Raw genomic sequence first — 57,671 nt, 5'->3', positions numbered from 1 at the left:
AATCTTGGCTGATGCGAGCGGGGCTAAGATTTTCCGACTTAGGTGATGATGCCGCAAGTATTGCAATCCGTAGGCAATGGCGAGAATACCAAGCCGCAGTTCACAGATGCTGTGTAACCCTACATCAACCACCATCACGCGTTCAACTAAGCGGCGACTATGCCAGCTTGAGAATACCTGGTGGGGCATCAACCAATTGTGCGATCGCCTGTCGAGTCGTCCCCAGTCCTTAGACTAATAATCCTGTTGCACGCCGTTTACTACTGGCTTAACTTGTGAAAATGGATCGGTGCCACCACCCCAGTTAAAATCACTAATTCGGATGCTGAAGCCGCCTAACTCCAGCACCGGATTGTAACGTAAGGTGATGCCATAGGTGCGACGGCTATATTCTAAAATGTAATCGGTGCTAGTTTCTTTACCAGTATCCAAGTTAACAGATGTTTGAAAGCCTAAGCGAAAAGGGCCGTAAATTTGCTGTGATATCCCAGCACTCAACACTTTGTTATCAACAGAGCGATCAAACAAAAAGGGTGATAATCCGCTGTTTAAGCCTTGAGAGTAACTAATATTAAAGGCGGTATAGTCGAAAAAAGGTCGAGAAAAATGACCAATTTGCCCTTGTAAGCCGATTGTAGCAGTTAGGGTGCTTTGATTATCACCATTGGTGTAATAACTGGTAGTGCCTGTGAGGCTAGAGATCGCTTGCAAGTAAGGAACTACAGGGGTAGCCGTGTATCGTAATCCCTCAGTGGGAGTAGGTGGTAATGGTTTTCCCTGCCACAGCAACAGCCCTCTACTGAGGGTAGCACTGCCTTGTAAACGACCAAGTGAAATGCGATCGTTTTCCCGCACTGGTTCTAGCAAGTCTTGGCGATCGGTGTTGGCATCAATATACTGGGCACTTGCCTGGTAGTTGAGGTTGATGCCACTTTTTCCTAAAGGAATCACCGGAGAGGTAATAATGCCGCCAAAACTGCTCTGGACAGTTTGAAAACCCAGAGTACCGTTGTAGAGACGATCGCGGTAGTTGTATTGCACATTCAATATGTGGGGAAGAGAAGTCCCTAATGTCTGGCGCAATCCTAAATTCACTCGCAAATTTTCTTCCACGTTGTTCAAGTTAAAACTAGTTAACTCCGCAGTTCCCTGAATTATCCTCCGTGGACTCAACACAGAATTTATCTTGGTCTTCACACCAAACAATGCGCCTAAGTCACCCGTGCCTTCTTGCACAGCTCTTTGTAATAATAACTGGGGCGTGATCGTCCAGCGTGTCTGCTCTGTATCGATTACTGGAAAGCCACGCTCAATATACAAACCACCCCGATCTTCTCCATCGTAGCCGGGGGAGACTATTGCAGGTGTAACGTCCCGCTCTCTGCGGTCAATAGTACGCTCATTCAGCGGAATTGGTAAAGAGATTGTTTGATCCAATACCAAACGCTGTCGCTGTGTCCTAATGCGGTCTACCAAGGGTGATTCTCGCGTTAAAGTTACTTTATCTGCGCGTAATTCTAATTCAGGGGGCGAAAAAGGATCGTTGGTGATGCGGACATTGCTTGCTTGCCAGCCTTGCGGATAAAAGTCAATTTGTTCAGCTTCAAACCTGAGCCGATTGACTGCACCCCCTGCTTTCGGTGGCGGGATGTTGCTAGCATCTGACTGACCACCAAATGTCACATCAATTCCTCCAGGGCTACTCACACCGGAAACAGGTTGATTGGCTCTAATGCGATCGCTGGGCGGACGTTTTGAAACTCCCCCAGCACTTACAGCCGTGGGTGAAAAAGCAAAATCTGTTTGTGCTGAGGGTACGTAAATTTCTCCTCTACCATTTTCCAGTTCCCCACGATCTTGAACGAAGTTATAGGTAAAGCGTTGTCCACGCAGTATCTGATCGCCCCGTGTTAAGGTGACGTTGCCTTCACCCGCAGCGATCAAGTTGTCCAAATTAACTTGTAAGCGATCGGCATCCACCACCGCCCCATCAAATCGCACGATTACATTACCTACAGCTGTAATAATTCGCTGTTTCTCGTCATACTCTTGCCGATCTGAAGTGACTTCTACAATTCTTTGTCCATCTGGCGGTGTGGTAGCTGGCGCAGTTGTACCAGATGGTTGAGCTTGTGGCTGAGTGGTATTTACCTGTGGTGTAGGCGTTGGTACTTGGCTTTGTTGCTGGACTTGAGACTTAAATTCTACAGTGATGGGTACTGAGACTTGGTTTGTGGGCTTACGAGACTTGAATGTGATGAAATTTTGTACTGATTGAGAACTCGGTGCTAGATCGGCAGCAGATACAGAGATATTGTCTTGTTTTAAAGACTGTTGTGTAGTAATATCACGTTGCTGTTTTTGCTGGATTAACTTCTCAGCTAAAATTTCTGCTTTGGATTTGCCTAACTTGTTGCTGTTTGTGACAGTTGGGGCAATTTGAAGAGGGCGCGGAGATTGGGCGACAAGGGGACTTGGAGAAACTTTATAGCTAAAGCTAGAAGAGTCCAAAAAGGTTGGTTTTTCTCCACCATTAGAATTTGGATTTAGCGTAGACGCAAAGCGGCTTGTCGTCAGACATCGCTGACTGAGTTTTTGAAAAGGTTCATCTTTTGCGTCTTGGTCTGAAGCCTCCGCTCCGACTTTTCTTTGCAAGGCTGCGGCTTCTCTTTGCATCTCCCGTTTCCGCAGTGCCGACATCAAAAGAAGTTCCGAGTGGCGGGGTTCGACACTGGGACTTGTCTTTGTGTCTTCTTTAACTTGGCGATTAGAGGTTGTAACCTCTTGCATGGGATAACTAACAACCAGCGGCTGCCCCAAAAGCCCAGCAGTTGCAGAACCGGGGAGTGGGGAACTTTCTGGTGGAAAGGTTTCTGGTGAATGAGCTGCAGAATAAGTTTCAGCAACTACCAAGTCATCTTGAGTTGAGCTGATTGGAGTTGACAATAAAGGATCGCTCTTGGTGTTACCCGAAATTGCCAACTGAGCCAAATTCTTGGGCTGCTTGGATTTCTCTGTCTTTTCGTATATTCCAGTATCTACACCTGAAAGAAACTTTGTATGACTAGCAGATGAGGCGGGATTTACAGATTGTAAAGATTCAACGATAGGAGGTGGATTGGGTGGCAGAACTGGATGAAGCATAAGTGAGCAAAATCGGGCTAACAAACAGCCAAATGACAAAGGGAAGGATTAAACATACATTTTGCCTTCCGACTGTCGCCTTCTGCTACCTACAGCAAGCTACTTGGAGAAAGAAACTTACTAAATTTTCGCTTAGTAAGTTTCCGTGGCGTTTAGTATTTTCCGCCTTCCAAAGTCGCGGATGATTTATCGCCCTTTTACTCTAAGTCCCGACGGCCGGGGTTACGAGCTGGATCGTTCGACAAAAATCCGAAGATGAAGATAGTTACGAAGAAGGCAACAACAATATAAACAGCGATTTTTAAAGTCAGCATAGAAATATCTCCAACGGGTAAAACAAAGAAAGCTTTTCTTTCAGTATCTGCAATGCAGAAAAGATAGCTACTTTATATTACCCAAATCTCGTCCCTTTTTTAGAAGACTCTGGGGACTCAGGACTAGCAATGTTTACCCTACGGTTATTGATAATGTACAAGATGTCAGTTGTCTGACTTGTAGATGCCCTTAAGAAAGTAACTCAGAGACGTTTACCCTTGTGACGTTGACTGATGGCAAAGGTTTCCCAAAAAAGGCAACAGCTTACAGGGGATAGTTACTATTCTCCATGCCTTTCAGCAGTGCTGAGTGCTGTTAGCGGATAGCTAGGGTTGAGCCAGTGCTGAGTAAGGAATGGGCAGTGGGAGACGAGGAAGCAAGGGATCATACAACTCTTGGAGAGGCTGCGCCAACGACTGCGCTCAGTAACCGGGGGAGCAAAGGAGAAGTTGCAGTAAGTTTTTCCCCTCTGCCCAATGCCCACTTGCCCTGAGCAAAGCCGAAGAGATGCCCAATGCCCCATGCCCTATTTCTCAACTTGAAGCTTTGCTATATCTTTGCCAATTCGGTTTTTGATTACTCGTGCAGGTATGCCGACAGCAACAGAAAAAGCAGGAATATCTCTATTAACAACTGCTCCCGCACCAATAACACTGCCTTTGCCAATAGTAACGCCATCTAATACGGTTACTCCATGTCCTAGCCAACAATCATCCTCAATCACAATTCCCTTGCGAGTAACACCTTGGTATTTAATCAGCTCCATCGGCTTGGCAAAATTATGATTATTGGCATATATCCCTGAATGGGCAGCAATCATGCAGTGTTTACCAATTTTAATGTCTCCTGGCCCCTCAATACACACGTTGGGAGCAATGAAGGTGTCTTCATCAATATGTATATACGTATCTTCTAAAGACCCGATATCAACGTTACGCTCAATCGCAACTCTATCTCCTAGATGAATTCTATTATTTTTGTGTCCTCTCGCATCCATTCGTACACCCTTGAAAATATATACTCCTGCGCCGATCTCAATACAACAAGTACCGTTAAATTCAACACCATTTTGAATATACACTGGGCTGTCTATTTGGGCAAAAATACTACGATATCCTAAATTACGCAACTTTGGGCCGAGAAGAAGTGTCGGAATATCTCCTAATGCTGTAGTTACTAAAAGTTCTTGCACGCGCTGCAATTTGGAAAAATATTGCTCGTTCTGCATGGCTACATATCTCTTTAATCAATTGTTGTTGGCAGTGTTTAAAGTTGTTTTGGCTGTATCCTAATCTTCTGCCAATACCAATAGCCGATGTGTGTATTAATACATGACCTAAAGTAGCAGGATCACCAAAATTCCCCAAGATTTTTAGATGGTTTTCCAATATTTGAAAAACCAGAGTCTAGCTTTGACTATGCAAGCAATTCTTGAGGCTAGGTGTGTAGAATTACTCAAGTAATATGCACAATTGTGTTAAGTCGCTAGCAGCTTTTGTACTATATGCACATAAAACTTTGGCTTCTTTTTCACAAAATCAATTAACAAAACAATTTCGGTGCATTGCTGGGTCAAAACTCAGACTCTTAAATTGTCTGATGGAAAATTTGCTGGTTTAGATAGACTACTGTTTTGGTTCTCTGGCAAATTTGAAAAGCTTGCTACCGCTAACAGCACTCCTAAAGCAAATAGGATAGTGTTGTTTGTTTTGAGGCTATATCCTCTCAAGCGGTTTTAGTCTTTTGAAACAATTCAGTTTCACAAGCTATTTTGCAACAAAAAATACATTTAACTAGACTATATTCAAAGTTTAGATAAAATTTCTGCCTAGCATAACAATGTAATTATTGTTGGATTTTTCTGGGTATTTTTGCCCAAATAAAATCCAATTAAGGTGGATTATCTCCCACATCAGCCATCACATTGAAGTTAACCATCGGTGCAAACAAGTAAGCGCTTCCCCGACTGCTATGACGGCTTTCTTGCAACGAATTTCTAGAGTATGCTGCTCCAATCATGTTGCACACGGATGATTTACAGACTAGCCAATTCACGTTTGTAATGACATGAATGGTTTTTAATAACAATTGTTTTTAACGATAACACATTTTATTTTTAGTGGAACACTCTCATGAAATAAGTTTATTTCCAGGTTTCTTGGTGATGATAATGGTGGAAATAAGTTAACTTTTTTACTAGAGCGATGCCTACGGTTCTTGCTAGCCTACGCTACTTTTAAATATTTTTATACACTTAGATAAAATCCATTGAGGAGGGAGATTTTAAAAATGCTGTCAGCGGTTATTGGCATTTTTGTGTATATTTATATCGTTGCTGGTAAAAGTAATTTTATGATTGGGCGTTCAACTTAGGATGATATCTACTATACTTGTGACACCTTCTTCGTTAAAAAGCCAAATTAACTCAAAATATTCCTTTTGTCCACATACTTACTATCTAAAATATTGTAAATCACCCATTCGGGTGAGCCAAGAGGGTGATGTGTGCTTGGTACTACTCGTTATAAATTTTATTTAAAGAAATCTAAAACGTAGCTTAGTTTCGAGGATAAATCTACAAAAAAACATCTAATTTCCCAAATTGAGGTATTGGTTTTAACTCACACACTTGGTTCAAATTATGGCTTTAATTAAAGAAATTGTACAAGAAGCTCTAACTATCGGCTATCTGAGTGTTGTAGCCGAAGATCAACTGCGATCGCAACTTCAAAGTAGTTATGACTCAGAAGACCTAGATGCCTGGATCATTTTACAGCGAGCTATTGCAGCAGGTGATGTAAAACAAGAGTTGCGCCGCAAAAAAGCTTTCCCCTCTGCTAAAGCTAAGGACACTTCATCGAGTATCAAACTTGCTTATCAAATGGCAGCAGAACTCGCTTATGCAGCAGCTGTAGCTCTGACAATGACAAAAAATACTAAAGATCAGCCTTCACTAGGTGCATAAAATAACACTGTTATAAGTTATTTTCCTGATTTAGTGCAAATATTTCATACCAAGTAGTTAGCGTAGGCTAGCAAAAACTGCAAGATCCTTTTCTTGATTAACTGCTTGGTAGGGCTTTCATCCGATTATTTATGGGGTTTCCCTTCTGCCTCCTAGCTTGAAAGTGCTGTACATAAATAGCGGGGCGTTGAGCCAGTGCTGTATATGGATAGCAGGGCGTTGAGCCAGTGCTGAGTAAAAATCCCAGTCTTTAGAAGAATTTCATCCAAGGCTTTTGAAACTCGTTTCATCGGGATTGCCTTCTTTCACAGCGCAATTTTATTAAAAAATAATTAAAAAATTTCACTCTACTGGACACAGCTATGGGGAATTTTTACCCTCAGCCAAGAATCTCGAATTGATCCCCGCAAGCAATACTAAAATAAATATAAATTATTTATTCAAAACTAAATTTTTTTTAAGTGATACATACCAGTCAATGATTAAATTTTAATATACCAAGTACATGGCTCAGAGTCAGGCATAGAATTAGAAACACCTTGGTGTAAACTTTAGCAACGAGGTTAAAAATAATTCTCAATGCTTAACAAAGTCATCGCTTTTTCACAAAGTACAGTATAAAGAATTGGCAACATTGGTAAAGAGAGTAAACAATAACCATAGCTAAACTTGGAGTTTTGCCAACCTATGCAGCCAATTCGCACATTTAACGTATCCCCTTCACTACCGCCGCGACTCGAACCACTACGGCGGCTGGCATATAACTTGCACTGGGACTGGAACGTTGATACTAAAGATTTATTTCGTCGCTTAGACTCTGACCTGTGGGAGTCTAGCCATCATAACCCAGTGTTAATGTTGGGTACAATCTCTCAATCGCGGCTTCTGGAAGTTGTCGAAGATGAAGGCTTTTTAGCGCAAATGGATCGAGCTGACCGTCAGTTAGACGATTATTTGCAAGAGCGCACCTGGTATCAGAAACAACGGGAGCAGAAACCCAAAGAATGCTACGCCTATTTTTCAGCAGAATTTGGACTTGTAGATTGTTTGCCCGTTTATTCTGGAGGTTTGGGCGTTCTGGCGGGGGATCACCTCAAATCTGCCAGTGACTTGGGGCTACCGCTTGTCGGAGTAGGTTTGCTCTATCAGCAAGGCTACTTTGCCCAGTATCTCAATGCCGATGGTTGGCAGCAGGAACGCTACCTGCTCAACGATTTCTATAATATGCCCTTGCATCTAGAGCGCAATGTTGATGGTTCAGAACTGCGGATTGCGGTAGATTATCCCGGACGCAAGGTATATGCCAGAGTTTGGCGCGTACAAGTAGGAACAGTTCCCTTGTATCTGCTGGACACTAACATTGAACCGAACAACACTTACGACCACGACATCACAGATCAGCTGTACGGTGGCGACATCGATATGCGTATCCACCAGGAAATCATGCTGGGGATCGGTGGTGTGCAAATGCTCAAAGCCTTGGGGCTGAAAGTTACCGCTTACCACATGAATGAAGGCCATGCTGCCTTCTCTGCCCTAGAACGCATCCGCTTGCTGATTCAGGAAGAGGGACTGAATTATGTCCAAGCTAAACAGGTGGTGGCTTCCAGCAATATCTTTACCACCCACACGCCAGTACCAGCAGGGATTGATTTGTTCGCTCCCGAAAAAATGTTGTACTACTTGGGGTACTATGCAGAGATATTTGGGTTGCCCAAAGAGCAATTTTTAGGACTGGGGCGTGAAAATACAGGCGATTTATCTGGGCCTTTCAGTATGGCGGTGCTGGCGCTGAAAATGGCAACATTTTCTAACGGTGTCGCACAACTCCACGGTGTGGTGTCACGGCAAATGTTCCAAGGCTTGTGGAAGAATGTACCAGTAGAAGAAGTACCGATCGCCGCAATTACTAACGGTGTCCATGCTCGGAGTTGTGTGGCAAAATCGACTCAAGAATTGTACGATCGCTACCTTGGCCCAAATTGGTCATCAGCACCACCAGATAGCCCATTGTGGGAGCGGATGGACGCCATACCTGATGAAGAATTGTGGCGCAATCATGAGCGCTGCCGCTTAGATATGATTTTGTATGTGCGGGAGCATTTAGTTAAGCATTTGACCGATCGTGGTGCTTCTGCCTCCGAAATTGTCCAAGCTCAAGAAGTTTTAGATCCTTACGCTTTCACCATTGGCTTTGCCCGTCGCTTTGCCACCTACAAACGCGCTACCCTCTGGATGCGCGATTTGGATCGCATTAAGCGGCTTCTGCTGGCTAACAAAGACCGGAAAGTACAATTTGTGATTGCTGGGAAGGCACATCCCAAAGATATTCCCGGTAAAGAACTCATCCGTGAGATCAATCACTTTATCCGCGAACAGCATTTAGAAAAACAGGTAGTGTTTGTTCCCAATTACGACATTCACATCTCCCGGTTAATGGTTGCGGGTTGCGATATCTGGTTAAATACACCGCGTCGTCCACGGGAAGCCTCTGGTACTAGTGGCATGAAAGCCGCAATGAATGGATTGCCAAATTTAAGTGTGCTAGATGGCTGGTGGGATGAAGCTGATTACGTCCGCACAGGCTGGGCGATTGGACATGGAGAGAATTACGACGATCCTAACTACCAAGATGAAGTAGAAGCAAATGCTCTCTACGAGTTGTTAGAGAAGGAAGTTGTACCGCTATTTTATGATCACCGGGATACTGATGGTTTGCCCCGTCCGTGGGTTGCCAAAATGAAGGATGCAATTCGATTGAATTGTCCCTTCTTTAATACAGCGCGGATGGTAGGAGAATATGCCCAAAGGGCTTATTTCCCGGCTAGCGATCGCTATCATACCCTGACTGTTGATAACTATGCCCCAGCCAAAGAACTAGCCGCTTGGAAAGAAAAACTGGGCGAACACTGGTTCAACATCAAAATCAAAGATATTGACGTATCAGCAGCTTCAGACATTGAGGTTAACCAAACCGTTGCTGTCAAAGCCAAGGTTGACTTGGCAACTTTGACCAATAATGATGTGCAGGTGGAGTTATATCAAGGTGCGATCGATGCCAATGGTGAGATTGTCAACGCTGTGCCAGTGGTGATGGATTACCAAGGGGAAGATGGACAACAATTGAGTATTTACACGGGTAATATCACCTATACCGCTTCTGGTTTGCAAGGTTTGTCTTTGCGTGTATTGCCGAAAAATAAAAATCTGGCTAATCCTTATGAACCAAGGTTAATTGCTTGGGCAGAATCAGAGTAGTGAGTAGTTATTGAATACTCAAAACGAGGCGTTGCTAATTTAAGTTTAGCAACGCCTTTTATTGTGTGATGCAGTCATGCCTCAAAAATAATTATTGCTAGAATGATGAGGAGTTATAAGGAAAATGTGATTTGACTGGGATAATCACTGAACAAGGCAAAAGAAAAAAAATAAAATGGTTTGAAGCCTCTAAATTTATTTATGGGGATTATATTTTTACTTTTTTAAAAGTCAGCTTCTTAAGCTTTGATCTGCGCTTTGCAGCCAGAAGTACTAATGTCTGCGATCGCAGATTTCTTGGTTTATAAACGTTATATCAATCTGTAATAGCCTTCAATAAGATTGACTATCAAAGGACTAATAGTATACAAACAAAATATTTTTACGTAAATTTATCAGCAAATAATGTGAAGAATATGCAAAGATGCATCTTGAAGCAAAAATATCTAAGTAAATACAGTAGTATATAGTAAATTTGGGATTATTTAGATGTTCTCTATTCTCAAGATAGACATATACATAAAATTGCTTACAAGGAGGTTATAAAAATCTTTTTTCTGAGCGAAAATTAAATATTTTCTCTTCTAGTAAGACTTAGACACTGGCAAGAAACCAAATACCAAATATAAATTTTAGGCATTCAATTGTGAGATTTTTTAATTATCCTTGTCCACTGATTTTTACTGAACAAAAATAATTAATTTAGCCTACCTAAAATGACCGATTATCTTGAATACACACGCTTATTAGTTTGTACAGTGCTTAAGGCTTAGATAGTTTTCAGATAGATTAGATAGTGTCACATGAAAGCCATTCTTTGGATGAATCTTTAAGAAACATTAGTGTTACTTAAGGGTGAGGTACAACTATGGCAAAAACTTAAAACATTGGTTAATTTTTGTGCCCCAAAATAGCAATAAACTCCATGTTGAGAACTGAAGTTACTGAAAAGCTAGATTTAGGTAGATAAAAGTTATGGCAAATATCATTGGAACCAACGGTAATGATGCTCTAATGGGTAATTCTAGTTCTTACCCAGACATAATTAATGGTAAAGCAGGCAACGACACCCTAAATGGTGCCGGTGGCAACGGCACCCTAACTGGTGGCGGTGGCAATGATGAATTTGTTTATTACTATTATTACGACGCCACCAATGATATCATCACCGATTTTGGTGGTGTAGGTAAAGGAACAAACCCAGCAGCAGCAGTCATTGCTGAAGTAGATACTCTAAATTTCCAGGGCGATGGCTTAACTGCCCAAAATATGCTGCTAACCCAGAATGGCAACAATCTGGAAATTACCTTTGCAAACTACTTTAACCACTTTGATGATGAGGTTAAGCCTAAAGTCATCCTGCAAAACTTTGCCTTGGAAAACCTGGATAACCTCAGTAAATCTACTGGAGCCACTGTAGACTTGGGTAATATCCTGTTTGATGGGCAAACTAGTGTCATTGACAGTTTTGATGTGTTTGATGCAAATTCCAGTCAAGCTAACCTGTTCAATAAGAACACTGTTACTTTTTTGAATGACCTCAATAACAATATTACAGGTTTTGACAACTCTAATGATGTGATCAATAGTCAGGGGGGTAATGACAAAATTGACGGCTTGAGTGGCAATGACCTTTTGAGAGGTGGTGCCGGGAATGATACTCTCATTGGTGGTGTGGGCAATGACACTCTCATCGATGGTGAGGACAATAACCTGATCTCTGGTGGCGATGGAAATGATTATCTCTCCGTTTCTGGTGACTACCACGAGCAACGAGGAGGCTCAATTGCATTTGGCAATCCTACCTTTGGCAATAATACCCTCAACGGTGGTGTTGGTAACGATACCTTGGACGCTAGTTATTCAACAGGGAATAACACTCTCAACGGTGATATTGGTGACGATACCTTGAATGCTAATTATTCAACAGGTAATAATCTGCTTTCTGGTGGCGCTGGTAACGATTATCTCTCCGTTTCTGGCGTCCACTATGACCCATTTATTTTTAGTAGATTTTATGGCACAGGCAATAACACCCTCAATGGTGGTGCTGATGACGATATCTTGGATGCTAATTATACAACAGGTAATAACACTCTCAATGGTGATGCTGGTAACGATACCTTGGATATTAGTTATACAACAGGTAATAACATTCTCAACGGTGATAGCGGTAATGATTACTTGAATGTTAACAACTCAAAAGGCAATAATTTACTCTTTGGAGGCGATGGCAACGATACCTTCTCTGGGGGCATCTCTGGGGGCGGTAGTGCCTACGATCAGAACAATCTGGGCGTTTCTGGCAAAGATACGATCGATGGGGGTAAAGGTGATGATTTATTGTCTTTCGATTACGCCTATTCCGATGACACCTATGTTGGCGAAAGAATCACTTCGACATTCAATGCTACTACTAACATTGGATCAATTACAGCAGGCACGAATCTGGTTATCTACAAAAATATCGAACGATTAGATATCAGAGGTACAGCTTACGATGACAACATTGTGGGGAGTAGTGGCAACGATACGCTCTCTGGGGGCTACTATAGTGGTAATGACACCCTGATAGGTGGGAACGGTACTGATACCTTTACTATCTATAATTACGGCAAAGGTGTTGATACTATTTATGACTTCAACGCTACTGATGAATTGATTCAGCTAGCAGTTTATGGGTTTGGAAATCGCTTATCAATAGGTTCACTTTCAGCAAGTCAGTTTACAATCGGAACATCTGCAACCACTAGTGAAGAACGATTTATTTACAACAGCGCTACAGGTGCATTGTTCTTTGACCAAGATGGTAGTGCATCTGGGTTTACTCAGGTACAATTTGCACAACTATCTGCTGGATTGTCACTAACCAATAACAATTTTGTGGTGTTTTAATCCTGATTAGCGCTCTGCCATTACCAGGCAATACGGTTTGCGGAATGCTATTTTTAGCATCAGCAAGGACTCTAAAGCAGCATACACGAAGCCTTTGCTCAAATTCTTTGAGGGATGACAATGTAGCCAGTGGTGCGATCGCCAAGTACCAAATTACGTTGTTCTCCCCAATACCACCAGTATGCAGCAACATAAGCGCAAATTAGGCTATCTAGTTTATCTTCAGTTGCTTTGAGGGCTGCGCCTGTGGTGGGGATTTCGGAAGTAAACAAACCGCAGAGGCAAGAGAGGCGCAGAGGAGGAGAGAAATAGGGGAGGATATCGAGAAGATAATTTTGGAGTTTAATTAGTTCTAGACGGCGCCCATTAAGGCGTCCTTTTTTATATTTGAGGATGCGTTCTAAGTTAAATAGGTTAACAATTGCTGGGTGGGGAAAGACTTCTATTTGATATCTGCTGAGTTTTTGCGGTTCAATGGTGGGGGCGTGTGCAAAACCGCGTGATTCCAATTCTAAACCAAAATTGATGGTGCGCTCTGCGAAGGGTAGGTTTTGATTAGCTGGGTAGCATCCTGCATGATATTTACCAAAGTATTTGTGGCTGAGTTTATCGGGGAGGCGACTCCCGTTAGCGTTGGGTATAAGGGTAGGTGCATCTACGGCAATAATGGCTGGTTCGTCTGCTTGTACGCTTTGATCGATCCAGATAAGGATGTCTGCAATAGCATCTTTGCGGTCTAGATCGAGTAATTGTAGTTGTCCATCTATCCATTCTAAACAGCACAATCCGCTTGGTTGTGATCGCCAGCCTAAATCAATGCCAATAAATTTCATGGTTATAACACGAATTTGCGATTATTTTCGCATTTTCGGGCAACCATTTACCTAAATTTACTTGCTAAAAGTTGTGATAAATAATCTTATAATCTTAAGCAGTTTGTCTTAATTTACTTTATCTGGCAATAAGTTAATCAAGATTATTCCAATGAAAATTTTATTTTTACATCCCAATTTTCCCTCACAATTTCGCAACTTAGCGACAGCTTTAGGTAAAGATCCTAATTGTCAAGTCGTCTTTGGGACAAATCGTCGGGAAGGGGAAATACCTGGCGTTTTTAAAGCTATTTATACTCCTTCTCGTGAAGCGGCACCTCAAACTCACCACTACGTTCGCAACCTGGAAAATGCTGTTATCACAGCACAGGCTGTCTATCGCGTGGCAGAAAAATTAAAGGCTGAGGGTTTCGTTCCAAATATAGTTTATGGTCATTCTGGTTGGGGGCCAACTTTATTTATGAAAGATGTTTTCCCCAAAGCAGAATTATTGTGTTATTTCGAGTGGTTTTACCATGCTCACGGTTCAGATGCAGATTTTGATCCTAACGATCCGCTGAATGTTGATGATGAATGCCGTATCCGCGTGAAAAATGCACCTATTTTAACTGATTTATATAGCTGCGATCGCGGTCTTTCTCCAACTAATTGGCAGCGTCAGCAGTTTCCCAAAGAATATCATAGCAAACTCACTGTAATTCATGATGGTATTGATACCAAATATTTTGTTCCCAAACCAGGTGCAAAGTTAGTTTTACCAAGAATAAATCTGGATCTTTCTCATGTGGAAGAGTTGGTAACTTATGTGGGACGGGGAATGGAACCTTATAGAGGTTTTCCGCAGTTTATGGAAACGGTAGCGTTAATTCAGCAGCAACGACCTAAGTGCCATGTAGTAGTTGTGGGAGAAGATCGGGTTGCTTATGGTAAAAATCTGCCCGATGGCCAGACTTATAAACAATTAATGCTAGAAAAATTATCTCTGGATTTATCGAGGCTGCACTTTACAGATAGACTTCCTTACAATGAGTACCTTCAGGTTTTGCAAGCTTCTTCTGCCCATGTTTATTTAACCCGTCCTTTTGTATTATCCTGGTCAATGTTAGAAGTAATGGCAGCAGGATGTTTACTAATAGCTTCTAAAACTCCGCCAGTCTTAGAGGTTGTACAGGATGGAGTGAATGGACTGCTGGTAGATTTCTTTTCTCCCCAGAATATTGCTAATCGGGTTGAAGAGGCGCTGAATCATCCTCAAGCAATGAAAGCAATTCGTGCGAATGCACGAGAGACAATTCTGAAGCGTTATGATTTGGCGAAACTGTTACCACAGCATTTGCAATGGATGTTCGCTGGGAAAAATTCTGACAGTTTGAAAAAGCGTCCAAGTTATAAAGGATTTGGCAGAAATTAGATAACATTTGTCATTGGTCATTGGTCACTTGCATAAATATTTTTACTTTCACACAAAAGTGTGAATAAAAAGCTGAAAATAACGCTTTCGTAATAAATATATTAATTATTAGTTATTGCTCAATAACTAATGACAAATGACAAATGACAAATGACAAATAAATACAGAAGTGATATTGAAAATGCGAATTATTTTTACTATTGCCCATTTTTTCAAACCTAGCAATGAAGGTCGTCATGCTTCCCAACGCAAAGACCTACAACCCCGTTTGGAGGCATTAACTAAAAGTATTACCGCTTTACACCAATTATTTGGCAAATCTCAAAGTATTATCAACATTGCTCAACGAGTAGCTTTTCCTGCTAATCAGCTGCAGTCTCACGAACTAGATATTGTTATTTGTACAACTCAAGATAATCATCTTCTCAATCAGCTTTCTTTACCATCTCATATATATAGGCATCATTCTACCAATGCAGAACCTTTACTTTTAGGGTTTGAGTGCCAAGCTGTTCTGCAAAGTTGTCTCGGCCAGTATGATTATTACTGCTTTCTTGAAGATGACTTAATTATCCATGATCCTTGGTTTTTTATAAAATTAAACTGGTTTACCCAACAAGCAGGTGATTTAAATTTGCTCCAGCCAAATCGTTATGAAGTCTCTCTCTACGGTTTGGTTAACAAAGCTTATATTGATGGAAATTTGGCTTTACGAGTAACTGCTCCTTTTCAAAATGTGCAGGAGCAACAGGAACTCAATGGTGCAATTATGAATGCACCAATTACCTTTCGTCGTGCCCTCAATCCTCACGCAGGCTGCTACTTTTTAAATGCAAATCAAATGGCTCACTGGGCTAATCAAACCTATTTTCTTGACCGAGATATTAGTTTTGTTGGGCCTCTAGAAAGTGCTGCCACTTTAGGAATTATGAAAACATTCAAAATTTACAAAACCTCGTCAGAGCAAGCAAGCTTTTTGGAGATTCAGCACTTTGGAACTGGATTTCTGGGGCTAATTGGAGGACAGGTGGGTTTGGCAGATAGGTAAATCGAATTTAAGAGTTTGGCTGAATGATTATCGTTAACTCAATTGCAAACGGCTAGAGTATTTTTTGTCAAACCAATTACCAAGCTAGCTTAACTTGATACTTGGTAATCATTAAGATCGTAAGTGACTAAAATAGCATATTCAATATTACTCTGAGCAATCAACAAGGACTCAAATGGATATTTGTGATAAAGAGTAAATTTTCCAAGGCTAAGACATGATTAAGAGTAACAGGTAATATTTCCAAAGCATTGATTTTTTTGTTGACTTTTAATTAGTTCAGCATTTATTTGTGATCAGTTTAGATACAACCCTAATACACAGATGCTCTCGCTATCACTATGACAAGAAAAAAATAGTGACTTATATTTAGATAAATAAAAAAAAATATCTAAGTTATTGCAACTAATTTTCATTTATTATTGATGACAATATCAAGAATAAATAGCTTTAGCAATAGCCTATTTATAGTAATTTACTATCTAAAAAGTATATTTCATCAGATAAACTTATTTTAAGTATATATTTAGATAGATGACATTCCCCACAAGGTTTTCAGAATCTCTCTGGAGAGAGTGATGAAAGAGGGTTAAGTAAGTAGATGCGAAAAAACTAAACTAGTAAAGATATGCTTGGTGGACTGCATATACTGATGGATAGACTTTACAGACGACAAGGCTCATTAAATTAACAACTGTGGAGAATAATAACCTTACGCGATATGCGACTTATTCTTAAAATCCCTCTCTAAACCTCTCCCCCACTCCTAAGAGGCTTTGATTTTTGCTCCCCTTTCCTACCAGGGAAGGGGTTGGGGGTTAGATTTGAGAGAAAGTTGCACATAGTGTAACCTTGGTTCATGATTGTGATACTCTATACTTTTTTGTCTATTCTCTCACTTATCACTATCTTAATTGCTACTTTAACATCTATCAAAAGTTAGAAATTTTTAAAAAATTTTAAGATTGATAGTTTTTCATCTTATTGATAAGAATTCTCTATTAATACTGGCTTGCTAAATTGTATAGGTCAGCATTATTGTTAAGCATTAAGAGGTACTAAAAACCTTGCCATCCTTCGGAAAAATTTAAATTTAGCACTGAGGAAGTAAAAATGGTGTTTTTTAGGAATCACCAATAGTGCTTTAAATTGATGATGCTTGTGAAGCATTTATTGATACTGCATTGAATTTAAAAGAAGAAGATTATATGATTGTAAGCATTAAAAATAAATCAAGTTTTATAACTATTACTACCGCTACTATTACTCTAATTGCAATAGGTTATTATTTTGCAGAAACTGAATGGAAGATCGTTGAGTTCCTGCGCTTTTTTGTAGGAATAATTTTACTTTGGATACCTCTGGGTGCTTTGTCCTATTTATTGTTAAAGCGACAAGTACAAGAGCCTATAGTCCGTTTTACATTCAGTGCGATCGCCAGTTATTCACTGACAACTTTTATTTATTTTGCTTTAACTGTATTCAATCTTGAGCTATTGTTTTATATTGGAATAATTGTAATTTTTCTTGGGTTGATAATTTATTTAATTCGTAAAAAATTTTGGTTGAATATTCATATTAACCACCTTAGCTGGAGGCAGTTTGATTGGGTACTCATTTTATTAATTGCAGCGAGTTTAGTAGTCAATATTCCCTACCAAAGAACCTGGGAGTATAACCCCACAACTAATACTTATAAATCGCCACTAGATGTTGATTATCATTACTTTATAAGTTTAGCCTACGAATTGGCTAGACACGTACCACCTTTACAACAATTTAACAGAGCAGGAATACCTGATTCTCCATATCACATGTTTCCTCATCTCACAACCGTGTTGCTCTCGCGGTTCACAGGTCAGACGGATATGTTGCGGGTACAAATTATTTATCATAACATCATTATCGCAATTGGGATGTGTCTGGCACTGTACAGCATCGTCAAAATATTGACCAGCAGTAAGGTCGCCGGATATCTAGCAACAGCAACAATGTATATTACAGCTATCTCATATCCACCTTTGATGGCAACCGAGTTTGAATTTGGTTATTTTACTTTGTTTCCCCATGTTTCTAGTGGAATAGAGCCAGCTATTTTAATTTCACCACAAATGTATAGTGGAATATTAGTCGCTTATGGAATTCTTTTGGGGGTTTTGCTAATTTCTATTCGTTGTTATAGAAAACAACCTGTTGATATAGTTCTGATTATTACCGCAATCATGGTAGTAGCAACAAGCCGTTTTCGGATTCATGTATTTTTGCCAATGCTGCCAGGTTTTGTGTTACTGGTAGCCTACGGCTGGAAACGCACTAGTCAAAGAGTATACCTTGTTGCTGCTGGTCTTGCTGTAGCTTTAAGTTTACTAATTTATTTGGAAATGCAATCTCCTATTTATCTAAGTTCTACTACGAGTTTAAGCTTAGGCTTGAATAGTTTAAGTAATCCTCAAGAATGGCCGTATAGGTTTATTAATGAATGGCCATTTTCTACAAAAATTCATGACTTATTAAGCGGTTTTATTCGTAATTCGACAGTATTTAAATGGGTCTGGCAAATACTATCTATATGTACTTATGTTGCCTTGAGCATGATAGGTATTCCTTTGCTCATTATCACTAGCATTTACCTGTTTTGCCAACCAGCACGTCAAGAATTTCTCCTTTTTAGGAGCTTGATTGTGTGGATGACAGTTGTGTCAACTCTAGGTGCAACGTGTCTAAAATTGAGTGATTATAATGATTTCCCACTTGCGGGAGAACTACTTGGGCTAATAAGATGGTATCCATTTTTATTAATGATTCCTGGACTTTATCAGGTTTACCAGTTTTTGCAGCCTCATATATCCTTAACTAGACCAACGCAGATTAGTTTAGTAGTCGCTTTTGTCGTAATAAATCTGGCTGCTCAACAGCTTGCTAGACCTAGTATTTTAATGACTTCGCTGTATTCTGAGGCAGCCACAGTAAATGCTAATGAACGAATGGCTCTTACTTACATTCATGACAATACGCCACAAAATTCTGTAACTTTAACGGATAAGTATCTAAAAGACCGAAATTTTGTATTAACCAGTATTACCGGGAGGGCAACTTATCTACAAAAGGATTATGACGATATAAGCGAGCTAATATTGAAAAAATTTCCCTCGGAGAATCGAGAGCAAGTTATTAAAGACTTATGGGCAACATCTCAATCAGAGGAATTTTGCCGACTCCTGATAGCAACTCCAGCGACTAATCTTATCGAGTATTCAACTCATCCCTTACTGGTAAATGACCCAGCCTGTATACAGCTTATTTGGGAAAGCTCTAATCAAACTATTCCAGTTTCATCTGAAAAGGTAACTATCTGGAAAATCAATCGTTAACGAGGAAAAAATATATGGAAATGATGAGTTTTTATTGAATTAAGCTTATGCGTTATCCTTCCAAAAGATTTGTAAAGTTTCTGATAGTAGGGGGTATTAATACACTTTTTGGTTACTCAATATTTGCTTTGTTAATTTTGCTAAAATTCTCCTATAAAAATGCAGCTCTCATATCAACTATATGTGGGACATTGTTTAACTTTAAAACTACCGGAGTCATCGTTTTTAAAAATAAAAATAACACTCTAATTTTTAAATTTATAGGAGTTTATGCTATTATCTACTTCCTACAAATATTGTTACTAAAACAATTAATAGCTTACAAAATTAATATTTTTTTAGCAGAAACTTTAATTTTACTTTCTCTCGCATTAGGAGCATATACATTAAATAAAATATTTGTTTTTCCCAAATCTCAACCAAGAAAAATGTGAATGCTCAATATAGCGTCTGCAAAAATTAAAAATTACGGAGGATTTAACATTGGCTTATATTTCTGTTGTCATTCCTGTCTATAAAGCTGAAGGTTGTCTACATGAGCTTTATCAAAGGTTAAAGGCCTCTCTTGAAATTATTACTGAAGACTTTGAGATAATTTTAGTTGAGGATTGTGGAGGCGATCGCTCCTGGGAAATCATAGTAGAATTAGCTAAAAAAGATCCGCGAATTAAAGGGATTCAATTGAGTCGCAACTTTGGTCAACACTATGGTATTACAGCTGGCTTAGATCACTGTAATGCAGAGTGGGTTGTAGTTATGGACTGTGACTTGCAGGATCGTCCTGAAGAAATTCCTCGTTTATATGCTAAAGCACAAGAAGGCTACGATGTAGTAATGGCTAGAAGAGGTAAGCGGAAAGACCCTATTCTTAAACGCTTTACTTCCTGGCTATTCTATAAAATTTTCAACTATCTAGCAGATATTAATTACGATGGGCAAGTTGGAAACTTTCGTATTATTTCTAGGAAAGTTGTACACAGTTTTTGTCTCATACGTGAACAACTAAGAATTTTTGGTGGTCTAATAGACTGGATGGGTTTTGCTACTGCTAGTATTGACGTTCAACATGATAGTCGTCTGACGGGAAAAAGTACATACACTTTTGGTAAGCTGTGGAAACTGGCAAGCGAAATTGTAATTGCTTATTCTGATAAACCTCTCAGATTATCAATAAAGCTTGGTTTTCTAATATCTTTTCTGGCTTTCACATACGGTATTTATATTTTTATTCACGCATTATTTTACGGTTCGACGGTTACAGGTTGGAGTAGCCTGATTGTTTCTTTGTATTTTCTCTGTGGAATTATTATTGCTGTTTTAGGAATCATCGGTGTTTATTTAAATAAAACTTTTAATGAGACTAAAAGAAGACCTCTTTACTTAATTAGAAATTTTACATACGGACTATCAACATCAAATGATTATGTGAATAGTACAGAAATTACTAGTAATTTACATATCTAGATTGTTATGAGCGCAATACTTGAGTAAATAGTTGTTTGATGTTATCAGTTACTTTCCACTGTTGAATTACTTAAAAGAGGCAAGTTAAATAATTATGATGTATCATTTGTATATACTTCTTACGATATTATTTACGGTTTATGGACAAATTATTATAAAATGGCAGATCAATCTGTCGGCAGCAATTCCAAGTGAAATGATTGGAAAAATATATTTTTTTTTGCGTTTACTAATCAACCCTTGGATATTGAGTGCTTTTATTGCTGCTTTTTTAGCTTCTCTTTCATGGATGGCTGCTTTAACTAAATTTACTCTTAGTTATGCCTACCCATTTATGAGTTTGACATTTATTTTGGTAATTTTTCTGAGTTCTATCCTTTTCAAGGAAGCGATCACAATATCAAAAACTATAAGTTTGGGATTAATTATCGCTGGTTTAATTATCGGTACTCGATATAACTAAAAATTTATAAGATAATTCTTAGAATTTACCTAATGAACATACCTTTTAATAAGTCTTCGCTACATCTAAATAAACTCTCCAATAATCTTTAATAAATTAAGCAAAAGATTACCAAGAAAAAAATTACATATATCAAAGGTTGGAATGAAAATTTGCTGTGTCTGTGGCTATAGGTTTGATAGTATGAGTTGGACTTGCCCCTCTTGTTCTCATAAGCCAAAGTTAATTGACGAATATCTGTCATTTGCACCTAAACTTGCAGAAACGATTGACAGTTTCGACCCTAAATTTTTTGCCCAACTTGCTACTCTTGAAGCAAAAAACTTTTGGTTCCGTTCCCGTAACCGTTTGATAATTTGGGCATTACAACGCTACTTTCCTCAAGCCACAACATTCCTAGAAATCGGCTGTGGAACGGGATTTGTTCTCTCAGGAATAGAGAAAGCCTTTCCTGAACTTACTTTGTATGGTAGTGAAATTTTCACCACAGGTTTAGGCTTTGCAAACCAACGACTATGCAGAAGTGAGTTGTTTCAGATGGATGCCCGCAAAATTCCTTTTAAGGATGAATTTTATGTAATTGGTGCTTTTGATGTACTAGAACATATTCAAGAAGATAAAACAGTCTTAGCTGAAATGTATAGAGCTACACAAAAAGGTGGGGGTATTGTATTGACGGTTCCGCAGCATCCTTGGCTCTGGAGTCAAGCTGATGATAATGCTCACCATGCACGTCGTTATCGTGCCCAAGAGTTGAAAACTAAGGTGGATAGAGTTGGATTTACAGTAGTTAGAATGACATCTTTTGTATCATTACTACTACCGTTGATGTTACTATCTCGCTTGCGGCAGCGACGACCTAATCCAAACTATGATGTTATGTCTGAACTCAGAATTAGTGGTGTTCTAAATTTCTTACTGGAAAATATTTTAAATTTAGAATTCATAATGATACGACATGGTATATCTCTTCCATTTGGAGGCTCTTTACTCTTAGTAGCTAAAAAGTTATAAAATAATTTGTGAAATTTATCCAATGAATATACCTTTTAATAAACCATTCGCTACATCTCGAGAAATAGACTATATTCAGCAAGCAATTACTAAGGGTCATCTTTCTGGAAACGGTGATTTTACCAAAAAATGTCATGCTTGGTTAGAATTAAAAATTGGTTGCTGTAAGGCACTATTAACTCATTCTTGCACAGCAGCATTAGAGATGGCAGCTATCCTTGCAGATATCCAGCCTGGAGATAAGGTAATTATGCCGTCCTATACTTTTGTATCTACTGCTAATGCCTTCGTTTTACGTGGCGGTGTCCCAACATTTGTCGATATTCGTCCAGATACGCTGAATATTGATGAATCTAAAATCGAGGCGGCAATCACTTCCAAAACAAAAGCGATAGTACCAGTACATTATGCTGGAGTGGGCTGTGAAATGGACGAGATTATGAAAATTGCCCAACATTACCAGTTATTAATTATTGAGGATGCAGCACAAGGACTAGATGCAACTTACAAAGGGCGCTCGCTAGGAAGTATTGGACATTTGGCAGCTGTTAGCTTCCATGAAACGAAGAATCTGATTTGTGGTGAAGGCGGTGCCTTGTTAGTTAACCATCCAGAATTAATTGAACGCAGTGAGATTGTCTGGGAAAAAGGCACTAACCGCAACCAGTTTTTCCGAGGATTGATAGACAAATACACTTGGGTAGATATTGGTTCATCCTACTTACCTAGTGAGATCAATGCAGCTTTTCTGTGGGCACAAATGGAAGCAATAGAGACTATCACCCAGAAAAGAATGGATATCTGGCAGCAATACCATCAAGCTTTTGTCGATTTAGAAATTCAAGGTAAGGTGCGTCGTCCGCTCATCCCTATAGAATGTCGGCATAATGCTCACATGTATTATTTACTATTACCAAACCTCGAAAGCCGTAATACTTTGATTGAAAAATTGCAGATTTTTGGTATAAATTCTGTCTTCCATTATGTTCCTTTGCATAGTTCCCCAGCTGGGATAAAGTATGGTTGTACTTATGGTTCTATGACTATCACTAATTTATTTAGCGATCGCTTAGTCAGGCTACCACTGTGGGTTGGACTGAATCAAGTATCCGAAATCATTGACATAGTGTATAAAATACTAAGTCATTAAAACTTAATTATTTTTACATTAATAGTTTGTAAGTATTCAGGTCAAAAAAATGAGAAGTATAATTTATTTAAATCCAACCCATTATAACATAGCGATAAGACTCACCTATGGAAAAGGCTTCTACTTTGATTTTTGAAAAAGATTACGAGACAATACGGAGCTGAAACGGCAATGACAAAACAAACTTTAAACGCCAATAAAAACTCTACTATAGCAAAGCGTGTAGGCATAATTCAATCCAGTTACATTCCTTGGAGAGGATATTTTGATTTTATTGACAGTGTAGATTTATTTGTGATCTACGATGATGTTCAATACTCTAAGGGGAGTTGGCGCAATCGCAATCAAGTTAAGACTAAGACAAGTCTTAAGTGGTTGACAGTTCCAGTAATAACCAAGATGGGGCTGACAATCGATCAAGTTTTAATCGCAAAAGATAAACATTGGCAAGATACTCACTATCGTTTGCTCTACGAGTCTTTGGGATCTGCGCCTTTTTTTATGGATATAATCCAGATTTGGGAAGCAGGAATTGCCGCAGAAGATATCACAATTAGCCAACTTAATATCCGGCTAATTAAACTTATCTGCTCCTACTTGCAAATTAGCACTCCTATAGTAATGTCTCATGATTATATTATTTCTGGCAAGAAAACTGAAAGATTAATTCACTTACTCCAGAAATTAGGAGCAAAAGTTTACCTATCAGGACCAACTGCTCAGGGCTATCTAGATGAAAATATGTTCCGTGAGCATGGTATCTTCCTAGAATATAAAACTTATGATTATGACCCCTATCCACAGCTTTGGGGTGATTTTGTTGGTGCTGTTTCAGTGCTTGATCTGATTGCCAATATGGGGCAAGATGCTAGACATTTTTTGAAAAGTAAAACTCCTAATATTATTGTCGTTTAAATCTTAATTAATTAAGATAGAGATATTTATTTGAGGAAAAGACCGTCCAGATTATGATAATATATACCACTTGTATTAATTTTATTTTCAGTCAAGAGTCGAGGTACTAAATTAAGTTTTGCAGGTGAACTAGCACAAAAATTAAATATTATTATTGCTTTTTTCTTTGTTTACAAAATATCAACAAAGATAATCATACAAAGTTGTGATACATAGTATTATTTGCTTTAAACCTAGTCTAGCATTGCTTAGATTCCAAACAATACTAACTTTGGTAACTTGGTATAACTTACCAGAGAAGAGTCTAAAAACTCAAATTTTTTATCCTTAAAAACAGCTTTTTTTGAATGGAGCTTGAAAATGTCTTCAACTTATTTTCGGTTTAGACCAAGACTTTTAAGTATTCGGAGATATTTCCCTATACTGTTAATTTTGGGATTGATGAGTATGTTTTTTGTGACTGGCATAATAGGAATAAATTTTGGATATCACTGGGACGAAATAATTCATTATGATACTGCAAAGTGTTCTCTAAAGTCAGGAATTATTCTTCCATGTATTGATGATCCAGAACTTGCTGATTTTGGGAAGGCTTATTATAACTATCCGTCCTTTATATTTTTGCTAAGTTTAATTTCATACGTCTTATGTGACACATTCCAACATATATTCTTAAATTCACATACACATCTTTCATTCGATATTTATAGGCTTGTAACTCGCCCTGTATTTTTAGGATTATCTTGTTGCAGTGGTTTATGGTTATACTTGTCTCTTTCAAAAACTAATAAAGTTGCTGCAATAATAGCTACAGCTATACAGTTACTTTCATGGGAATTCGCCTATCATTCCAGATGGATAGCACCTGATGCCGTGATGGCTCAATTCTGTGCGCTTTGGTTGATGGCACTAGCAAGATCTGAAAATTCTGTTTATCGGCTTCGGTGGCTCGCTTTCGCAGCTATAGCTGCTGGTGTTGCAACTGCCACAAAATACACTGCTGGTGCATTACTACCTGCTACTATTTTCTTTTCCTGGTTGACAAAATCTCAACCTCTAAAAATAAAAAACTTTCCTGTCAAGACAGCAATTACATCACTAATTTTGTTTTTAGCAACTTTTATCATTATTACTCCTGGGGTGATTTTGCAGCCATTAGAGTTTATCGGAGATGTAAGATATGAGATGATCCATTATAGTTCTACTGACGGTCTTTATTATGGTGTTACTGTAGATGATGTTCACGGTGGAGCCTTGGTATTTGCAGCTCTGTTATGGGAATACATTAGTTTTGCCTTCATTTCTCATATACCTTTGCTTTCATTTCTGCTGATGCTAACTTCATTAGTTGGCTTGACTCATCTATTTAGAACTAAAAGACAAGCTTTGGCTATAACTATTGCTGTTGTTATACTTTTCTATACTTACTATTTTTCCAGTAAAACTGTAATTTTTGTAGTGCGAAACTATCTATTTTTACTTCCGTTAATTGCTTTTTTAATCGGCAATGGAATTGAACAGATGTTTAACCATTCTAGATTGACACGTTTTCTAGTACTTATTTTAATTCTTACCACAATAACCCTAAATTCTTATAATCTTATCGACTCTGCTTTAAGTATTAGTAATAGCAAGAGAAATGACCTAAGTTTTTTAATTTATCAACATATTAAATCACATCCTCATGAGAAGTTTGCTCTTTCAAAAAGCCTCCATAACACTCTTCAATCTGAAAAGTTGCCCAACGTAGTTAAACCAACAGAAGCTGATACTTTTGCTTATCGTGATGAAGATCTTCGTCCATTGATGGAAACAATAAAATTAAACGATTATCCATCCACACATCATAATACTTTTAAATGGTTAGGACCTCGTGAAGTAAATTATAACTACTATAATGTTTGGGCAGGTCGAGATAGGATTTTACTAGTTCCGATGAAAGATGCTAATAGAATGGGCTTAACAAGCGTTTTATCTGAAAATTAGCTACCTGGAAAAAATCTTGCTATTTAGGCAGTAAAGAGAGTGCAGAATACCGAGCTACCTGAGTAATGTTCAGCAGATGCACAATGGTTGTTTGGCATAGCTTGCCGCCGTAGACATCGATAAACGCCTGTGATAGAACTGTCGAGAAACACGATAAGCAACTCAAATAGAACCGTCGGTTGGAGCCTATTGACGCCAGTACGCACTCGAAGAGAATACAGATATAGACAAAAAACCTTGAACCACAGGAGCAAGAATATGAACCGTAAGATTAGCAAGGCTACCCCGAACACCGCAAAATACGAGTACTAGTGGCGCTACAGGAATCAGCGCCTGGAACGGATCGAAGAAGAGTGATTGCAGTAGGGAATCGGTGTTGAAGGCGATCGCATAACCGCCCGCAGTGGGCGATCGCTAGTAAGGTTCTTGCCCTCCAGAAAAATTTTCCTGGAGGGTTTCATTGTGTCGGCTGCTTGTAAACGTAGACGGTGTATTCGCTGGGTATTGCCCCGCGAGGTAGCACGTAGTCGTTGAGCATTTGGAACGGGGTTCTATGTCCGAATTCTGACTTGATGAATTGAATTGTTTGCTCAGGAGCTTTGTACCACAGATCCAATTCTTGGTAGTCAACGTAGGTCGAAATCAGGTTGAAGGCGATCGCCTGGCTGCAATGTTGCCAGCACCAGCGCAAGGTTGTCTCAAAGAACAGTTCGTTGTTGCCAGTGTTGTTGTTGAATATGCCAGAGATAAAGATGTAGTCGAATGTCTCGTTCGGCTCAATGTCAAACTGTTTGCAGAATCGGTGGTGTGGATGCTTCGCCCTGCCGCAGTCTAGGAATTCGTCAACGATATCGATGCCCGTATACTTTGTTTGGATATTTTTGTCTAGCAGGAAGTCGGGGAGTGCCCCTGTTCCGCATCCGAAGTCTAAGATTTTGGTTGTTGACTGAATGCCGTTGACGCTCGCAACGCCGAGTAGGTATGCCAACCGCTGAAGCTGAGACTCCCGGCTCGGCTCGACCACTGGCACGCCTGGGGTGAGTCGCCGTAGGTTTGGAAAAGCTGTTTGTAATGCTCTGAGATATCCATAAACGCTTGTAATTGAACTGCCGAGAACCGCGTTAACAATTCAAAATTCAAAATTCAAGACATTTTCAGACGGGGATTTAAACCCCGACTGAAAATGACGCTACGTGTAGACGTAGGGGTCTTAAACCCTTTGATTTACGATAAGCAATTCAGAATGTATTGACTTACAATGCCAATGCATCGACTTTTTATTTGTTATCAGTTTAGATACAACTCTGATACACTGATGCTTTCGCTATCACTACGATAAGAAAAAAAATAGTGATTTATATTTGGATAAATCAAATAAATATCTAAATTATTGCAACTAATTTTCATTTATCCTCGATTAAATTATCAAGAATTAGTGGCTTTAGCAATAGTCCATTTATAGTAATTTTATATAAAAATAAGAAAACCTATAATCTAACTTTATTAAAAATAATATATTTTTAGATAGATGACATTGACTACAAGGTTTTACGAATCTCTCTCCAGAGAGTGATGAAAGAGCGTTAAGTAAGTCGGCGCGAAAAAACCTAACTATGTAAAGATATGCTTGTTGGGCTACATGTATTGATGGATGGACTCTGCAGACGAGTGGGCTGCATTAAATTAACAACTGTGGAGAATAATAACCTTGGTTCATGATTGTGATACTTTTATGTCCATTTTTTCAATTTTCACCACCTGAATTTTTACTTTAACATCTACCAAAAGTTAGAAGTTTTTTAAAGTCTGAAGATTGATAGCTCCTCAACTTATTGATAATAATTCTTTATAAATACTTGCTTGCTAAATTGTACAGGTTGGCATTATTGTTAAGCATTAAGAGATACTAAAAACCTTGCCATCGTTCGGAAAAATTTAAATTTAGCATTGAGGAAGTAAAAATGATGCTTTTTCGGAATCACCAATAGTGCTTTAATAGCTTACTCAAATTTGCTCTCAGGCTGCTTTCAAAAGTTGCATGGAAATAGCAAGTGAAAATGCTTGCTTGTGTGTGTTGTTTTACTCGATATTGAACGTTTAATTCTGCCAAACAAAGTCTGCTTTAGCAATCACTGAATTTTCGTGGTAATAATACGTAGTTAGTAAAAATTAGGGAATATATAAAGATGACGACTACTAACGTAATTTCTAACCAATACAAACAAAAATTTGAATTTCTCAATTTCCAAAATGGCAGAGTTTTTGATTTTTCAGTATTGCTAATATGCTGTTTAAGTTTAGGATTTAGTTTGATTGAATCAATCCTTAATCATGATAGCTTTCATATGTATATGTATGTAGAAGCACTTGATATAAAAAGAGGCTTAATTCCTTATAAAGAAACATTCATTTATTATGGAATTCTCACAAGCTGGATTCATACTCTTTCTCTAAGTTTATTTGGAGAGAGATTGATGTCTATGTATATAGCCACTGGTATCTTTTATTCATTCAGTCTTTTTTTATCATATCAAATATTTTTAAAGTTTCTACCTAAATATACAGCGTTTTTTTGTACTTTTTTAATTTTTCTTTTACATCCATATATAATATTGTCCTGGCCAAATTACTACTCATATACATTTTTTTTATTATCCATAGTATTTTTTATTAATAAAAAAAATGATCTAAATGCGTTTTTATCTGGATTATTTGTAGGATTATCTTTGTTATGTAGATATTCATCAATCCAAGCTATATTGCCTCCTTTTATATTATTTTTTGTTTACCAAATTTTATTTCAAAGAAATACTGAAAAAACGACTTTATCAAGAATTTTGTTTTTTAGTTTGGGTTTGATATTTCCGCTCTTGTTATTTTTCTTATTTTTATTCTCTAACAGTATTCTGGATGACTTTTGGATTCAAAATAAAATCGTAGCTGAATCATGGACATTTGGTGTCACAATTTCAAATTTTCTACCAAAACTATTAATATCCCTTATTACTTTTGGAAAAAAGACACGTGACTCAAGAATAATTTTCTTTACAATTATCTTTTTTTGGAATCTTGCAGCACTATTTTATTTCTTACGTAAATTATTTTTAAAGAAGGATATAACTCAAGAGGAAGCTCTGGTAATGGCATGTTCTCTAGTCACACTTTTTGGATACTTAAATGCACTTCACATATATGATTTGTTTAGATTAATCAATGGCTCATCACTTGGCATAGGAGTCATTCTTTATACTGTTGGTCAAACATCTCGACGGATTGGTCGCAAGATTAAAATAATTATACTTTTACCATTCATTTCTCTTTGTTTTATTTGGGCAAATAGTCTTATTTTCTTCCCTTCAGCAACAAGCTCTATTTATTTTCCTTGGAAATTAGATACTTTGATGGGTAAAGGAGTTAGTCCGACAGACATTAGTATTTTTAGAGGAAAGATTTTAAGTCAAAAATACTATGAATTTTATCAGGAAATTTTTCAGATCATATCAAAATTTGACCAGTCATACTATATAGTTAACTATTCGCAAGATGTTGTTGCTATGCTAATTAATGATTTACCAAGAGTTCAAATATCATCAGTATATATTTCTTCTGATGTCGAACAGGCATACCCTGAAGAAGCTAACAAAATTCAACAAATAATTAATACAAAAAAGGCAGTCATAATTTCAGACAACGATTTTTCAGACAAAGATCTTCACATACCTGGGTACAAAGTTGTTTTTAGTAAATCTTGGGTTTCTGCTGATGTAGCATGGGCGCATGTAATGCCTTTGACGATATACATTAGCGTTCCCGAAGAGGCTGAAATTTAATTTATTTGTAGCCTCATCAGTCAAAAATGTAGATAATTCAGCAGGCAATCGCTTTGACCCTGGAAAAATAAATTAAAATCTTCCTTTTAATACTATCTAGAGAATTAAAGCAGGGATGAACACTCAATCTTATATATCTGCTCTGCGACCCCAACAGTGAACAAAAAATATTTTGGAGTTCTCTAGCTAAAAAATCGATAATTAATCGAATAATTTTTACGGGTATTTATAGCTTTTGGTAGTTAGTTATGTTAAATCCAACAAACCCATTGTTCTCAATTCTCTCATCTTTCCACGCCTTAATACAGATAGGAAAAAGTTTTTTTGTCAAATCTCTAATTACATACACTTTTCCTTGTAAACTGAATATACTAGCTGATTTAGAGATTGATATACTAAAAAATGTTGGAATTAAAGGTGTCATTCTCGATTTAGACAACACAATTGTTTCTGAGGACGATCGCTACACATCCCCTGGTGCTGAAGCTTGGATAAAACAGGCAAAGTTGCAGGATTTTAAATTTTTTATCCTCTCCAACGGTAAGCGTAAATGTCGAGCCAAAGCTTGGTCCAATCGTCTAGATATCCCAATTATCAATCCAGCAAGGAAACCGTTTCCTTTTGCATTTCGTAAAGCATTAAATGAGATGCAGCTTGAACCCAAACAAGTTGTTGTTATTGGTGATAGTCGTCACACAGACATTTTAGGAGCATGGCTTGTAGGCTGTCCTAGCATTCAAGTTGCAACCCTTCCTCATCCCTTTCGGTGGTGGGAGAAACTTTTTGGAAAACGAGTACAAACCCCATATCCCTCTGGACACGAACTTTGGGATAATGATTTCTCACTGAGACTATAAATTTATTTTTAAGTTCATTTATCAAAGTTTGTAATCTCCTGAATCTAGCTTTTAATAAGATAATAGCTTTTGTTTAAAGCCAGTTTTTTTACTATAAGTAGCCTCAATTCCAATCTAGCAAAATTTACCAAAAACTATTTTTTATGTACAAGCTAACTTGTTAAATACTCTTTTTAGACTTTTAGTAGTAGCAAATTATAAATTATGGTTAGTCCAAAATCCGCTCCAGAACAAGCTCGAATTAAAAGAAGAATTAGTAGTACAAAATTATTTTACTTAGCTGCTCTTAGACCTCGCCAATGGACTAAGAACTTAGTTGTTTTTGCCGCACCCTTGTTTGCTTTTAATTTAACTTGGCAATCAATTCTTGGATGTTTACTGGCGTTTGTTTTGTTCTGCTGTGCTTCTAGTGGCTTTTATCTAATCAATGACATAGCAGATGTCGAATCAGATCGCCAACATCCTATCAAATGCAAACGCCCAATCGCAGCGGGATTAGTTAGTATTCCGGCTGCAGTAGCCATATCAATGGTTCTGCTGGGAGCCGCACTGAGTTTCAGCTGGCTACGATCGCCTGCCTTGGGAATCACTCTCACTGGTTATGTGTTCTTGCAAATTGCCTATAACTTGAAGCTGAAGCACACCCCTATTTTAGACATCGTCGCGATCGCTACAGGATTTGTACTACGAGCCTATGCTGGTTTTGCGGCAACTGAAATAGCCCTATCTACATGGTTTGTATTATGCACAGCAATGTTGGCTCTGTTTTTAGGGATTGAGAAGCGTAAAGCAGAACTGAGGTTATCTGAAATAGGGGGTGGAAAAACTCGCGCTGTTCTTAAATGTTACTCCCTGCCGCTCTTGAGCCGAATGGAGAGTACAGTGACTACTGGTGCATTTATGAGCTATGCCCTTTGGAGTGCTGGGCCTATAGTACGCGGTGCAACAACACCTTGGATGATGCTGACAATTCCTTTTGTGTTGTATGGCATTTTCCGTTATCAGATGCTCAGTGATCCAAAGGATATTCTTTCTGGAACAGAAAATGAGTTAGGACAAAGACAACACACCGAGCGGCCAGAAGAAGTTTTATTGACAGATATACCAATTCTACTAACTGTTATCAGTTGGGTAGTCACAGTTTTCATGATTTTATTGCTTAAACATTATGGACTTATCTAATAAATTTTTTTGAGAGATAAGCTCAAGAAATTAAATTACATTTATTGAATAGACTTAAGCAAAGTTTTATTAGTCAATTTTGAGAAATTCTTGCCAGTGAGCCTTGAAAAGATTATGGGTTTGAGCTTCCAAAACACTGCTTCCGCACTCTGCTACTCAATTATTGATCAGCGTTGTGAACCAGCAAATTTAACATTGACTTTTCATCATAACGAGGTTGTGCGTTTTGTTTTACAACAACATAGCCGGATGTGTGACTTCCTACAATTGCCCATCGTCGTTCTCACCTTGATTTTTGATATGTGGGGAATCGTTCAGGGAGGCGCTCTATTCCATCGATCGCCACCTTCAGTTCGGTGGCTTCAAATCCAATCTTGGCGGCACTCTCCCATTGGTTTTTGTCGAGACTTGATTCGTTTTTATGAGAGTTTAGCCCTATTTAGCTATTACGCAAGTACAACGACCAATGTTGTCGCTGAGTAAACTGTATGCCTGAGTGTTTGAGTCACAAAGTTATTACCAATCCCCAGCAACACATTCGGTGCGAGATTGCAGTGGTGGGTTCTGGCCCTGGTGGATCAATTACGGCTTGCTTGTTAGCCGAGGCAGGATGTGATGTGCTCCTAATTGAAGAAGGTCCTTACCTACCTCTTGAGTCCTGCACTCCTTTTTCCCTGGATGAAATGGTGCAGAAATATCGCAATAGTGGTCTCACCGTTGCTATGGGTTCGCCTAAGATACAGTACGCAGAGGGGCAATGTGTAGGAGGGGGGAGTGAGGTCAATAGCGGGCTTTACTACCGTACCCCAGCATATATTCTAGAAAAGTGGCGGCGGGAATTTGAAGTAGAAGCCTTGAATCAAGACGATCTACTGCTGCACTTTGAAGTTTGCGAACAGGATGTTAATGTCTGCTATATGCCTGGGAAACCACCAACAGCTTCCCTCAAGTTACATGAAGGGGCAATCCATCTGGGATGGAAATCAATAGAAGTGCCTCGCTGGTTCCGTTATGAGGAACCCGTCAAGCTGACAGATGTCCCTAAAGGAACCAGGCAGTCCATGACGAAAACTTTCATCCCTCGGGCTTTGCAGGCTGGTTGCCAACTTCTTGCCAATACTAAAGTTCAGTCAATTCGCCAGCAGGGGAAAAAATGGCTTGTAAAAGGGTATCACTCTCCCTCAAACTTGCCGTCTGGCTCTTTAGAGATTGAAGCAGAAACTGTTTTTATCGCATGTGGAGCAGTTCACACTCCTGCCCTGCTGCGCCGTAGTGGCATCACTCACAACATTGGTAATTCTTTGCAAATGCACCCTACTCTCAAGGTCATTGCTCAATTCCCAGATCAGTTAAACTCGGCAGATATGGGAGTGCCAGTTCATCAAGTTAAAGAGTTTGCCCCAAAATTTAGCTTTGGCTGCTCCATTAGCTCTGTTCCCTACTTAGCATTGGGGATGAACGACCATCCCCAATACCTCCATGAGGTTAACCAACATTGGCAAGAGATGGCGATTTACTACGCAATGATTACAGGCTCAGGTTGCGGTACAGTCCGCTGTTTGCCTGGATATCGCGATCCGTTAGTTCGCTATCAGATCACAGATGAAGACATGAAAAACCTGTCAGAAGGCTTACGGCAACTATGTTTACTGTTGTTTGAGGCAGGTGCGATCGCGCTTTATCCTAGCATCACCAATGGATCTCGCTTAACTCATCACATGGATCTAAAGCAGTTGCCTGATTCTTTGTCCCGAAAGCTGACCAACATAATGACCATCCATCTGTTTTCTTCCTGCCCAATGGGTGAAAACAAAAGCATTTGTGCAACCGATTCTTTTGGAAAGGTTCATGGATTTAAGAACCTATATATCGCTGATGCTAGTTTGTTATGCACCGCACCGGGGGTGAATCCCCAAGGTTCAATTATGGCGATCGCTCGCCGGAATGTATTGAAGTTTCTCGGAAAGCTGTAGAGATATGAATTTTGCCACAAATATAGTATTGGTCACTGGAGCGCTGGGTTGGTTAGGGATTAGCCTAATCAAAGCTTTAGTTAATGGACTGGCAGATTGTGAGGCTTTGAGTCAGCCCCAAATAAATCTTCAAATTCGCTGCCTGATTTTACCTGGTCAAGATGGTTCAATACTGGAAAAACTTTCTGAACGTCTTGAAATTGTCACTGGAGATTTGCGTAACCCTCAAGATTGCGATCGCTTCTGCCAGGGGGCTGAAGGAGGTATTTTGTTCCATACAGCAGGCATGATTCATCCGCAAAGGGTGGCAGAGTTTTATCAAGTCAATGTAGATGGCACTAAAAATCTTCTAGATGCCGCCATTCGCTCAGGAGTTAAACGGGTTGTTGTTGTCTCTTCTAACTCTCCCTGTGGCTGTAATCCTCACCCTGACCATTTATTTGATGAAGAGTCCCCTTACAATCCCTACATGAATTATGGTCGCTCTAAAATGTTGATGGAATTAGCAGTCAAAGAGCACCAAAAAGCTAGGCAAATTGAAACTGTTCTGATTCGCGCACCGTGGTTTTATGGCCTAAATCAACCACCTCGACAAACACTTTTCTTTCAAATGATCCGAGATGGGAAAGCTCCAATTGTGGGTGATGGAAAGAATCTGCGATCAATGGCCTACATGGATAATCTCTGTCAGGGATTAATTCTTGCAGCGATCGTTGAGCGGGCAAACGGTCAGATTTATTGGATTGCCGATAAACACCCTTACTCGATGAATGAAATCATTGATACGGTTGAGTATTTATTAGAGTCAGAGTTTAACCAAAAATGTACACATAAACGATTAAAGTTGCCCGGTTTTCTCAGTGAAATTGCTTTAATACTTGATGCATTAGTCCAGAAAACTGGATTTTATCAGCAGAAAATTCATGTTCTTTCAGAAATGAATAAAACGATTGTTTGCTCCACTTTGAAAGCACAACGAGAGCTTGGTTATACTCCACAGGTGGCTTTAAAAGAAGGGATGCGTCAGAGTTTAAAGTGGGTATTTGAGCAACAAGGAGGCATCAAAACTTAATGGTTTCTCACATTATTGTCACTGAGGGATTAGCTTATGTTGTGGAACCAGGAAGAAGGAAATGTTGTTTATCTGACTACTTTGAAGCTGTTTTAGACAGACTGCTTAAGACTGTTACTGCTAATGAATTAGTTTTTATATCACCTGGAAATTCTTTTGACTGTGAGTTCTCTGAGGAGGAGTATGCTGTTCAGTATTTATTGAGTCAGCGACCAAATTTAAATGTATTTGTTCCATCTAATGTCCGCGATCGTGTTTATCTAGACACATTTGATAATGCAAGACTTTTACGCATTTGGTTACAAAAACAGGGGCTTTGGCCTCTGGGAAAAGTGACTTTGTACTGCAATGCACCACATTTATTTCGGAGTTGGTTGCTGTTTCGACTTTGTGGTTTTAACGTACAGCAGGTCGTTGGCTGCCGTCCTGAGAAAGTTTCTAGAATAATTATTAGCCGCTTGTGGTTTTATGACTATTTTGTCATTCAGATTTTATACGAGTTCTTAGGAACTTTCTATGATTTTATGAGGTGGTTTTTATGGATGTCATTGAAAAAATAGAAACTTCCTGTTAATTCCGTAAAAGATTTGAGAAACTTGACACTGTTATTAAACAAATTGGATTGCATTTTTCAGGAGATAGGGATGATTTATCAATTACAGTCTCAAAGAAATATACAGATAATAGAAGATATATTTAATCTAATTCCATCTAGAAATATAGGCATAGTTTTATGGATTTTTTTATTGGTTTTAACGTTTTTTTATTTAGCATATAGACTAAACAAGGAAGAAAACAAAATAGATAACCTATTATCTTTATTAATACCAAGTTTTATTTATATCGGGACTTTTATTAACACCTTTGGAATTTCTGATGAAGTAGTAGTAAACTTAGAACATCCTTATAACCTCTATCATTTTGGAAAATTTTCTATGTCACCAGACATGATGATAGATGGAACTGTAGAAGTTTTCTATTATCTTCTGCATACACCTTTTGCAAAATCACAATCTAGTTTAATACTTGGAAGTTTTTTAATTTCATTAATTTTTGGATGGTTGCATATTTTCGTGATTTGGCGATTAAAATTAACTAAATCCTTTTTGACTAACCTGATTTAACTGTCTTGCTTTTCCTTAAATTTTCCAATAATCTCAGTATTTTCTAGTGGTTTTGGAAATAGTATTGTATCACTTTTGTTCTTAATTTCAATCTATTTTCATTTAAAGAATAAGTTAAGATTTTCGCTTTTTGTTTCAGGTTTATTGCCGCTTATTCGTCCAGATGGAATTCTCTGGTCTTTCGCTAACATTGCAACTATTACTCTTACTTTAAGAAGAAAAAGCAAACCAATATCTTACTTTAAAAATTATTATATTTTAATAATTTTACTACCTTTCCTTTCTACACTTATATATCTATTCTTATTTAGAAAATTCTATGGTCATTTTATTCCAACACCGATTTTATTTAAATCATTTAAACTTTCAATGCTGCCAATGTTTAACCTATCTCTATTGTTAGAAGGTATTTCAAATTGGCTGGGGGCACCTTTAAATAGTATTGGATGTTTGGTTTTAGGATTACTTATATATTTGGGAATTAAGAAGCATAATTTGATCGAACAAAATGAGATCATTAAGATTTTAATAACATATACATTGTTTAGTAGTTTAATTTTTGTATTTTATAACTTTACAAAAGCTACAATAGGTGACTATAGTTTATATTATTCCAGATATTGGCTTAGTTTTGAAGTGGCATTATTTATTCTGTTATTGGTAACAATTTCAAGCTATAAGTTATTAATATATATCCAAGAAGGGTACTTAACGAACATTCACTTCTTACCTATGTCCCTAATATTTTTTATTTTTTTAATATCCGTCCAGCAAGGAGTAAATGAAGTAAATTATCCCGATCCTATGGTTAATAGAACTTACAATGTATTTGCTGGATCACTTACAGAAAAAATATTGCCTAATCATTTATCAATTTCAACTACCGAGATAAATACTTTTGGTTTAATGATCGACAGACCTATTCTTGACCTATGGGGTTATACAAATCGAGATATAGCTAAATCTAAAGTTTGTAATAGTGCTAAAATAAAAAATAATGAAAACTTATTTTTAGAAAAACGTCCTAATATCTATTGGCCATTTTGGTTTCCCTCAGAGGAATACAACTATGATACTGTTGAAGAATATTTTGCCACTTCTTTTAATACTAGTAAGGAAAAGAACCAACTTGGCGACATGAATAAAGTTATAATAAACTATGATTTTTTTGTAATACAAACTAATGGAAAAAAATTGTCATATCTCGTGCGAAAAGATACTAGTGATTTACTAATCAACCATCTCAAAGACAAATTTAAATTCCAGCTTCTCAAATCTAGAGAAATAGATGTAAATAAATTTAGTTCTTTATATAACTCGCAAAAGAAAATTCAATACAATTGTTCCTAGAAGGCTTTCTCAATGACTAAGCATCTTGTAACTGGTGGCTCTGGTTTTTTAGGCAACTTAATTGCTAGACGCCTTTACGAACGTGGTGAATCAGTAAAAATTTTGGATATCTGGGAAGACCCAACCCGTCCCAGAGAAATTGAGTTTATTCACTGTGATATCCGCGATCGCGATGCTGTGGCAGCAGCTATGCGCGATGTAGATGTTGTGCATCACAATGTGGCTCTCGTTCCCTTAACAAAGTCAGGTAGTAAATTTTGGGAAGTTAATGTTGAAGGAAGTCGGATTGCGGCTGAAGAAGCCGTAAAAGCTGGAGTACAGAGTTTCATTCACATGAGTTCCAGCGCCATCTTTGGCGTACCTAAGACTTGCCCAATTACTAATCAAACCCCAAGCAACCCAATAGAAATTTATGGGAAGGGAAAGCTGGCTGGAGAATTAGCTGTACGTAAGATTTGTGAAAGAGCCAATCTTCCACTGATTGTGATTCGTCCGCGTACAATTCTTGGCGAAGGAAGACTCGGCATTTTTCAGATTTTATTTGAATGGATTCAGGAGGGCAGAAACGTCTACGTTATTGGCAGTGGTAATGTTCAATTTCAATTTGTCCATGCTCTCGACCTGATGGATGCTTATATGTTGGCCTTAGACCGAGGCAAACCTGGAATTTACAATGTCGGCACAAATCGCTACAGTACACTCCGCCAAGGTTTAGAGAATCTGATTGAATATGCAGGCACTGACTCAAAAGTTAAAAGTTTGCCGGCGTGGCTAACGATTAGTACCCTCAGAGTCCTGGATTGGCTTGGTCTGAGTCCTTTGGCTCCCTGGCATTATCTAACGTATCATAAGGCATTCCACTTTGATGTCACTCCCCTACTGGAGTTGGGGTGGAAACCTAAATACTCTAACGATGAAATGTTCCGCGAAAGCTATGACTGGTTCAGGCAAAATTATAACCAACTTGCGGCAGAGAAAGCAGGTTCAGCTCATCGTCGTCCAGTGAAAGAAAAGCTATTGTGGGTTGTCAAGCAATTTTCCTAATTAGATTTGATTGATATGAACTTTACTTTGAGTGCATGGGGTTTAGTCTTCGCTGCTGGCATTAATACCTGCATTGGGAATTTGCTCCTCAAGCGATCTCGCCTCGAAGCCTCAGATCCCGGCTTACTGTCATTGCTCTTTTCCCCTTGGTTGATTGCTGGGTTAGTGTTCTATGGCATCAACGTCGTGCTATTCGCCAAAGCATTAGATAAATTGCCAGTTTCAGCAGCCTATCCTGTCTTAGCTGGAATGGGATTTGCTTTGATTACCATTACTGGGAATTATTTCTTTGGGGAACGCCTTGGGCTTAACCAATACGTTGGGCTAGGGGTAATTCTAGGTGGAATCATTATCATGTCCCGCTCCTGATAGGAAAAAACATATAGAAAAGGTCAGTCATTCTTGTCTATGTGTGGTTCCAAAAATGGTCTGCCTACTTTCACAACCAATTACTCAAATAACTATGGTTCTTTCCAGTTTCCTGAAAAAACTGAATCTCCAAACTTTAAATACACCTATTCCCAATTTTAGAACAGATTAACGCTTCTAAACTAAGGCATAAAAATCATCAGTTTGGAGTAGAGACAGAATTAATTTTGTCTCTACTCCAAAATCAACTAACAGGTGATAACTGATAACTTGCTTTTTCCGTCTTTTGTGTTTGCTGCTGTTGTTTCAATGCTTCTAGTTGTGTCTCTAGTTGCACCTTCACTTCATGACGGAAGCTGAAGAAGTGTTCACCAAAGCCCAATGCTACGAGGTAATCATACAATAAATCCGGTTTCTGGAAGGCGATCGCAACCAATTGCCACCAAAAACGCCAACGAGTTGAGCGAATAATACCCTGTCGCCAAACAATTATCGGAAATAAATGCAGCTCATGCCAAGTTATAGGACGTTTTCCCTTGGGACGCTTACCTGACATCAAGTTAAAGTGGCGGAAGGTGCGCTGAAGATAAAGCATCGGGTCATATAAATTCCAAAAAGTATTAATATACTCTTTGATAATTTCTTCTAAAGAACGGGTGGGTACAAAGTTCATCAAACCTTTCTGAGAACCCATGAAATCCATTAACCCTTCTTTGAGCCGTCCTTCTTGCTTGAGGCGATTCCACATAGCTGTATTCGGTAATGCTTGAAGCAACCCAAGATGGGCTTGAGGAATACCCGTTTCTTCTACAAATGTTTGAATGCGTTGTCCTGCACCTGGTTTTTCGCCATCAAAACCGATAATGAACCCAGACATAATTTGTAGTCCGGCTCGTGTAATTTTGTTGCAAGACTCTAACAGCGATTGACGGGTATTTTGTTCTTTATGGGCTATCGCTAAACTTTCTACATCCGGTGTTTCAATGCCCATGAATACCATTCTGAAACCAGCTTGCACCATCAAGTCAATCAGTTCGTCGTCCTCTGCTAGATTTAAGGACGCTTCTGTGAGTAACATGAATGGATAGTCACGCTCTTGCATCCAGGGAATTAGCGATCGCAAAAACACTTTAGCACTGCGTTTATTACCAATAAAGTTGTCATCCACAACAAATACCAATCGTCGCCAGCCCATTTGATATAAGACTTCCATCTCAGCCAGCATTTGCTCTGGTGTTTTTGTGCGCGGCTTGCGACCAAATAAGGTGATAATATCGCAAAATTCACACTGGAACGGACAGCCCCGTGAAAATTGCACGGTGATTGCTAGGTAAGCATCTAAGTCTAGCAAGTCGAAACGGGGTATAGGTGTTTGAGTAACATCGGGTTTTTCTATAGCACGGAAAATCCCCTCTGTTTCTCCCCGCGCTAATGCTTCTAAAAATAAGGGGATAGTGCATTCTCCTTCATCCAAAATTAAATAATTAGCTCCTGCTTCCAAGGCAAATTCTGGTACTGAGGTAGCGAAAGGCCCGCCAACTACAACTTTTTTACCTAACGCTACCCCTTTTTGAATTAACTCCCACAAATCTTTTTTCTGGATAATCATTGCAGAGATGATTACTAAATCACACCAATCCCAGTCTTCATCTGTCTCTAGGCGGATATTACGATCTACGAGTCTCATTTCCCAATCACTTGGTAGCATTGCTGCTACTGTAATTAAACCCAATGGCGGATTTGTAGAGCGTAATCCTGCCAAATCGAGGGTTTCCTGGTAAGACCAGAAAGAATTGGGCATTATGGGCCAGAGTAGTAAAGCTTTCATCAGCAGACTCCCCGGAGTAGAAAAGTTAATTAATTCTCAGGTTACTGCTACTTTCTCTCACAAAAACTTAAATTTTGTCTAATAATTTTATTCGGCGATCGCGTAGAGTACCCAACCAAGGCGATACCTTTAACAACCCCTGCGGTGTATGCACTAGCGATCTCAGTTGTCAGTTAATTGCGGCGTAAATCTGACAATTCTATTGAGCGATCGCTTTTCCTAATTTTAGCTTGATAACGATAGCGCCACATCACAAAGCCAGTGATAAATAAAATTAATGGTGCAAGCCCGACAAATACATAGAGGATACGGGATGGAAGCCCCCAAAAGGTACCATAGTGGAGAAGAACAAAGGAGTTGAGGACGCGATCGCCCAGTGATAACTTCAAAGCATTATCAACACGCAAAACTTTACCCGTATACTGGTCAAGATAAACATTACTGTTACCGTAATCTGAACTTTCCTGCGGCAACTTCATGCGAATTTGTAGAGCATTTTCTGGTTGACTAGGGAAGTAAATGCTTTTGATAACAGCATTTGGCAAAGCAGTATTAGCAATTTTCAGTTGTTGTGTTAGTTTTAAAGTCGATTTACCAGGAATTGGCTTGGATACTGGCTCTGATGGTTTTGAGGAGAATGTAACAGCGTAAATAATCGGCTCAGTCAAATCGTAGAAGTTCCAGCAAAAGCCAGTAAAGCTAGTAAAGAATAAAAAAACCACAGTAATAATGCCAGCTACTTTGTGAATATCAAAGTTTGCACGTTTAGGATGGGCATCAAGTTTGATTTTGAAGCCTGCAATTAGCTTACGCCAACCTGGCCAAAGAACTAAACCTGTAATAATAAGGATACACATTAGAAAGGCAGTAATGCCTACAAACATAGTTCCAGTTTGACCTGCCATTAGGCTGTAGTGCAGATTAAGCATGACACCAATTAAAGTTTTATTCGATATCCGCTCACCAATAATTTTGCCTGTATAAGGGTTGACAAAAACTTCTGTCCTTTGATCGTTAGTTGAGGACAACTGCCCCAGGTAGGGAGAAGAAGGAGTATCTGGCAAATAAATACGAAAAAGATGGAGATCGCCTCGCACAGCATACTTTGCCTCAATTGTATTCATCACAGACTCTGGCGATAACTGCACCTGTTGGGGAGTAATCTGTCCATACTGTTGAGTAATCATAAAGTGGTCAAAATCTTGCTCAAACACCAACAAGCTGCCTGTCAAGCCGACTATAATTAGCACCAGTCCTACTACTAAACCAAGATAGCGGTGTAAAGTAAATGCTAGATCGCGTATTTTTTTAGAGTTCATGGTAGAAGTTCCGTGATACCATATAGGACTTAATGAGTTAAGAAATTGAAGTCATCAAAACTCAAACGAAACTGTTCCCAGCACTGTAAAAGGCGCACCAGGAAGTAGAAAGTAGCCTTGAGAATCGTAATAGCGAGTGTCAAGAAGATTCTTAAAGTTCAGTCCAACCCTCCAGTTATCGCATTTGTAGAAAATTGAGGCATCAGCGCGCACGTAGGAGGGGATTTTGAATGTGTTGGGAAGTGTGGCTTCGCGATCGCCCGTGTAAAATACTCCCCCACCAAACCCTAATCCTCTCATCCCACCGCTTTGAATTTCATAGGTCGTCCACAGACTACCCCCAGCACCGGGAGCATTTACAAGAGAGTCATCTACAGGGTTATTTTCGTCACCTACACTTACAAATGCGTCGTTGACGAAGTAGGATGCAATTATATTCCAGCCTGGTAAAATCTGCCCAGAAAGGTCAAATTCCAAACCGCGACTTTTCACCTCTCCTATAGGGATGGAAAAATCAGAGTTACCTGGAGTGGGATCGGTTATAGCGACATTTTCCTTGGTGATATCATAGGCGGCAAAGGTAGCAGATAGCCTGTCTTTAATTAGTTCGGCTTTGACTCCGACTTCATACTGAGTGCCGCGTTCTGGTGGCAGTTGAGTTTTATCTACCGTCTGCGATTCGTTGGGATTAAACGAGCGGGTGTAGCTGGCGTAAATTGAAATCGGTTCAATCGGCTGATAAACAATGCCAACGCGAGGTGAAAAAGCCTCATCATAGATTCGATCGACGGTGGCATCATCAATCGGGTCTCTACCTAAAGAATCCAGCTGTTGCACGCGATTTTGGCGGTGAACAAAGTCATATCTGCCGCCCACCAATAGCTTCAGATTTGGCAGCAATGTAACTTGATCTTGTAGATAAATGGCAATGGTATTGCGGTCATAACGCTCCCTTGATGCTGCTTCATCAAACTCTGGTGGGCGGGAAGCGCCATACACAGGATTAAATAAATTAATACTGGGAGTCAGTGAAACAGTACTTCGCAGATAATCGTAGCCACGGATATATTTATTCCACTCCAACCCTACAAGAACTTGATGTTGGATGGAACCCGTACTGAAATTAGTGATTAAATCGTTTTGCAGAGAATAGTTTTGGTAATAAGCCGGACCAGCACCAAATCTTCGCAATACGGTACGACCATCTACAATGTTACTCGGTTGAAACGCTGATTCTTCGGAATTATTAACTGTAACGGAAAAGCCACTGCGGAACTGGATGTTTTTACTAAAGCGATGATTGATATTAAGAAATACAGAGTTTGTCTCTTTGGAGAAATAATCATCTGGCTCCCCTAAGAAACGATTGGATCGGGAGTAAGACCACGATAAAAGGTGCGATCGACTTTCAGGTATTCATACTCCAATGTCAATGTTGTCGCATCACCAATTTTGTAGGTTAATGCTGGTGCGATCGCGAATGTTTCCTGATGATTAAAATCAAGAAAACTACCAAAGTTCTCGTATGCAGCATTCAGGCGGTACAGCAATGTTCTGTCTGAGTTCAGCGGTCCCGAAATATCAATGGAGGGACGATAAGTGCTAAAGTTTCCGGCTGTAAATTCAGCGGAGTAGTAAGGCTCACTGAGCGGTTGTTTGGTAATGTAATTCACCACACCTCCCGGCTCAAACTGTCCATATAGTACTGAAGCTGGACCTTTGAGAACTTCGATCCGCTCAATGTTAGTCGGATTCACAAGGTCGTCTTGAACAGCAAAACCGTTTCTCAAGTTGTCATAGATTGTAAATCCCCGAATATTGTAATTATCTGTAGACCCACCATAGCCCCCTTGCTGAGTCACGCCACTAACATTGCGTGTTGCATCACCAATCCGCGTAATTTGCTGATCCTTAATGACTTGTTGAGGAATGACTTGAATTGACTGGGGAATATCACGTTGAGGAGTATCAGTTCTTGTCGCAGTTGTGCTATCTGGTACACTATATCCGTCTTGTTCACCCGTGACTACCAATTCAATCGGCTCATCACTACTATTAGTTGATGGTTGAGTTGGCTGTGGCTGCTGTTGTGGCTGAGTCGGTTGGGTTTGAGGTTGTTGTGCTGTGGATGCAGCAGTTGCCACACTAAAAATTAAACCTTCATCTGCACTGTCAAATAATTCGACAGTTGGAACACCTGCTTCCCCGCTCACACTCACCCGGATAGTATTGGCATCAAAGTTAGTAACTGTAATCTCACTAACACCTGCAATTGGCTTTTCTGAGCGGAATGTAAATGCTTCACCACTAGGTAAACGCAACTGTGTATTGGGAATATCAGCAATAAAGTTATTACCAGCGCTGCGATTGGTGATTTGCAACTGTTCGCCTTTAGTTGTTTGTAAAATCACTTCCACACCTTTAGATGTGGGATTTGCCTTCACAGAAGTCACCTGCACAACTTCTGTTTGTGGCGTTTGCTTCTGTTGTTCTATCTGAGCGAACCATTCTGTGACTGTTCTTGCAGAACGGTTCAGTTTTTGTACACTTTGAATTTCAGTTACTTCTTTTGCCTGAGTTGGTTGTATGACAACAGCAACAAAAAAACAGGAAAAAAACAGCGATCGCGACAATATACATTTGTCTGAGTGTTTCTCGGAACGGACACTGCAATATTTGCCTAAGCACCAACCGCATCGCAGGCATGATCGCTCCTAATGGCTGATGGAAACGCTCTTTTGTCGGATTTTCGCTCAACTGCAACAGCAGAGTTGGTAATTCCTTAAAGCTACCCCGGAAAGTAGAAAGTAAATCAGGATACCAATAAATACTGATACACTGCTTGTGTTGGTTGGCAGTAAAATGCTCAAACTCCCGAATATCAGGCAAATAAAATAAGTAGTTATAGCCTGCAACTTCTTCATAATCGTCGCTGACTCCAGGCACATTTGGCGTAGTGGTTCTCATACCACCAGACAGATAAAATTTAGATGTCAGAAAAGGCGAATTATCGTGTTCGCCCTCAACAATTACTGCTTCAGAATAATCGCTTTCTTGAATTACTAGTTCAAGGCGATGGCGCAGCATAGTCCAGTGACTGCTGACTTGATTAAACCAGGTAGAAAATTTTACTTTTCCCTGATAGTGATTAAGCTGCACATCGTTACATAATTCTTTAAAGTTTGTCTCGGTCAAACGAATAGTCATGATAATACTCTCAACTGCTTGTTGAGAATAGTATTTATTAGGAGGCCAAGCGATGTCTAGGACAAGCCGCTAAGAGCGTCTACGCAACTGAAAATATTATGCAACTAGAGTATAATCATACTTGTAAAAGGGATTGTGTAGTGGGTAAGAGCGCAAAAAAATATGTTCGGGGCTTTGAAGAAAGAACATCCGCATAGAATATTTTCCCAGTCCCCAGTACCTACTCCCAAAGCGGCGTACCTAGAGCCGCTAACATAAAGGTATAGCGGGGGACTCATACCAATTCAAAATGACGCTCTCTACGAGACGCTACGCGTAGCTTACTTCTCTGTAAGAGTACGCGGACTCGCTCTAAGCGTTCGTGTAGCGTCTCGTAGAGAAGCTATGTCGTTGGCGAAGCCTCTCGAAGAGAAGGCTTTACGCTGCGCTAACAAAATTCAAAATTAAGAAAAAGAAAGCCAGACAGAACAAAGGTTTGGGAGTATGTATCTGTCGCATTCTTTTTTTAAATTGGTATCACTTTTAGGCGACCAGTTGAGAAAAATTTACCCTAGTACTAAGTAGTAATCGCATCTAGCAATACATATTCCTGAATGCGTAAGCAAGACTGTCCATAGCCATCGCCCCTTTGAGGTAGGCAGGACACTTTTCAGGAAAAAACTTTGCGATCTACTGAAATTCAAATCAAATCCGCTGTCATTACTAAATCTGTAATTCTGCAACGGCAAGTTGACCTGGAAAATGTCAAAATTAAATGAGTTTTGCACTAGGCCTATTTGGATTGATGCAGCCTCTTGTCACCAAACGCCATTTGATTAGCGCAGATTTGAGATAACTAAGTTGGAATTTATGGGCAAGCAACGTGTTCTTTCTGGAGTTCAACCAACCGGCAATTACCATCTAGGTAACTACTTGGGAGCAATTCGCAACTGGGTAGAAGGTCAGAGCGAATACGAAAATTATCTTTTTGTAGCTGATTTACACGCGATTACAGTGCCACACGACCCAAAACAGTTGGCAGCTGATACCTACACTCTTGCTGCTCTTTATTTAGCTTGTGGTCTTGATTTAAATCACTCTACTATCTTTGTACAATCTCACGTTTCGGCCCACAGTGAACTCACCTGGTTGCTCAACTGCATTACACCTCTAAACTGGCTGCAAGATATGATCCAGTTCAAAGAAAAGGCCGTCAAGCAGGGAGAAAATGTGAGTGCAGGCTTATTAGATTACCCTGTGCTGATGGCAGCAGATATTTTGCTTTACCAAGCGGATAAAGTGCCAGTGGGTGAAGACCAAAAGCAACACTTGGAATTGACACGCGATATTGCGGCTCGGTTAAATCACCAATTTGGTAAACCAGAACAACCAGTTTTGAAGTTACCAGACCCTTTGATTCGCAAGGAAGGGGCAAGGGTGATGAGTTTAGCAGACGGTACACGCAAAATGTCAAAGTCCGATCCTTCGGAGTTAAGCCGGATCAGTTTGCTAGATTCACCGGAACAGATTCAATATAAGATTAAGCGTTGTAAAACCGATCCGATTCGTGGTCTGACTTTTGACGATCCAGCGCGTCCAGAGTGTAATAATTTGTTAACGCTGTATACATTGCTTTCTGGTCAGAAAAAGGAAGATGTGGCAGTTGAGTGTCAGGATATGGGCTGGGGACAGTTCAAGCCATTGTTGACAGACACAATAATTGAGTCCCTCAAACCAATTCAAGAAAAATATCACTCGATAACGGCGGATAAAAGCTATTTGGAGTCTGTGTTGCGGAATGGAGGGGAAAAAGCTAGAGCGATCGCAAATCAAACTTTATCACAAGTCAAAACTGCTTTAGGCTACTCTCTTCCTCTATAAGTTTTCACCTTTAGGTGTGATTTGTTATACCATTTAAGAAAATGAAAACCTTAATATTATGCATCACACCCACAGCCCCACAGCCTTTAATGACTTTCGCAGAGCTGTACAAACAGGTGAATTTCTAGTTACCGCCGAGGTAGCACCGCCGAAAGGGGGAGATCCAGCGCACATGATTCAAATGGCGGCGACTCTTAAGGGGAGAGTTCATGCCGTCAATGTTACTGATGGTAGCCGTGCCGTGTTACGGATGTCTTCGTTAATCGCGTCAGTGATTTTGTCACAGAATGGCATAGAGCCGATTTGTCAAATTGCTTGCCGCGATCGCAACCGCATCAGTTTACAAGCTGATTTGATGGGCGCTCATGCTTTAGGTATCCGCAATATTTTAGCTTTGACTGGCGACGCAGTAAAAGCAGGCGATCATCCAGATGCCAAAGCAGTGTTTGACTTAGAAGCTGTGCGACTGCTGCAACTGATTCGGAAGATGAATCAAGGTATTGATTGTAATGAAAAACCCTTGACTGATGGAGCGTTAGATTTATTTGTTGGTGCAGCAGTAGATCCGCAATGTAAAAGTTGGTCGGGTTTACAAAGTCGATTTGAACGCAAAATCGAAGCTGGAGCGCAGTTTTTTCAAAGTCAGTTGATTACTGATTTTGAGCGACTGGAAAAGTTTATGGACACCATTGCTGCTGGTTATAAAAAACCAATTTTGGCAGGAATATTTCTGTTGAAATCAGCAAAAAATGCCCAGTTTATTAATAGATGTGTTCCGGGTGTAGATATTCCCCAACATATTATTGATAGATTGGCAAAAGCCAAAGACCCTTTTGAGGAAGGGATAAAAATTGCTGCCGAGCAAGTGCAAATAGCGCGGCAATTGTGTCAGGGTGTCCACATGATGGCGGTGAAACGGGAAGATGCGATCGCGCCAATTTTAGATTTAGCTGGGATTGCTCCAGTGAATCAGTTGGTATCTATGTAAATTAGATAGCGAATCTTTTATTAAAGCAGATGGGAGCAACCATCTGCTTTTTTATGCTGAAACAGACGAGTCTAGACTATTTTTGATAGACTTTCAATATCTAATGTTCGCTTGACTAAATCTAGGTGCAAACTGACAAAATATTTTATAGCTTATTTCAAGCTTTTCCTAGCATATTTTTTGCCAACACGACTGCCAATGTCAACGCATACGAATTTGTTTCAATCGAGCTAAAAGAAACTGCTTTTAGGATTGATGGGGTATTCATCCCCACAAGTGAAACTACAAATCAACCACTTTACTTTGTTGAAGTTCAGTTTCAATTAGACTCAAATTTTTATAGACGCTTCTTTGCCGAAATCTTCCTTTACTTGCGTCAAAACAAATCAGTCAATTTTTGGCGTGCTGTTGTTATCTATCCGCAACGAAGTTTAGATCCAAACGATCGGCTACCATATCAATTGCTGCTAGACAATTTACAAATGCAACGCATTTATCTAGATGAATTAGATTCTACAGAGAACTCACTTCAAGTTGCGATCGTTAAATTAATTATCGAAAGAGAAGAGACAGCCGTTGACAAAGGTAGAGAATTGATTTTACAAGCAAGGCAACAACTGACAGATGAATCTACCACCAAGCAAATTGTAGAATTGATAGAGACTATTCTGTTGTACAAATTTACCCGGTTAAGCCGAGAGGAGTTAGCACAAATGTTGGCTATAGACGACGAATTCAAAAAAACACGGATGTATCAATCAATCAAGGAAGACGGCTTAGAAGAAGGTCGCCACGAAGGTCGCCAGGAAGGTCGCCAGGAAGCTAAGTTAGAAGCTATTCCCCGATTGTTGGCATTGGGATTGAGTGTAGAGCAAGTGGCAGTGGCTCTCGATTTAACGGTGGCGCAAGTACAACAAGCAGCCCAGAATCAGTCTATCTGATAGTGAGCGGTGCTTGCGTCTAATTTAATCAGCAAGTGCGAGGCCATAATAGCCTGTCGTAGACATCACCTCTTTTTGTTTTAGCTAAACCAGAAGCGATGTCTACGACGGGCTTACAGCTAGAACTTAAAACCTGGGTTACATCTTACCGTGTTGCAGCACTTGTTGTAGATGTTGACGAATCTCTTGTGCGTGTTCAATATCAGATTGCCGCAATTTTTGGAACAACTCTACACAAGGCTGAGAACCTACTTTTTCTGCATCTTTGATGTAGGTATCGTAAGCTTTAACGGCTTCAGCCTTGTTCTGCAAAACGGTGACAAAATCATACTCCAAGTCGCTAATTGCTGTTTGAGATTGTCCGTTACCTGTATTTGTAGCCATTGCTTGAACCTCTTTTAGGATTTCTAGTTAACGTTATATTCACCCTTAAAGAGTAATTCATCTTCCAAAAAGAGTATATTTCAATACGTCAGAAGTACCTTGCAAAAATAATTTCCTGATACACCCTCACACAAAGGAGTGGGGAGTGGGGAAAAAGTATTTTCCCCACTCCCCAGTACAGACGCGATTAATCACGTTTCTCCCACTCCCCATTTTCATAACAATTTAGCCAAGCGGTTGATTCTCGTCACATTGACGTGAATACTGTAATTCCAACTCGTTTTGCCGTTCCCTACCTCCCCTATACACAACTGGACAAAACTTAGTGTTAGCACTCATGCAATCCATGTGCGGCGTTTTAGCACATACTACAAGTAATCCACCTAGAACAAACAATAAACCACAAATTGCAAGCGTATTAACCCAAGAAATTTCCAGCGCTCCATGAACTACTACCTCTCGCAGTAGAGATACGATTGTTACCTCAACTGCAACTCCCACAGAGATACTATGTTCTTGCAAATAAACCATTAATAGTCGAAATAACTCGACTAAAATCAACACAAATAGTATTTTTGCAGTCACATGTTTATAGTCTAGTGGCTGCGTGAGGGCGATAGCTATTCCCCACAATTGGATTAGCATGACGGCGAACAAACCCAAACACAAAACAATCACAATTAAATCTTGAAAGGCTTCCATGTTGCGAACAATTGAGTGCCGATCAAGCCAGCGATCACTAAATAAAAATCGACTTTTCTGGCGCTTTTGCATGTACGTTTTTCCAATCGGGACAAGTTCAGACAACACCAGCGAGTCTACCCAATAGTTTTATGTTATGCAATATTAAGTTTTTGCGCCTCAGCGAGGTTGGTAATTTAAATTTTGTGCTTGTTGCAACAATTGTTCGGCGTTTTTCGCCCACTGGGGATTTTTTTGAGCATTGTATAAATCTTTAGCAAATTGCAATACCTGTACTGCATCGCCATATTGCTGTAACTGGATAAAAACTAACCCAGCACCATAATAAGCGTTGGGATAGTTAGAGTTAGCTTCGGCTGATTTTCTAAAAGCCTCTAATGCCTCTTGTAATTTACTTTGTTGAAAAAAAATTGAGCCGAGATTGTAGTAAGCTTCTGGATACTTGGGATTAATTTTTAATGCCTGATAAAATGCACTTCTGGCTGGATCGAGTTTACCTTGTTGGAGATAACACATTCCTATATGATAAGGAGGTTCTGGTGCATTTTTGCTATATTCTACGGCTTTTTTAAAAGATGCGATCGCTCGCTCACAATCTCGTTGCTGTTCTCGAACCAATCCCAAGTTATAATGGGCAAATCCTAGTTTGGGATCAAGTTCTAACGCACGTTGTAAATAATCGTTAGCTAACTTGAAATTATTGCCTTCTAATAACGCTCCGCCTAAATTAGCAAAAGCTGGAGCAAATTTCGGATCGGCTTGCGTCGCTCGATAAAATGCATCCGCAGAGGGTTGTAATTGTCCCGTTTGTCGGAGTGCTAGCCCTAGATTATAGTGTGCTGGTGCTAATGTCGGATCTAATTTAGCTGCTTGTTTAAAGGCGGCGATCGCATCTTTTACCTTTCCCGCCTGAATTGCTTGTAAGCCTTGGTTTAACCAGTCTACAGCATTTTTAGGATTAGATTGTGCCAGCTTGGAGGCCACAGGAGAAGATAGAGCAAGAGAGGGGAAGGAAATACTCATAACCAGCAAAGTCAAACTTACTAACCCTGCCATGCGATATTTAAAGAATGATAATCTCATTGATTTTCTGACTCGCAACACTTTCAGTTAAATTTACTTGATAAAAATTTTTTACAAAAGTTTTTAATTGAGGATAAAAATTTGTGATACTTAACTTTTCTTAAGCTAAATCTTACGACAGGCTACAATTTTTTTAACTTTCGATTAAAGGGAGGATAATAACGAATTAAAGAAGGGGTAATTTTGACTCCAGAGAACCATTTTTTTCAAATAGAATTCAGGAGTCAGGAGCCAGAATTCAGTTGGGAATTCTGTACAACTGGCAAAGAAATAAATCGGTTTAAGACGCTCGCAGACTTGCTACTGTCTTGATTCTGAATCCTGAATTCAGAATAGCTGGATTCTTCTTTAACCCTTGATATATACAGAATCATGCGGTTATAAAAAACTTACCGCAAGGGGGGTTTTATGAACGAAAAAGTAAAATCGGGTTCGCGGAATGTTGCAATTGTTGGGCCTTATTTAAGTGGAAAAACCACTTTACTAGAAAGCTTGTTATTTGTCACAGGGGCAATTTCCCGCAAAGGCAATGTTAAGGATAGCAATACAGTGGGAGATAGTGCAGCCGAGTCGCGCGATCGCCAGATGAGTGTAGAAGTCAGCGCCGCTAGCACTGAGTATAACGGCATTCGCTTCACTTTTATTGACTGTCCGGGAAGTATAGAATTTGCCCAAGAAACGTACAATGCTTTAATCGGAGTGGATGCAGCAATTGTAGTTTGCGAACCCATCCGCGAACGAGTCCTCACCCTTGCCCCTCTATTTAAATTCCTGGACGATTGGGAAATTCCCCACCTCGTCTTCGTCAACAAAATGGATCGGGCAAATATTCACGTTCTAGAAACGTTACACGCCCTGAAAGCAGTATCTAGCCGTCCCCTGGTAGCGCATCAATATCCGATCATGAACGGGGAACAACTTACGGGCTTTATTGATATGGTGAGCGAACAGGCATATCAATATCATCTAGGCGCACCTGCTGACCCCATTCCCTTCCCTGAAAGTTTAAAAGAAGAAGAACATACAGCACGGGCAGAAATGCTCGAAGCCTTAGCAAATTTTGATGACCATTTACTCGAAGAACTTTTAGAAGACATCGAACCATCCCAAGAAGAAATCCTTAAAGATTTAAAAATGGAATTAGGGGCAGATTTGGTAGTGCCCGTTTTCTTTGGTGTGGCAGAACAAGATTATGGGGTTAGACCTCTATTAGAAGCCTTGTTACGAGAAGCGCCCGAACCAGAAACCACAGCAGAACGTCGTTTAAAAAACATCAAAGGTGATAAACCTCTAGCGCAGGTATTAAAAACTTTCTACACTCCCCAAGGTGGTAAACTTTCTCTGGTGCGTATTTGGCGGGGCAAATTAACTGATGGCATTGTCCTCAATGGCATTCGCACTGGTGGAATTTACCGCCTGATGGGACAACAACAGCAGTTCGTTAATGAAGTTGGTGCTGGTGAAATTGTCGCATTGAGCCGTTTAGAAGGCATTAAGACAGGGGATACAATCTCCACAGAACAGCAATCGGCGATGGAATTACCCAAAGCTGTACAGTTGGAACCTGTGTATGCCCTCGCCATTACACCAGAAAAGCGCAACGATGAAGTTAAACTCAGTGGTGCCATCACCAAGTTATTAGAAGAAGACTGCTCACTTGCTTGGGAACAACACGGCGATACTCACGAAGTTATTCTTTGGGGTCAAGGCGAGATTCATTTGCAAGTGACCCTAGACAGACTGCGCCGTAAATATAACTTGCCGATGACAACCCACTTACCGCAAGTGCCTTACAAAGAAACCATCCGTAAAACGGTGGCTTCAGTTCATGGACGCTACAAACATCAAAGCGGTGGTCACGGACAGTTTGGTGATGTTTTTCTCGAAATCAAGCCCCTACCACGCGGTACAGGTTTTAACTTTAATGAAACTATTGTCGGCGGTGTGGTTCCTAAACAGTACATTCCTGGCGTGGAAATGGGCGTACGGGAATTTTTGACACATGGGCCTTTGGGCTTCCCAATAGTTGATGTGGCGGTAACTCTGACTAATGGTTCGTATCACAACGTTGACAGTTCCGAACAAGCCTTTAAGCAAGCTGCCCGATTGGCAATGCAAACGGGGATACCCCAAGCGGAACCTACCCTATTAGAACCGATTTTGCGGGTGGAAGTGACAACACCAAGTGAATTTACCTCCAAAGTGCTGCAACTATTGAGTGGTAGACGGGGGCAAATTTTAGGCTATGAGGGGAGAAACGATTGGCAAGGCTGGGATAATGTCTCTGCATACTTGCCACAAGCAGAGATGCAAAATTTTATTGTAGAGCTGCGATCGCTCACCTTAGGCGTTGGTTCCTTCCACTGGGAATATGACCATCTCCAAGAAGTGCCAGAAAAGCTTGCTGAACGTGTCATTCACAGCAATGGCAATGGTAGTAACGGCAACGGCAAGTAATTTTGGATTTTGGATTTTGGATTAATCTAAAATCAATACTAGCCCGGAACTTTAGGTTTCGGGCTAATAACTAAAGGTCAATATAATTCTCTTTCCGCTTTCCACATTGCCCAAATTTCATCTGTAATTTGAGAAGCCATACGATTTAGGTAAGAAGCCTTCAGAAACAGCTTTTTCGAGGCTTCCTTGTCTAACAATTTCCCTGAGATCGTGAGCCATAATTTCAAAAGCAAGCGATATGTTCAGGTCATGATCTAGTACGAAATCAATCAAGAACCTCATATCTTGAAGCAGTTTCTTTTCATCGCGTGTTAGTGGGCCAGGGTACTGTGTCTTGAGTCTTTCTATAAAATCTGAGTGCATATAACTCCTGAGGAAATAGGTAAGCTTGACTTTTGATTTAACCAATTCAGAGGTTTAAGGGCAACATTGCTCGATAAGCGATAACCTCGGTCTACTTTTTTGTATTTGATGTCTTTTTGGCATCTAGTACGCGGTGAACGTCTTGTCTTGTTATACGGTCTCCTAGTTTGGGTTGCTCTAACTCAATCATCAACGCCTCAGCCGCAGCTCGAATTGCTTCAATAGGATTCAAGCTTTTACGCCGGATGTATTTTGCTGCCAGATCCTCAATCTGAGCAATGCGCTGAAGCTGGTTGACATCAACATTGTCTTTTGGTGTCTTGTATGCAGCCACATCTAAGAATTCATTGATCTGTGCCTTGTTTTTTCCAAATAAAACTTTATAAATTTCGCCTAAAGCAGATGCATATATTCCCCTCTGCCCACCTCTAATTGAGTGTGTTTTCGTATAATTATTAATGTTTTGTTCGTTTATCTCAATCCAATCCCCAATCGCTGCTCTAAGGTCTTTGTTGAGCATAATTGAGGCATAACGGTACTCAAATTTTTGAATGTATTCGTCTTCATCTCTTACAACACCAAAAGCATGATCTGCTCTACGCTCTAAGGTTTCCTGCATTGCAGCAGCCATCAGAGCAATTGCTGGTCTGCGATACCCTACCATGACTGCATAAAGTATCATCGCCATAAAGTCTTCAGTTGAAACGAGGTGGCTTTCAATGAAACCCTGCCCTGGAGACTCAACTATTTGACCCTTAAATCCATAGCCCTGAAGTTTATTTAAGGCATTACCTTTAGTTTGAATAGTATCTCTTAACCAACCTTCGTTGTATCCTACCGCCTTACTTGCCTGCCGCATCGACCAACGGTATTCACCATTAGGCATCATGTAAACGGGCATAGGAGTACCGCCGATTTTTATTTCCTTACGCTTTGCGTGCTTAACTTTTGGCTCATCTGTCAAGTCTGTATCTTCAGCATCTGGATCTTGGTCAAAAAACAATGCCTCAATTTCAATTTGTTCTGCCATACGTATTTTCCTATACTGGCGTTTGCCGTGGGGTCAACCCCTTGGCAAATATAATACTAGTATTCTTGCCGTGGGGTCAACCCCTTGGCAGAAAATTTGTATAAATTTTAGTCTAATATGCACAGTAAATTTTGCAGTAGTGCTTGAAATCGTTCGTTTATAATAAAGTTTGCCTGAATATACACTAATGCGTAAGTGTCAAATAAAATTTAGCATCAGCGATCACAATAATTAATCAACTGTGAACTTATTAGCACAATTGAGTGAATCTCTGTTCCACTTACACCCGCCTGTTGGGCGATCGCTTTTAGCAGATGTTCTTAACGTGCTTCAATATAAAGGTGGGGTTCTATGAGATCAATTTTTCTAAAATTTTTTCTAGAAAAGACTCTGCTTCTTTTAACAAAGAGCGATGTAGTTTACGAAAGTGTTCTTCTTTAATAGGTGTATGGTTTAGACCAAGCCATTTGAATTTATCTGACAAATCTTTCCAAGATTTTCTGATATCTGTTTCTTTTCCATGATCTGCATCATGACGTAGCCACTTATTTCTTAAATGCTTGATACACCAAATAAAATCACCATCTAAATTTTCATCTAGTACACCACCGTGTTTAGTTAAAAAGCGTAAGTTATCTTTTCCTGCTGACTCATAAAAAGTAAAGTATAAATGATCTATAAAGTCTCCAAAACTACGTTTATCTTGAGGTATTAACCAAGGTAATTGTGCATAAGCGTCTAAAACTTTAGTTGTAGGTTTGAACATTTCTTTATGTACTTTAGTCTGCGTTACCTCATTACATTGAATGATTAAGTCTAAAATTCGTTTTACCTGTGCAGATGCCTGAGCAGCAGGAGAAAGTCGTATTAGAGATTCTTCATCCTCTTCTTCACATGATTCTACAATTGCTATTAATTCATCTTGTTGAACAATCGGTAGTAATAAATCTATCTCACAGAAAGCTAATTCTTTATCTGCTGGTACTGTAATAATATTAACTAAAGTTTCAGTAGTAGTTAGTAATTGATCTTCTGCTAAATGTAAAGAAGTCTCTAAAGCCCAATCAACTTTTTCACTTGTACTTTGCTCAAGACGTTGATAGGTTTTCTCTACAAAATCTGTATAAACCCTTGAAGGTTTTAATAAATTTTGTACTAAAGCTGGATTTTTACTAAATAGGTTTAGTTCTTGAATTTGACGTGTAACTTCTGTGAAACTCTTATCCCATACTTTTGAGGCAAGTACGATTTCTTTTAATTGACGAGACGACTGAAAAATATCTAGACTAGGCTGAAGCAGTTTTTGCCAACTAGAAATTTGTTTATTTAAATCTATATATAAATTATCTTGTGGCATCAGTCTTGATTTACCAGATAAATTTTCTAATAATTCAGAGTGGGCAAATAGTCTTGATTTACCAGATAAATTTTCTAATAATTCAGAGTGGGCAAACAGTCTTGGTTTACCAGTAAATCTCTGATCTATCCCGCTAATTTGCTCAGAAATTTTTGAGAAAGCAGATGTGTAAGCTTTATTCAAATTTTCTGAATTTTGTAATATGTTTTTCAGGTAACTATCGTTGAATTGTTCAAATGGCATATATTTTTCATTAATTATATAGTTTTTCCATTTATTATAGTCTGAGAAATAGAGAGCTACAATAGTTTAATACTGGCTTGTGCAAGTTTCAACCTTAGATTCAAGTTTCAACCTTAGATTATAAATGGTTCACATGGTAACACTTCAATTACGACAATTAAGTGTTCCGCCAGGACATAGAGTAATACTCCACGATGTTAGCTGGCAAGAATTTGAGGCAATTTTAGAAGAACTTGGCGACCATCGAGCCACTCGATTGGCTTACAGCCAGGGAACTCTGGAGATGAGAATGCCATTACCAAAGCATGAGAAAGCCAAAGTCATCATTGGGGATTTGGTGAAAATTCTGTTGGAAGAGTTAGAGATTGACTGTGAAACATTTGGCTCAACCACTTTCAAACGTGAAGATATGGCTTTTGGTGTAGAGCCTGATGACTCTTTCTATATTCAAAATCATGCTCAAATGATTGGTAAAGAGCGAATAGACTTGAGGGTTGACCCGCCACCTGACCTTGCAATTGAAGTTGATGTGACTTCTAAAACTCAACTCGATGCTTATAAAGCATTGCGAGTTCTTGAACTGTGGCGATATGAAAATGGCAAGCTACAAATTAATATTCTTCAGGAAGGTAAATACATTGAGTCTGAAATTAGTTCTACTTTTCCCAACTTGCCCATTGTTGAAGCAATTCCCCAGTTTGTCGAACAGAGTCGAACTTTAGGTAGAAGTCCAACGCTTAGAGCATTTCGTCAATGGGTAAGAAAGCAAATCAATTCAACTTAATCAGGACTTACGCAACTGGCACAGCGATCGCCATTTAACAGTACATATATATTACTGAGAGTGAACGTCCAAAAAGGCTCTTGCTTAAATTA

General features: G+C 39.3%; 48 protein-coding genes (1 of these 48 running past the window's edge). 30 read left to right on the top strand and 18 right to left on the bottom strand.

Annotated features, from left to right (window positions below; all coding sequences use genetic code 11):
• Nucleotides 1-233 carry the 3' portion of a hypothetical protein gene (locus tag V7K60_RS26925; RefSeq protein ID WP_334930048.1) on the top strand. The gene continues 52 nt to the left of window position 1, outside the view, so 233 of the gene's 285 nt are visible here — the last part of the coding sequence; its start codon lies off the left edge, out of view; it ends in the stop codon at nucleotides 231-233.
• 1 nt (nucleotide 234) lies between these two features.
• Here V7K60_RS26925 and V7K60_RS26920 read toward each other — a convergent pair whose 3' ends face one another.
• From V7K60_RS26920 to V7K60_RS26905, 4 genes are all read right to left on the bottom strand, one after another.
• On the bottom strand, nucleotides 235-3,144 hold the full coding sequence (locus V7K60_RS26920) for a DUF3769 domain-containing protein (protein WP_334930047.1): 2,910 nt from the start codon (nucleotides 3,142-3,144) through the stop codon (nucleotides 235-237).
• A gap of 197 nt (nucleotides 3,145-3,341) precedes the next feature.
• Nucleotides 3,342-3,458, bottom strand: coding sequence for a photosystem II reaction center protein I (locus V7K60_RS26915; protein WP_041566417.1), 117 nt, complete (start codon nucleotides 3,456-3,458; stop codon nucleotides 3,342-3,344).
• 527 nt (nucleotides 3,459-3,985) lie between these two features.
• The gene (locus V7K60_RS26910) at nucleotides 3,986-4,687 is read right to left on the bottom strand and encodes an acyltransferase (RefSeq protein ID WP_334930046.1); all 702 of its coding nucleotides are present in this window, start codon (nucleotides 4,685-4,687) and stop codon (nucleotides 3,986-3,988) included.
• Nucleotides 4,688-5,349: 662 nt separating this feature from the next.
• On the bottom strand, nucleotides 5,350-5,478 hold the full coding sequence (locus V7K60_RS26905) for a hypothetical protein (RefSeq protein WP_256091202.1): 129 nt from the start codon (nucleotides 5,476-5,478) through the stop codon (nucleotides 5,350-5,352).
• A gap of 622 nt (nucleotides 5,479-6,100) precedes the next feature.
• Between V7K60_RS26905 and V7K60_RS26900 the strand changes: the two genes are divergently transcribed.
• The 3 genes from V7K60_RS26900 to V7K60_RS26890 all read left to right on the top strand — a co-directional run bounded on the left by V7K60_RS26900 (nucleotide 6,101) and on the right by V7K60_RS26890 (nucleotide 12,577).
• Complete coding sequence (locus tag V7K60_RS26900; RefSeq protein WP_334930044.1) at nucleotides 6,101-6,424, top strand: hypothetical protein; 324 nt, start codon at nucleotides 6,101-6,103, stop codon at nucleotides 6,422-6,424.
• 687 nt (nucleotides 6,425-7,111) lie between these two features.
• Entirely contained in the window at nucleotides 7,112-9,682 is a 2,571-nt protein-coding gene (gene glgP / locus V7K60_RS26895; RefSeq protein ID WP_334930042.1) for an alpha-glucan family phosphorylase, read from the top strand.
• 975 nt (nucleotides 9,683-10,657) lie between these two features.
• Nucleotides 10,658-12,577 carry a beta strand repeat-containing protein gene (locus tag V7K60_RS26890; RefSeq protein ID WP_334930040.1) on the top strand — a complete coding sequence of 640 codons (1,920 nt, stop codon included), beginning with the start codon at nucleotides 10,658-10,660 and terminating at the stop codon, nucleotides 12,575-12,577.
• Nucleotides 12,578-12,675: 98 nt separating this feature from the next.
• Here V7K60_RS26890 and V7K60_RS26885 read toward each other — a convergent pair whose 3' ends face one another.
• On the bottom strand, nucleotides 12,676-13,410 hold the full coding sequence (locus V7K60_RS26885) for a DUF429 domain-containing protein (RefSeq protein ID WP_334930038.1): 735 nt from the start codon (nucleotides 13,408-13,410) through the stop codon (nucleotides 12,676-12,678).
• A gap of 151 nt (nucleotides 13,411-13,561) precedes the next feature.
• Here V7K60_RS26885 and V7K60_RS26880 point away from each other — a divergent pair, with 151 nt between their 5' ends.
• The 10 genes from V7K60_RS26880 (at nucleotide 13,562) to V7K60_RS26835 (ending at nucleotide 26,232) form a co-directional block, all read left to right on the top strand.
• Nucleotides 13,562-14,821 carry a glycosyltransferase family 4 protein gene (locus V7K60_RS26880; RefSeq protein ID WP_334930036.1) on the top strand — a complete coding sequence of 420 codons (1,260 nt, stop codon included), beginning with the start codon at nucleotides 13,562-13,564 and terminating at the stop codon, nucleotides 14,819-14,821.
• 181 nt (nucleotides 14,822-15,002) lie between these two features.
• Nucleotides 15,003-15,869 carry a calcium-binding protein gene (locus V7K60_RS26875; protein WP_334930034.1) on the top strand — a complete coding sequence of 289 codons (867 nt, stop codon included), beginning with the start codon at nucleotides 15,003-15,005 and terminating at the stop codon, nucleotides 15,867-15,869.
• A gap of 1,184 nt (nucleotides 15,870-17,053) precedes the next feature.
• Entirely contained in the window at nucleotides 17,054-19,240 is a 2,187-nt protein-coding gene (locus V7K60_RS26870) for a hypothetical protein (RefSeq protein ID WP_334930032.1), read from the top strand.
• Nucleotides 19,241-19,287: 47 nt separating this feature from the next.
• Nucleotides 19,288-19,674 carry a GtrA family protein gene (locus V7K60_RS26865; RefSeq protein WP_334930030.1) on the top strand — a complete coding sequence of 129 codons (387 nt, stop codon included), beginning with the start codon at nucleotides 19,288-19,290 and terminating at the stop codon, nucleotides 19,672-19,674.
• A 49-nt stretch (nucleotides 19,675-19,723) separates the two neighbouring features.
• Entirely contained in the window at nucleotides 19,724-20,704 is a 981-nt protein-coding gene (locus tag V7K60_RS26860; RefSeq protein WP_334930028.1) for a glycosyltransferase family 2 protein, read from the top strand.
• A 196-nt stretch (nucleotides 20,705-20,900) separates the two neighbouring features.
• The gene (locus tag V7K60_RS26855; protein WP_334930026.1) at nucleotides 20,901-21,167 is read left to right on the top strand and encodes an EamA family transporter; all 267 of its coding nucleotides are present in this window, start codon (nucleotides 20,901-20,903) and stop codon (nucleotides 21,165-21,167) included.
• Nucleotides 21,168-21,350: 183 nt separating this feature from the next.
• Nucleotides 21,351-22,181, top strand: coding sequence for a class I SAM-dependent methyltransferase (locus V7K60_RS26850; RefSeq protein ID WP_334930024.1), 831 nt, complete (start codon nucleotides 21,351-21,353; stop codon nucleotides 22,179-22,181).
• Nucleotides 22,182-22,203: 22 nt separating this feature from the next.
• On the top strand, nucleotides 22,204-23,331 hold the full coding sequence (gene rffA / locus V7K60_RS26845) for a dTDP-4-amino-4,6-dideoxygalactose transaminase (protein ID WP_334930022.1): 1,128 nt from the start codon (nucleotides 22,204-22,206) through the stop codon (nucleotides 23,329-23,331).
• A 171-nt stretch (nucleotides 23,332-23,502) separates the two neighbouring features.
• Complete coding sequence (locus V7K60_RS26840; protein ID WP_334930020.1) at nucleotides 23,503-24,246, top strand: WbqC family protein; 744 nt, start codon at nucleotides 23,503-23,505, stop codon at nucleotides 24,244-24,246.
• A 456-nt stretch (nucleotides 24,247-24,702) separates the two neighbouring features.
• Nucleotides 24,703-26,232 (top strand): glycosyltransferase family 39 protein, encoded by a 1,530-nt coding sequence (locus tag V7K60_RS26835; protein WP_334930018.1) that lies wholly within the window; start codon nucleotides 24,703-24,705, stop codon nucleotides 26,230-26,232.
• A gap of 326 nt (nucleotides 26,233-26,558) precedes the next feature.
• On the opposite strand, the gene V7K60_RS26830 is transcribed toward V7K60_RS26835, so the two are convergent.
• The 3 genes from V7K60_RS26830 to V7K60_RS26820 are packed head-to-tail and all read right to left on the bottom strand — an operon-like array spanning nucleotide 26,559 to nucleotide 27,321.
• Nucleotides 26,559-26,693, bottom strand: coding sequence for a hypothetical protein (locus V7K60_RS26830; RefSeq protein WP_334930016.1), 135 nt, complete (start codon nucleotides 26,691-26,693; stop codon nucleotides 26,559-26,561).
• Nucleotides 26,690-27,220, bottom strand: a complete 531-nt coding sequence (locus V7K60_RS35430) for a class I SAM-dependent methyltransferase (RefSeq protein ID WP_442944470.1) — start codon at nucleotides 27,218-27,220, stop codon at nucleotides 26,690-26,692. Before V7K60_RS35430 ends, V7K60_RS26830 begins: the two co-directional genes overlap by 4 nt.
• On the bottom strand, nucleotides 27,160-27,321 hold the full coding sequence (locus V7K60_RS26820) for a hypothetical protein (protein ID WP_334930012.1): 162 nt from the start codon (nucleotides 27,319-27,321) through the stop codon (nucleotides 27,160-27,162). Before V7K60_RS26820 ends, V7K60_RS35430 begins: the two co-directional genes overlap by 61 nt.
• Nucleotides 27,322-28,418: 1,097 nt before the next feature.
• Here V7K60_RS26820 and V7K60_RS26815 point away from each other — a divergent pair.
• The 11 genes from V7K60_RS26815 (at nucleotide 28,419) to V7K60_RS26765 (ending at nucleotide 39,033) form a co-directional block, all read left to right on the top strand.
• Nucleotides 28,419-30,062, top strand: coding sequence for an ArnT family glycosyltransferase (locus V7K60_RS26815; protein ID WP_334930010.1), 1,644 nt, complete (start codon nucleotides 28,419-28,421; stop codon nucleotides 30,060-30,062).
• 248 nt (nucleotides 30,063-30,310) lie between these two features.
• Nucleotides 30,311-30,919 (top strand): YqeG family HAD IIIA-type phosphatase, encoded by a 609-nt coding sequence (locus V7K60_RS26810; RefSeq protein WP_334930008.1) that lies wholly within the window; start codon nucleotides 30,311-30,313, stop codon nucleotides 30,917-30,919.
• A 204-nt stretch (nucleotides 30,920-31,123) separates the two neighbouring features.
• Entirely contained in the window at nucleotides 31,124-32,101 is a 978-nt protein-coding gene (locus V7K60_RS26805; protein WP_334930007.1) for a decaprenyl-phosphate phosphoribosyltransferase, read from the top strand.
• Between the two features lie 96 nt (nucleotides 32,102-32,197).
• Nucleotides 32,198-32,584, top strand: a complete 387-nt coding sequence (locus V7K60_RS26800; protein WP_334930005.1) for a hypothetical protein — start codon at nucleotides 32,198-32,200, stop codon at nucleotides 32,582-32,584.
• 5 nt (nucleotides 32,585-32,589) lie between these two features.
• Nucleotides 32,590-34,074 (top strand): GMC family oxidoreductase, encoded by a 1,485-nt coding sequence (locus V7K60_RS26795; protein WP_334930003.1) that lies wholly within the window; start codon nucleotides 32,590-32,592, stop codon nucleotides 34,072-34,074.
• A gap of 4 nt (nucleotides 34,075-34,078) precedes the next feature.
• Nucleotides 34,079-35,146, top strand: a complete 1,068-nt coding sequence (locus V7K60_RS26790) for an NAD-dependent epimerase/dehydratase family protein (protein WP_334930001.1) — start codon at nucleotides 34,079-34,081, stop codon at nucleotides 35,144-35,146.
• Nucleotides 35,146-35,706, top strand: coding sequence for a YdcF family protein (locus V7K60_RS26785; RefSeq protein ID WP_334930000.1), 561 nt, complete (start codon nucleotides 35,146-35,148; stop codon nucleotides 35,704-35,706). The genes V7K60_RS26790 and V7K60_RS26785 overlap by 1 nt, the downstream gene beginning before the upstream one ends.
• Before the next feature lie 84 nt (nucleotides 35,707-35,790).
• A complete protein-coding gene (locus V7K60_RS26780; protein ID WP_334929998.1) occupies nucleotides 35,791-36,270 on the top strand; it encodes a hypothetical protein in 480 nt (159 codons plus the stop codon).
• 144 nt (nucleotides 36,271-36,414) lie between these two features.
• The gene (locus V7K60_RS26775) at nucleotides 36,415-37,620 is read left to right on the top strand and encodes a hypothetical protein (RefSeq protein ID WP_334929996.1); all 1,206 of its coding nucleotides are present in this window, start codon (nucleotides 36,415-36,417) and stop codon (nucleotides 37,618-37,620) included.
• Between the two features lie 12 nt (nucleotides 37,621-37,632).
• Nucleotides 37,633-38,664, top strand: a complete 1,032-nt coding sequence (locus V7K60_RS26770; RefSeq protein WP_334929995.1) for an NAD-dependent epimerase/dehydratase family protein — start codon at nucleotides 37,633-37,635, stop codon at nucleotides 38,662-38,664.
• A gap of 15 nt (nucleotides 38,665-38,679) precedes the next feature.
• Complete coding sequence (locus V7K60_RS26765; RefSeq protein ID WP_334929994.1) at nucleotides 38,680-39,033, top strand: DMT family transporter; 354 nt, start codon at nucleotides 38,680-38,682, stop codon at nucleotides 39,031-39,033.
• Between the two features lie 244 nt (nucleotides 39,034-39,277).
• Here V7K60_RS26765 and V7K60_RS26760 read toward each other — a convergent pair whose 3' ends face one another.
• The 5 genes from V7K60_RS26760 to V7K60_RS26740 all read right to left on the bottom strand — a co-directional run bounded on the left by V7K60_RS26760 (nucleotide 39,278) and on the right by V7K60_RS26740 (nucleotide 45,387).
• Nucleotides 39,278-40,861, bottom strand: a complete 1,584-nt coding sequence (locus V7K60_RS26760; RefSeq protein WP_334929992.1) for a B12-binding domain-containing radical SAM protein — start codon at nucleotides 40,859-40,861, stop codon at nucleotides 39,278-39,280.
• 173 nt (nucleotides 40,862-41,034) lie between these two features.
• The gene (locus V7K60_RS26755; RefSeq protein ID WP_334929990.1) at nucleotides 41,035-42,180 is read right to left on the bottom strand and encodes a PepSY-associated TM helix domain-containing protein; all 1,146 of its coding nucleotides are present in this window, start codon (nucleotides 42,178-42,180) and stop codon (nucleotides 41,035-41,037) included.
• 54 nt (nucleotides 42,181-42,234) lie between these two features.
• The gene (locus tag V7K60_RS26750) at nucleotides 42,235-43,596 is read right to left on the bottom strand and encodes a TonB-dependent siderophore receptor (protein WP_334930049.1); all 1,362 of its coding nucleotides are present in this window, start codon (nucleotides 43,594-43,596) and stop codon (nucleotides 42,235-42,237) included.
• Complete coding sequence (locus V7K60_RS26745) at nucleotides 43,536-44,813, bottom strand: TonB-dependent receptor plug domain-containing protein (RefSeq protein WP_334929988.1); 1,278 nt, start codon at nucleotides 44,811-44,813, stop codon at nucleotides 43,536-43,538. Before V7K60_RS26745 ends, V7K60_RS26750 begins: the two co-directional genes overlap by 61 nt.
• The gene (locus V7K60_RS26740; protein WP_334929986.1) at nucleotides 44,737-45,387 is read right to left on the bottom strand and encodes a hypothetical protein; all 651 of its coding nucleotides are present in this window, start codon (nucleotides 45,385-45,387) and stop codon (nucleotides 44,737-44,739) included. Before V7K60_RS26740 ends, V7K60_RS26745 begins: the two co-directional genes overlap by 77 nt.
• Nucleotides 45,388-46,236: 849 nt before the next feature.
• Here V7K60_RS26740 and trpS point away from each other — a divergent pair.
• The 3 genes from trpS to V7K60_RS26725 all read left to right on the top strand — a co-directional run bounded on the left by trpS (nucleotide 46,237) and on the right by V7K60_RS26725 (nucleotide 49,176).
• Nucleotides 46,237-47,247 carry a tryptophan--tRNA ligase gene (trpS, locus tag V7K60_RS26735; protein ID WP_334929984.1) on the top strand — a complete coding sequence of 337 codons (1,011 nt, stop codon included), beginning with the start codon at nucleotides 46,237-46,239 and terminating at the stop codon, nucleotides 47,245-47,247.
• A gap of 58 nt (nucleotides 47,248-47,305) precedes the next feature.
• On the top strand, nucleotides 47,306-48,235 hold the full coding sequence (locus tag V7K60_RS26730; RefSeq protein ID WP_334929982.1) for a methylenetetrahydrofolate reductase: 930 nt from the start codon (nucleotides 47,306-47,308) through the stop codon (nucleotides 48,233-48,235).
• Between the two features lie 125 nt (nucleotides 48,236-48,360).
• Complete coding sequence (locus tag V7K60_RS26725; RefSeq protein WP_334929980.1) at nucleotides 48,361-49,176, top strand: Rpn family recombination-promoting nuclease/putative transposase; 816 nt, start codon at nucleotides 48,361-48,363, stop codon at nucleotides 49,174-49,176.
• Between the two features lie 138 nt (nucleotides 49,177-49,314).
• On the opposite strand, the gene V7K60_RS26720 is transcribed toward V7K60_RS26725, so the two are convergent.
• The 3 genes from V7K60_RS26720 to V7K60_RS26710 form a co-directional block, all read right to left on the bottom strand.
• Nucleotides 49,315-49,560 (bottom strand): hypothetical protein, encoded by a 246-nt coding sequence (locus V7K60_RS26720; RefSeq protein WP_229500796.1) that lies wholly within the window; start codon nucleotides 49,558-49,560, stop codon nucleotides 49,315-49,317.
• A 225-nt stretch (nucleotides 49,561-49,785) separates the two neighbouring features.
• Nucleotides 49,786-50,334, bottom strand: a complete 549-nt coding sequence (locus V7K60_RS26715) for a phosphate-starvation-inducible PsiE family protein (protein ID WP_334929977.1) — start codon at nucleotides 50,332-50,334, stop codon at nucleotides 49,786-49,788.
• An 87-nt stretch (nucleotides 50,335-50,421) separates the two neighbouring features.
• Nucleotides 50,422-51,345: a tetratricopeptide repeat protein gene (locus tag V7K60_RS26710; RefSeq protein ID WP_334929975.1), complete on the bottom strand. Its 924-nt coding sequence runs from the start codon at nucleotides 51,343-51,345 to the stop codon at nucleotides 50,422-50,424.
• 408 nt (nucleotides 51,346-51,753) lie between these two features.
• Here V7K60_RS26710 and V7K60_RS26705 point away from each other — a divergent pair, with 408 nt between their 5' ends.
• A complete protein-coding gene (locus V7K60_RS26705) occupies nucleotides 51,754-53,802 on the top strand; it encodes an elongation factor G (RefSeq protein WP_334929973.1) in 2,049 nt (682 codons plus the stop codon).
• Between the two features lie 454 nt (nucleotides 53,803-54,256).
• Here V7K60_RS26705 and V7K60_RS26700 read toward each other — a convergent pair whose 3' ends face one another.
• Together V7K60_RS26700 and V7K60_RS26695 are read right to left on the bottom strand one after the other, a co-directional pair.
• A complete protein-coding gene (locus V7K60_RS26700) occupies nucleotides 54,257-55,195 on the bottom strand; it encodes a hypothetical protein (protein WP_334929971.1) in 939 nt (312 codons plus the stop codon).
• A 349-nt stretch (nucleotides 55,196-55,544) separates the two neighbouring features.
• Nucleotides 55,545-56,795, bottom strand: a complete 1,251-nt coding sequence (locus V7K60_RS26695) for a hypothetical protein (RefSeq protein ID WP_334929969.1) — start codon at nucleotides 56,793-56,795, stop codon at nucleotides 55,545-55,547.
• A 133-nt stretch (nucleotides 56,796-56,928) separates the two neighbouring features.
• Here V7K60_RS26695 and V7K60_RS26690 point away from each other — a divergent pair, with 133 nt between their 5' ends.
• A complete protein-coding gene (locus V7K60_RS26690) occupies nucleotides 56,929-57,579 on the top strand; it encodes a Uma2 family endonuclease (RefSeq protein WP_334929967.1) in 651 nt (216 codons plus the stop codon).
• Nucleotides 57,580-57,671: the final 92 nt, after the last annotated feature.

It is taken from the genome of Nostoc sp. (assembly GCF_036917555.1).
Taxonomy (GTDB): Bacteria; Cyanobacteriota; Cyanobacteriia; order Cyanobacteriales; family Nostocaceae; genus Nostoc.
This window is presented reverse-complemented; position numbering and strand designations above follow the sequence as displayed.

Excerpts from the sequence above, each read along its gene's own strand:
- V7K60_RS26720 (WP_229500796.1), bottom strand. The coding sequence starts at position 49,560 with ATGGCTACAAATACAGGTAACGGACAATCTCAAACAGCAATTAGCGAC.
- rffA (WP_334930022.1), top strand. The coding sequence starts at position 22,204 with ATGAATATACCTTTTAATAAACCATTCGCTACATCTCGAGAAATAGAC.
- V7K60_RS26875 (WP_334930034.1), top strand. The coding sequence starts at position 15,003 with ATGCGAATTATTTTTACTATTGCCCATTTTTTCAAACCTAGCAATGAA.
- glgP (WP_334930042.1), top strand. The coding sequence starts at position 7,112 with ATGCAGCCAATTCGCACATTTAACGTATCCCCTTCACTACCGCCGCGA.
- V7K60_RS26820 (WP_334930012.1), bottom strand. The coding sequence starts at position 27,321 with ATGGATATCTCAGAGCATTACAAACAGCTTTTCCAAACCTACGGCGAC.
- V7K60_RS26705 (WP_334929973.1), top strand. The coding sequence starts at position 51,754 with ATGAACGAAAAAGTAAAATCGGGTTCGCGGAATGTTGCAATTGTTGGG.
- V7K60_RS26795 (WP_334930003.1), top strand. The coding sequence starts at position 32,590 with ATGCCTGAGTGTTTGAGTCACAAAGTTATTACCAATCCCCAGCAACAC.
- V7K60_RS26915 (WP_041566417.1), bottom strand. The coding sequence starts at position 3,458 with ATGCTGACTTTAAAAATCGCTGTTTATATTGTTGTTGCCTTCTTCGTA.
- V7K60_RS26695 (WP_334929969.1), bottom strand. The coding sequence starts at position 56,795 with ATGCCATTTGAACAATTCAACGATAGTTACCTGAAAAACATATTACAA.
- V7K60_RS26890 (WP_334930040.1), top strand. The coding sequence starts at position 10,658 with ATGGCAAATATCATTGGAACCAACGGTAATGATGCTCTAATGGGTAAT.
- V7K60_RS26910 (WP_334930046.1), bottom strand. The coding sequence starts at position 4,687 with ATGCAGAACGAGCAATATTTTTCCAAATTGCAGCGCGTGCAAGAACTT.
- V7K60_RS26690 (WP_334929967.1), top strand. The coding sequence starts at position 56,929 with ATGGTAACACTTCAATTACGACAATTAAGTGTTCCGCCAGGACATAGA.
- V7K60_RS26885 (WP_334930038.1), bottom strand. The coding sequence starts at position 13,410 with ATGAAATTTATTGGCATTGATTTAGGCTGGCGATCACAACCAAGCGGA.
- V7K60_RS26740 (WP_334929986.1), bottom strand. The coding sequence starts at position 45,387 with ATGACTATTCGTTTGACCGAGACAAACTTTAAAGAATTATGTAACGAT.
- V7K60_RS26780 (WP_334929998.1), top strand. The coding sequence starts at position 35,791 with ATGATTTATCAATTACAGTCTCAAAGAAATATACAGATAATAGAAGAT.
- V7K60_RS26840 (WP_334930020.1), top strand. The coding sequence starts at position 23,503 with ATGACAAAACAAACTTTAAACGCCAATAAAAACTCTACTATAGCAAAG.
- V7K60_RS26830 (WP_334930016.1), bottom strand. The coding sequence starts at position 26,693 with ATGAAACCCTCCAGGAAAATTTTTCTGGAGGGCAAGAACCTTACTAGC.
- V7K60_RS26755 (WP_334929990.1), bottom strand. The coding sequence starts at position 42,180 with ATGAACTCTAAAAAAATACGCGATCTAGCATTTACTTTACACCGCTAT.
- V7K60_RS26810 (WP_334930008.1), top strand. The coding sequence starts at position 30,311 with ATGTTAAATCCAACAAACCCATTGTTCTCAATTCTCTCATCTTTCCAC.
- V7K60_RS26865 (WP_334930030.1), top strand. The coding sequence starts at position 19,288 with ATGCGTTATCCTTCCAAAAGATTTGTAAAGTTTCTGATAGTAGGGGGT.
- V7K60_RS26770 (WP_334929995.1), top strand. The coding sequence starts at position 37,633 with ATGACTAAGCATCTTGTAACTGGTGGCTCTGGTTTTTTAGGCAACTTA.
- trpS (WP_334929984.1), top strand. The coding sequence starts at position 46,237 with ATGGGCAAGCAACGTGTTCTTTCTGGAGTTCAACCAACCGGCAATTAC.
- V7K60_RS26815 (WP_334930010.1), top strand. The coding sequence starts at position 28,419 with ATGACGACTACTAACGTAATTTCTAACCAATACAAACAAAAATTTGAA.
- V7K60_RS26730 (WP_334929982.1), top strand. The coding sequence starts at position 47,306 with ATGCATCACACCCACAGCCCCACAGCCTTTAATGACTTTCGCAGAGCT.
- V7K60_RS26760 (WP_334929992.1), bottom strand. The coding sequence starts at position 40,861 with ATGAAAGCTTTACTACTCTGGCCCATAATGCCCAATTCTTTCTGGTCT.
- V7K60_RS26880 (WP_334930036.1), top strand. The coding sequence starts at position 13,562 with ATGAAAATTTTATTTTTACATCCCAATTTTCCCTCACAATTTCGCAAC.
- V7K60_RS26710 (WP_334929975.1), bottom strand. The coding sequence starts at position 51,345 with ATGAGATTATCATTCTTTAAATATCGCATGGCAGGGTTAGTAAGTTTG.
- V7K60_RS26805 (WP_334930007.1), top strand. The coding sequence starts at position 31,124 with ATGGTTAGTCCAAAATCCGCTCCAGAACAAGCTCGAATTAAAAGAAGA.
- V7K60_RS26850 (WP_334930024.1), top strand. The coding sequence starts at position 21,351 with ATGAGTTGGACTTGCCCCTCTTGTTCTCATAAGCCAAAGTTAATTGAC.
- V7K60_RS26905 (WP_256091202.1), bottom strand. The coding sequence starts at position 5,478 with ATGATTGGAGCAGCATACTCTAGAAATTCGTTGCAAGAAAGCCGTCAT.
- V7K60_RS26855 (WP_334930026.1), top strand. The coding sequence starts at position 20,901 with ATGATTGGAAAAATATATTTTTTTTTGCGTTTACTAATCAACCCTTGG.
- V7K60_RS26715 (WP_334929977.1), bottom strand. The coding sequence starts at position 50,334 with ATGCAAAAGCGCCAGAAAAGTCGATTTTTATTTAGTGATCGCTGGCTT.
- V7K60_RS26920 (WP_334930047.1), bottom strand. The coding sequence starts at position 3,144 with ATGCTTCATCCAGTTCTGCCACCCAATCCACCTCCTATCGTTGAATCT.
- V7K60_RS26790 (WP_334930001.1), top strand. The coding sequence starts at position 34,079 with ATGAATTTTGCCACAAATATAGTATTGGTCACTGGAGCGCTGGGTTGG.
- V7K60_RS26765 (WP_334929994.1), top strand. The coding sequence starts at position 38,680 with ATGAACTTTACTTTGAGTGCATGGGGTTTAGTCTTCGCTGCTGGCATT.
- V7K60_RS26700 (WP_334929971.1), bottom strand. The coding sequence starts at position 55,195 with ATGGCAGAACAAATTGAAATTGAGGCATTGTTTTTTGACCAAGATCCA.
- V7K60_RS26900 (WP_334930044.1), top strand. The coding sequence starts at position 6,101 with ATGGCTTTAATTAAAGAAATTGTACAAGAAGCTCTAACTATCGGCTAT.
- V7K60_RS26785 (WP_334930000.1), top strand. The coding sequence starts at position 35,146 with ATGGTTTCTCACATTATTGTCACTGAGGGATTAGCTTATGTTGTGGAA.